Genomic DNA, 57,671 nt, shown 5'->3' on the forward strand with positions numbered 1-57,671 from the left:
ATAATCATTAATTTAACTCCTGTTAGATATTATATTTTTCTGAATCAAGGGAGTAGGCACTCAACATGACCGTTTTTCTCACTACTCCCTACTCACTTACAAGTCAGTAGGGAGTAATTAGGAAGCACCACCAACAGTCATCATTCTCATCAAAGGCCACTTCGTATCTTTTTCAGACATTTCAGTTGCTTCAAGAGGCCATTGGATGTTGAAAAATGGGTCATCATAGCGTAAACCCTTTTCGTATCCGGGGGTATAAAATTCACCTACCATATACATAACTTCACAGCCATCGGTTAGTGCTTGATAGCCGTGAGCAAACATTTCTGGTACATACAAAGCACGATGATTGTCTGCTGTTAATTCCACACCGAAATGTTGTAAATAAGTAGGAGATTCAGGACGCATATCAATAATTACGTCATAAATAGCACCTTTTGTGCAGCGAATTAACTTTGTTTCTGCGGCTGGAGCTACTTGATAGTGCATTCCCCGTAAAGTACCTTTCTTATGGTTAAAGGATAAATTACATTGGGCAACTGTTGACTTTAAACCATGTGCTTCGAGTTCTTGAGCGCAGAAAGTACGAGCAAAGAAGCCACGAGTATCGTGTTTTTCTTCTAAGTCGATCATGTAAGCTCCTTGCAGTTCAGTTTCGGTAAAAATCATGGCAACCTAATCAAAGAATAATTGTGTTTTGAGATATTATTTTTAGATATTTGGGTACGGTTATTTATCTTTCCGTACCCGTTTGATTTATGAGATGAAATATAGCTTTGCTATTTCTTAGCCCAGAAGAAATCTTTGTCAATTTGTTGCGTGCGAATCAAATACTCTAACTGTTTTAAACGAGTAAAACCTCTAGAGAAAAATATTTCCTCTGTCAGATCAATTTGACTAAACACATCAAATAATTGTTTAGCTCCCGAACGTGCATCCCAATCGCATTTAAAGCCAGGTAAAATAGTATTGATTTTTTCAAAAGAAACTCGATAGCTACGGTTATCTGAACCACTATCGCCAAAGCTCAATTTACATCCAGGAAAGGCTTCAGCAACAAATTCAGCTATTTCCTTAACTCGATAATTATTATTCGTATCTCCGACGTTAAATATTTGGTTGTGTACAATATCACGAGGAGATTCTATTGCACAAATAATTGCTTTAGAAATATCCAAGGCATGAACTAATGGTCTCCAAGGAGTACCATCGCTAGTCATTTTGATTTCTTTGGTAGTCCAGGCTAAACCTGCTAAATTATTTAAAACAATATCAAACCGCATTCTTGGAGAAGCACCGAAAGCTGTTGCATTCCGCATGAAGGTTGGGGAAAAATCATCGCTAGCAAGTGGTTTGACATCTCGTTCTACAAAGGTTTTACATTCTGCGTAAGCAGTTTGCGGATTAACCGGCGATTCTTCGGTAACATCACCTTCCGTAGCAACACCATAAACACTACAGGAAGACATATACACGAAGCGACGGACACCCGCTTGTTTCGCTAGTTTGGCAAGACGAACCGAACCAGCATGGTTGATATCGTAGGTAATATTTGGTGATAATTGTCCGGTAGGATCATTTGATAGTTCAGCCATGTGAACTATTGCTTCGACACCTTGTAAGTCTTCTATAGTAATATGGCGAATATCTTTATTTAAAGTTTTAGCAGTAGTTTGGGTACCGTTGTACAACCAACCAACTTTGTAATAACCAGTGTCTACACCAATAACTTCATGTCCTCGTTCCATTAACAAAGGAGCTAGCAAACAACCAAGATAACCTTCAGTACCAGTAACAAGAATTTTCATTGATTTCAATACCTATGGATAACTATTTAATGATTAACTTTTAAACCTACTAGCAATTAACTGCTACTGATTTTAGATGTGCTTGTTCGGGAATTTCTGCGACTACAGCTTTACCAATTTCAATCGAAGAAGTAGCTGCTGGAGAAGGAGCATTGCACACATGAACGGAGTTTTGACCTTTGACAATCAAAAAGTCGTCTACTAATTTACCGTCATTCATCAAAGCTTGAGCGCGGACACCCGCATGGGTAGGAAGCACATCTTGCGATCGCACTTCGGGAATCAAGTTTTGCAAGCTTTTCACAAAGGCTGCTTTACTGAATGATCGAATAATTTCTTTGATTCCTTCATCTGAGTGCTTTGCTGCTAGTTTCCAGAAGCCCGGATAACTCATCACTTCCGCAAAATCACGTAAATCAAAATCTGTTTTCTTATAACCTTCACGCTTGAGACTAAGTACAGCGTTCGGTCCTGCGTGAACTGTACCGTCTATCATTCGGGTAAAGTGAACACCAAGAAAGGGAAAATCTGGATTAGGTACGGGATAAATTAAGCCCTTGACTAAATGACGTTTTTCTGGAGTTAATTCGTAATATTCTCCCCGGAAAGGTACAATTTTAGCTTGGGGATCGACATTACCTAATTTAGCTACACGGTCGGAATATAATCCAGCGCAGTTAATTACAAAACGAGTTTCAAAGCTACCATTATTGGTTTCTAAAACCTGGTTTTCACCGCTATTAACTATTTTCTGAACTTTGGTGTTAAATTTAATTTCACCACCTTGTTTTTCGATGATTTGGGCGTATTTCTGGCAAACTTGCTTATAATTTACAATACCAGTTGATGCTACCCAAATTCCTGCTACACTACTTACATGGGGTTCGATTTCTTTGACTTGTTCACTGGTAATTCTTTTTACTTCTATACCATTTTCTAAACCTCGCTTGTAGAGGTTGTCCAAACGAGGCAGTTCTTGAGGAGAAGTTGCCACAATCACTTTACCGCATACTTCATGGTCGATATCGTGTTCTTGGCAAAACTGTACCATCGAACGACAACCTTCACGGGAAAATTTAGCTTTGAAACTACCAGGTTTATAGTAAATACCTGAATGAATAACGCCGCTATTATTACCAGTTTGGTGAAACGCTACTTCCAACTCTTTTTCCAAAACTAAAATTCTTGCTTTTGGATAGCGTTTACCTAAAGCCATACTGGTAGAAAGACCGACTATACCCCCACCAACAATAATGAAATCATACATTTGTCAAATCGGCTCCCCTGTAACTAAAGTAATCAAAAAATTTACAATAATCAATCTGAGTTTAGAAGTTAAAAGTTACAATTATGATACTTAATAATTAAAAACTCATAACTCATAATTATTTACCTAGTTATTTACCAAACCTTCCAAGGAGCTTCGTTATTCTTCCAAAGGGTTTCTAAATAATTTTTATCTCGCAAAGTATCCATTGGTTGCCAAAAGCCATCATGTTTATAAGCTGATAACTGTTCCATCTCAGCTAACTTTTCTAATGGTTCTTTTTCCCAAACTGTGGAATCACCTTGGATAAAATCAATGACTTGGGGTTCTAAGATAAAGAAGCCACCATTAATCCAAGCATTGTCTCCTTCTGGTTTTTCCCGGAAGCTGGTAATTTTAGTTTGCTCCTGTCCTAGAACAATTGCACCAAAACGTCCTGGTGGCTGTACTGCGCTTAAAGTTGCTAAAGATTGTTGTTCTTTGTGGAATTTTATCAGGTTAGTCACATTAACGTTACTAACACCATCACCATAGGTAAAGCAAAAAGTTTCGTTACCAATATGTTCTTTGACTCGTTTTAATCGTCCACCCGTTAAGGTATTATCTCCTGTATCTACTAAGGTGACTCGCCAAGGTTCTGCATAACCAGAATGCACGTTCATCTGATTAAACCGCATATCAAAGGTTACGTCGGACATATGTAAGAAGTAGTTAGCAAAATACTCTTTAATTACGTACCCTTTATAACCACAACAGATAATAAAGTCATTAATACCGTGAGCGGAATAGATTTTCATGATGTGCCAAAGAATCGGCTTACCACCAATTTCTACCATTGGCTTCGGTCTAACGCTGGTTTCTTCACTTAAGCGTGTACCAAGACCTCCAGCCAAAATTACTGCTTTCATAAAAACTGCCTCTAGTTTTTTCGGTAGATGATTGAATAGTTTTTTTTATGATTCATATAGAGAAAACCTATTTTTTTATTTTCTCAGTATATAATCTAACCGTATTTTTACTGTAAATTATAAAGACGAGATAAATATAGCTGTTTTCTCTATGAAAAAATCAAAAAGCTTGGTTTCATTAAAAGGTAGGCATCAAAAATAAATAATTTTACCAGAACAAAGCCTGTCAAATCACTTTGTTTAGTTTCATAAAGTTAAGACTAAATAAATTTATTTTCATAAAAAACTAATATGACAAAAGACCGAAATATTATTGATTAATTGCTGATAACTGTTACCCGGTAGTCGCCCCAATAGTTATCACATCAATTCCTATTAATTACGTATTTTTCTCTGGTAAGAATTTAAATTAAATCCTTTCTTTCTGCTTAAACTTACCTTTAAGGGCATTTTATCGTTAATTAACCTCATCTGTTGTACTTTTGCTCGCAAAATCAAAGAATAATCAACAAAGCAAAACCTATTTTAATTGCCGTTTTTATTCCTCACAATCTTCCTCTGAAATTTTGATATCAGTTACTCTCAACTACTCGTACTTTAGCTTTGTTTGATATTACAAATTTTACAGCCTTGATGAGGAACTAGTAGGTCGGAAAGACACAGTAGACAATATGCCATTCTTACATAACTGTGATGCAATTACAAACAACATCACCAGTAATAAATCATCATAAATCGAAGAATATAGTAAATCTATCTAGTCAATTGACATCAGTAATATAACTGATTAACTATGAAAATATATATAAATTATTAGGTATTTGTATCAGTATTTTTCTGGTGATGAACAAGCAAAAGTTTAAGTTGAAAATGGCGATAGGCGTTCACCGCAGGTGCGGCTTAGCCTTGCCCGAAGGGATCGCCATTTTGATGTTTGGGATGCTGCTAATCAGTTCTGTTTATTCAACCATAAAGTGCTGTATTTATAATGAATCAGCGCGGATGCGATATTATAGCGGTTTTCAATTTGGTGTAATACAAATTTACCTCACAAATTACGAATTATATTCACCCTGCCCAAAGCCTCCCCTCTCCGATGCCTTGGAGAGGGGAAGGGCGTGAGGTTTTAGTGTATTGGACTCAACTGAAATTTGCTATATTTCGCATCCGCGCTGATTAATTTAATTTAATTTAATTTAATTTAATTTAATTTAATTGTTTTGAAATAAAATTAAAATATTACTTACTTAATGTTAATTACGCAGTACAAATTATTAGCTTCTAATATACTTATAGCAGCTAACAACAAATAAAAATTGGATATCCGAACTATTTTTATTGTGCGGTTACACTTGTCCTTTGAAATAAAGTATCGCATTTGTTGTCAACAACAACGCAAATGCTGCTAAGGGCTTGCTGATAATTATCCATGTCATCTTGCTCCAGAGAGATTTTAGCTGCTTTTTGTAAATCTTCAATCGCTTGTTGACGATACAGATTAGATTCTCCTCCGCCATACTGAGCTAGTTCGTAACGAACTAAACCTCGTTTGAGATAGACTTTTGGCAATTTAGAATTAAGCTGCAATGCTTGATTAAAATCTTCAAGAGCTTTTTTATATTCTTGGTCAAAGTTGCTGCTATATTGAGCTAATTGATAGCGAACTAAACCTCTTTGATAAAAAGCTTCGGGTCTTGAGGATTCAATTTGTAACGCTCGGTTAAAATCGTCAATTGCTCGTAAATAATCTTTCTGGGAATCACCACTGAATTTAGCGATTTGAGAACGGACGATACCTCTTCTGATATAAGCTTCTACCTCGTCACTGTCAATGGAAAGCGCATGATTGTAATCTTCAACTGCCAATTTATATTCTTTGTCTGGGTCGCTACTATATTCAGCAAGCATATAGCGGACGTTACCACGATTGACAAAAGCTTTGACTTCGTTTGGATTTAATTTTACAGCATGAGTGTAGTCTGTAAGGGCTGCTTCATATTCTTTTAAGTTGTAATGGGAATTACCACGATTGACGTAAGCCCTGGAATTTTGAGGATTTTTTTGAATTTCTTGGGCAAAATTAGCAATAGCTTCTTCGTATTTCTGTAGTTTATAGGCAGCACGACCCTGCTTATAATAATCTGTGAAGCTGTTATTATGATCGATTTCTTTGGAACTAACCAAAGTTTGTTGAGCGTACTGATTTTTCTCAACGGTAGAACTTGTAAACTTTGTCGCTATATCTAAATAGCCCAATGTCAAAAAGCCAAGCAAGCACAAAATCACCGGGTAAAATCTGGGTTTGTTATTCGGTTGATAGTAAGAAATATTCTGAATAATTTGCGGGCTGCGACGATAAGTAGCAGTTGTTGGTTTGGGTGCAGTTGCAGTTACAGTAGCAGCAGTCCGTCTTCTGGAAGTTGTGGCTGTACGCCTCCGTTTAGGCTTGGGGCGGGGCTTCAAATGTTGCTTGTTTTCCACAGCTTGAATTGATGGAAAAGGATCTCTTCCACCTAATTTTGCACTGCGCTCGCACCAAGGACATTTATGCTGGTGGTTACTGTGGAGATGCTGGGGGTTTTTCTGACATCGTACCAAAGCATTTTCGGCTTCAGTTAATGCCAACAGCCAGGTTTGAGCATTCGGACGAATCTGGGGGTTATTATGACCATCTTCAAAACAACGGACGAAAAGCTGTTGTAGGGTAGGGTGAAGAACATTCCAAGATGGTGCAATGGGTGTGGGGGTGTAAGGTACGTGACGATTGACGCTGTAAGTAAAATGCCCTTTGGCAATGCGTGCTTCATAGGGTGGTGGTTCGCCTACACTTTGAAAAATTCCAGAAAATGGATGGGTACCTTCCATCAAAAGTTGAAATATCAGTACTCCTAATCCAAATAAATCGTGAGGAATAGCGCGATCGCACTCGGAAAATGTCTTATTTTGTAGTTCTGGTGGGGTAAATTCTGGTTTACCTACGGGAGTGCGATAAACTATATTGGTTTGAGGGTCTCGCACTTGAAACGAATCCGTGTCTACCACCGTTACCAATGCCGTATCGCTGACTAAAATATTCGATTCATTGACATCACCGACGCAATACCCGCTTGCGTGCAAAGCAGCGAAAGCCGCAGCCAAATTACGAGCAGTGCGAAGCAGGTACTGATAGTTAAATAAAGGACAATGCTGGCGACGAGTCCTCGGATTGTAAAAATCGATGATGGGACGCATTCCCCGAATACGCGGCATGGTAAAACCAATAATTTGGTTGCTACCGTCTGCTGCTCTGATCAATTCGGAAGGCCAAGCAATCGAGATATGTCCTAAAGATGCCGTGGGATTTTCTGGTGGATGAAGAACCATCGCTTCTAGCTTATGAGCTTTTTCAAGAGTCGGCTTGTGGTAAACTTTGGCGACTAGTTCGGCATCTGAGTCTATGGTGTAGATGCACGCTTCACCACCACGCCCCAAACTGATGTTAAGGTCAATGGGAATATTTTTTTGATTGCCAACAGAGCGTAGTACCTGCATTTTAATTTAAAATTACACTTTATAGTTTAAATTTGACTGCGGTTCAACAGTATTGTTAATCGCTTAATGCTGCTATGATTAAAGTCAAGTCATCATCAGTACGTTGGGTGATTTTTTCGGAACGTAAAAATTTAACTAATTGTTCCTTAGCCCCTTTTAACTCTTCAGCATTGGCTACAAAGTCAAACAAAGGTAAAAAGAACGGCTTGTGGGGTAAACCTACAGCCATATTTATTGCTAGCATTTGCAGCCCATCGGTAAGAATGGCAATATTGGTAATACCCTGCCGCCATACATTTACCTGCACTGAATCCAAAGCAGTGGGTGATGTCAGAAAGCTGGTTTCATTGATGTATTCCCCACTATCGGGAACGGTTAAAGCTGTTAAATTACCTAGACTGTCTTTAACAACTGCAACACCATCCCCGATTTGAGCTACCACAGCGACATTAGGCGTAGCTACAACAATAATTAAAGTTGTTGATAAATCTTTGGGTGGTCTATTTGAAGCTATTGCTTCTTCTTCAACTGCTGTTTTTGCAGCCAAAATTGCTTCGCTCAATAGGGCTTTTGCAGAGCTATCCGAAGCTAGGGTACTTTGGTTAATCTGCTTTACAGAGATATTTTCAATTGCTGCTTCTACAGCTACCATTGCTCCTACCTTCCCAAGACTTGCACTCCCCGCACCATCTGCTGCGGCTGCCACTAAAATATTATCTGGCAACATCTGCCAGTGATGGGCATCCTGACAAAGCAGGGAGTTCTTGACGTGGCTAGTCCCACATACTGATGCACCCACTACCCGCCAGTGAAGCTTTTGTCTTGAACTGTTCATAAACTTACCTTTTTCTAGGGCTGTTTAATTATTGCTGTACTTGAACTATATTAAACAGAACCCCAACCAATTGGCGGCAGAGCTACTTGTTCGTCTACTTTGGAATGAGAGACTGCTGACATACTAGCAGATAACCATACAAACATCTCCACAAAATTTAATCCATTCAGTTTTAAAGGAGTACGCACGGTTAACTGACTCAACCGCGTCATGTTGGCATTTTCCACTCCTACAGAGAAAAAGGCTACACGTTTGTTTGATTCATCGCTTTGTAGACGCTGCGATGCTTGCTCGATCAATTCTTCGGGTTCTCCTTGTGGTTCACCGTCGGTAATCATAAATATCCAAGGACGATAGTAAGCAACACCATTAGAACGATACTGAGCTTTTCGTTCTTGAATTAAGTCTAAAGATTTGTGAATACCAGCACCCATGGTAGTTAACCCTTGTGCTGTTAATATGGGCGGAGTAAATTGGTCGGCAGTCACAAAATCTTGTACTACATTTATATTGCTGTCAAAAGTAACTATAGATACTTCAACTCTTCTTGATGCTAATGAATTTTTCGTTAATTCATCCTTAAAACTAAGCAAGCCTTGATTTAAAGCATCTATTGGCGCTCCTTGCATCGACCCAGATGTATCTAACAACAATACGCAAGGACAACGAGGTTCGGGGTTCTCCGCGAAATCAACTACTTCGTCTAGTCTTAAGGTATCGGACATAACTTTCGCTGCTATATGGAAGTTCTAAGATTGGATTTTCTGTTTGTCAAAGTATATAGTTTAAAGCCCCAAATAAATTCTAGCTGTGGCACTTTAGACGATGGATATTTCTTTTATGGTTCACTTTCTTACTAATGCATTATTGCCTATATTGTCCGACATATCTTTACTGTTATTTGATAAATCATAAGTGTTTTTGTGCAACTTCGATCAACAATGGCTTTTAACTGTAAGGGTTTATATTATATACAGAATAAATCTAGAATACAATAAATCCGTCCTACGTATACGCGAAAAATTAAAGATTATGTGTAGAAAAAACCTAGATTAGATGAAATACTGACGGACTGGAAATTATTTCTTATTAAAAAGAGAGTTAATTCACCAAAATCAAGAATAAATACTAAGTTTTCTGAAAGGTTCCGTTATGTATTGTTGATTAATATAGTCTAAAAACAAATGTAGCAATCAATCTGTAATGTAACATTTTTAACTGGTAATATATTTATGTCAAAAAAGAACAAATTAATTCATGTAGAATATTTATTCTTTAATGCTTAACTAGATTGAATTGATGTTTACAAATATTTTGTCTTATTTAGTGTAATTCTCCATGCTATATGAATAATTTTGCAACTTTCACAAAATTGTCTCCCCTGAGTTTATTAAGACATTTATCTAGTTGCTTTGAGAATACTTGTTTGCAAGTTCAAAGTAATTCAGTTAATTGGTGGATTTACTTAGAAGAAGGTAAAATCGCTTATGCTACTCATTCTGTAGAACCTTTTGATCGACTTGAGCGTCATTTGCGTCGGTTATCAGTTCAAATCCCCACTTTAACCAGCGAAATTCGCGTGCAGTTACGGATGATGTTTGAGCCGGATTCGCAGCGAAAGTCAGTCCAAACTACAGAAAATCCGTCAGAATCATTATCTTTTCAACAATCTCCAGATTATCAAGCAATTTGCTGGTTAATAACTCAAAGGTATTTGAATCCTACACAAGCAGCTATATTAATTCAAGAGTTAGTAAAAGAAGTTGTTGAATCGTTTTTACTGATAAAAAAAGGTACATACGAATTTCATCAGAATTTAATTTTATCTCCGAAGATTTGTCGATTGGATGCCGAAAAACTATTAGTAGTTTCTCAAGATAGATTGCAATCTTGGGAACATTTTGCACCACGGATTACTTCTCCATTTCAACGTCCTTATTTATGGATTAATACAAAAACTCATATACAAAAAATTTCCGAAATTCAGCCAAATTTAGTTAACTGGATGAAGGGATTTAGTTTGCGTCATCTTGCTGTAATTATGAATCAAGATGAACTTCAGTTAGCACGCAGTTTATATCCTCATATCCAAAGTGGAGCGATTTTACTCCATGAACCAGATCCACCATTTGACAAACTACCTAAAAATGATATTCAGGTATCCCACACTAATAGTAAAATAACCCAATTTATCAATAAAGAAGTCGCTGACACCATACAAACAGCATCACAAGTAACTATCAAATCACAGCCGACTATTCCTCCACAAAAGCAAATAATACCTGTCAATAAAGTGACCATTAAGCCTGTTACTCAACTTTCTGCTCCAAATGCAGAGAAAGTTGAACAAATAGCAAAACCAGATAATATTAAAGCTGCTCCTCCTGAGTCAAGTTTACCACCAAGAAAAGTTTACAAAATTGTTTCTGTAGATGATAGTCCAGTAATGCTCAAAGAAATTAGCCGCTTCTTGGAAGATGAGAGCTTTTCTGTTGTTACCATTGATAATCCCTTGAAAGCTGTAATGTCAATTATTCGACATCAGCCAGATTTAATTTTATTAGATTTAAATATGGAAGGAATTGATGGTTATGAATTATGTCGGATTATCCGCAATAACTCAAAGTTCAAGAATACTCCGATTGTGATGGTAACGGGGAGTAAAGGATTTGTAGACAAAGTAAAAGCAAGACTAGTTGGAGCTAGTGGATATTTGACTAAACCTTTTACTCGTGCTGATTTACTCAAAATGGTGTTTATGCATTTAACTTGATTAGTTACATCAACATCAGTTATAAATTTCTGAAATATAAGTTAAAGATTATTTTTGCTTCTGGGTTGGATTTGAGTAAATTACTAGTAAATGTGGATAGTGAGGATAAAAATGGCTACAATTTTGGTTGTTGAAGATACTCCTTCTCAGTTGGAGTTAATGAACATTTTTTTGCAGGAAGGTGGCTATACGGTAATTAGAGCAATTGATGCTAAAGATGGATTAGAAAAAGCACGATTACATCAACCAGATGCAATTATTACAGATGTAGTAATGCCGGGAATGAGCGGATTTGAATTTTGTCGTAAACTTAAAAAAGATTTAACGACACAAAAAATACCGATTATTTTTTGTAGTTCTAAAAATAAAGATATTGACCGTATTTGGGGAATGAGACAAGGAGCCGATGCTTATGTAACAAAACCTTTTACCAAACAACAATTAATCAGTGCGGTGATATCTGTTCTTGTTTAATTATTTTATCTAGCTATTTTAATCTTATAGTAGTGTATCTACTTAAAATACAATATTTTCATCAGAGTGCTTTTATGTTTTTGAATAAAGCATTATAAGTTGATGTACAGTTAAAAATTTGCAAATAAAAAAAGATATAATATTTTTGACAGTTAGGTTAAAAAAACAATTTCAGATTTGTTGAAATCTTTTAACAGTAAACAAGTAAAACGTGAAATAGGATTGTTATTATATATATTACGAAATATCAGATACTCAATATTGCAATATAATCACCCTCCGGGTGATATTACGAATTATACTCACGGTAATGGTAAAAAAAATCGGAAGATGGATTAAGTGCTTTTTTGAGTAGTGATATGTCCATTATCCAATTTGCCATTGCTAATAACCCATTCCCATTTAAAATAGTTTATGCGTATTGATTCAATCGCTATTTTTAATCGCATAAGCAAATATATTCCATGCGTATTTCTTTAAATTGGCTACAAGAACTTGTAGAGTTAAAATTAAGTCCCGAAGACCTGGCAGAAACACTGACACTGGCGGGGTTTGAAGTCGAAGATATCGAAGACCGTCGAACTTGGGCTGATGGGGTTGTAATCGGGAAAGTTATCGAACGCGAACAACATCCAAATGCTGATAAACTAAGCGTTTGTCAAGTTGATGTCGGTAAAGACGAAATTTTAAATATTGTCTGCGGTGCTGCTAATGTACGTGCTGATATATACGTGCCAGTTGCGACTGTCGGTACTTACCTCCCAAATAAAGATTTAAGGATTAAACCCGCAAAACTACGGGGGGTACCTTCTCAAGGGATGATTTGTTCTTTAGAAGAACTTGGTTTACCTACCGATGTAGACGGAATTCATATTTTTACTGGGGATAACCTACAATTAGGTTCCGATGTACGTCCGTTGTTGGGGTTGGATGATGTAATTTTGGATGTCACCGCTACGGCAAACCGCGCTGACGCTTTGTGTATGGTAGGAATAGCACGGGAAGTTGCAGCCATAACTGGTGGAAAGTTAAAAATTCCCCAACCACAAGAAGTATTGGTTCCTCAAGGTGCAGGAAATTTCAGTATAGAAATTGATGAAACTCAAGCTTGTCCGGCATACATTGGAACCCTAATAGAACAAGTAAAAATCGCTCCATCTCCCGATTGGTTGCGGCAAAGGTTATTAGCGGCGGGAGTTAGACCGATTAGCAACATAGTTGATATTACTAACTATGTCATGTTGGAATGGGGACAACCACTACACGCATTTGACCGCGATCGACTCCAAGGAATTGCTGGTAGTGAAAATATTAAAATTGGGGTTCGGTTTGCGAGTAACGGGGAATCTTTTAAAACCCTGGATGGAAAAACCCGTAAATTATCAACTCAAAATTTATTGATTACAGTTAACAACAAACCCGTAGCTTTAGCGGGAGTCATGGGTGGGGAAGAAAGCGAAGTCCATGATGGAACCGAAAACTTAGTTTTAGAAGCAGCGTTGTTTGATACGGTAGCAATTCGTCGTTCATCTCGTAGCGTTGGTTTGAGAAGTGAATCTTCTACTAGATATGAACGAGGAGTAAATCACGCGGAATTGGAAATTGCTTGTCGTCGTGCTTTATCCTTAATTGTGGAAATTGCTGGTGGAACTTTAAAAACCAGAAAAACTTCCCATACCCTTCCCGATATTTCAACTTGGACTCGTTCGATTGAATTACGTTTAGATCGAGTTAATCAAATACTTGGCCCTGTAGAATTGGCAGAAGAAAGCGGAGAAATTAAAAGCGAAGATGTAGAGCAAATTTTAACTGCATTGGGGTGTCGGTTAACTGTTTCTGGTGATGCAACTTGGACAGTTTCCGTACCAGCTTATCGTTACCGGGATTTAGAAAGAGAAATTGATTTAATTGAGGAAATCGCTCGTTTGTATGGTTATAACAACCTTTGCGATACCTTACCCGAAAAAACGGAAATTGGTTATTTACCAGCAGATCAAGAATTAATTCGCAAATTACGAGCCGCATTTCGTGCTGCTGGATTAACAGAATTAATGCACTACTCCTTGGTAAAACCGGGAGAAGAAAGACAGGTAGTATTGAGTAATCCTTTGTTTACAGAATATTCTGCATTGCGAACAGATTTGATATCCGGTTTGATTGATGCGTTTCAATATAATATCGAACAAGGAAACGGTGCGCTTAACGGCTTTGAAATCGGACGAATTTTTTGGGAAGAAGAAGACGGTTTTCAAGAGACAGATATTGTAGGGGGAATAATCGGAGGCGATATTACAAACAGTAAATGGATGAACAGCGGTAGTTCGCGATCGCTAAGTTGGTTTGAAGCCAAAGGTATTTTAGAAAGCGTCTTTCAAGTCATAGGATTGCAGGTAGAATATCAGCCAGATCGACGCAACGAGCGCTTGCATCCCGGACGTACCGCTTCACTTTGGATTAAAGGTAACAGATTGGGTGTATTTGGACAAGTGCATCCCCAAGTCCGTAGCGAAAGAGATTTACCGGATGATGTCTATGTATTTCAACTGAATCTAGATGTCATTTTAGATGAGCTTGATAGCGATGACATACAGACACCAGAATTCAAATCTTATTCTACCTATCCGCCATCCGATCGAGATATAGCATTTTTTGCGCCGATAAATTTAACAGTTGCCGAAATCGAAAAAGCAATTACTTCTTCAGGTAAAAATTTATTAGAATCCGTCGAATTATTTGATGAATATCGCGGTGACAAAGTACCATCTGGACAAAGAAGTTTAGCATTTCGGTTGATTTATCGTTTGCGCGATCGCACTCTTACCGACGCAGATGTCGAGCCAGTACATCAAAAAGTTAGAGATACTTTAGTAGAACAGTTTGGGGTAAGTTTGAGAAGTTAATCAATTTTGGATTTTAGATTTTAGATTTTGGATTATGAGTTAGGAATTGTAGAGACGGGGCGTATTGCTACGTCTGTACCGGAGTTAGGAGTTAGTTATCAATTGTCCGTGTCATCAGCGTCATCCATTTAATCAGTGATCAATCATGAATAAATATATAATGTGGGGCAGCTACTGCGAAAACGTTTTAGAAAAACGCGCTCCTTATCGTCAAGAGCATTTAGATGGATTAAAAAAGCAGAAAGAAGATGGTGTTTTAGTTACACTAGGTCCGACAAAAGATACAACTCAAGTTTTTGGGATTTACGAAGCACCTGATGAAGAGACAGTACGTCAGTTAGTAGAAAATGATCCTTATTGGAAAAACGGGATTTGGACTGAATATTTTGTCAAAGAATGGGTTCAAGCTTTTTGATCATCATCTTGACCGAAAATAATGGGTTACTGTCAACTGTCAACTGTCAACTTCCTTAATTACATCATTGATCGGATGTTGTTGATCATCAAAATCTAAGGATACTTCGCAGCGAGTCAAAGGAAATGGTTCTAACATTTTGCCATTTTCTTGACTTTCCAATCTCCACCACAGAGTTTGAACTACAACTTCTTTATCATCAACTAGATCAAAAGTGATTTCACCCAAATTATTTAAACCGACAATTTCTGTACCGTGTCCCTTTTTACTAATATAATCGCGGTAATTTCTTGCCATTGATAAATATTCTTCTAAAGCTGGTTTACGATTTTCTCTTGGTAATGGAGCAATTGCAGAAGTAGTTTCAATCTTTTCAGCTTTGAATTCGCTTAATTGTTCGTCTTTAGCTGCGAGAAAATCAATTCTATACCACCATTCGGGTTTTTTTGTGATTTCTACACTGCGAAACATATTTCTTTGTTTAACTAAATCAATTGTTCCGGGATTACCTTTAATTTTCAAAGGAATGCGTTGAAATACATCTTCAACAAGAAGAGAAATATTCCCAATTTCTGATTCTTTTCCTTGTTGATTTCGCCATCCTAATACTTCTGCTGTTGGTAAATCACTGCTAACTCCAATGGGAACAAAACCTTTTTTGTGTGCGGAATGACTACCACCCATACCGCTGACTTCATTCTTAAATGAACTGCTAGTTAATTGAGCAACTACTAATTCTGAATTAACTGGTTCAGAACTTTCAAAAGGATATATTGCTGAATATTGTAAACGCGCACCAAAACTATAGTGAACATCACCAGATAAAACCACTACACGACTTTTTGAATTAGGTAATGCTCGTAATGCTAATTGAGCAAGCATTCGTTCAAATGCAGTTTCATTTAATGACCAAGCTTCAGTATCAAAACCCCAAGCTGCATTACCAATTTTTTCGTAAAAACTTTTAGCAATTTTTTGAATATTTTCTACAAAAGGTACACCGATAAAAGGACTTGGAGACACAATAAAACTAACTTTAACATCATCCCGACGTACTAATTTTGATATCTGTTCTTCGTAACCTTCCTGACTAATAAGTGCAGGAAAATCAAATTCTTTACCGGGAAATTCTCGCCAAGTGCGGGTATCAAGTAATATAACTTCATAACCGGGACCATTAACTATATAATGCCAAGTTAATGTTTCCTCAAAATGAGGTAATTTGTTTGAATTCTGTTGAATCTCAATAACACTCGGTAAACCGACACAGCGATTAATTTGTAATTCACAAGTGGTATTCGTACCACCACTCACTGACCAAGCGACAGCAGCTTTGAGTAATGCTTCACCTTTGGTATCTTTTTCAAACTGTTCTGGTGTATTACCCCAAGCCTGACAAATAGTATAAGCTAACATTCCATTTTGTAAAACCCGTCTTCCCAAAGGTTGATCGAGAATACGGGAACACCAAGCGATATTTAAATACCAGTCATCGGTAATTTCGTGGTCGTCGAATATCATATAAGTGGGAACATTTGCTAAAGCACGTCTGACGTTTTTAAGAGTTGACCAAAAATCTTTAATATATTTAACTTCTTCATCGTAAATTTTTTTTTGCTCATTTTTAGCTTCCCAATGTTCGGAATTAACATCTACAAAATCCGGGAAAAATTCCGCATCAACCCACAGTACATCACTCCAAGCAAATAAATACATTGCCAAATATTCGCCATAAGTAAATAGATGACTTTTGGCAAGATTTGTCAAATTATGAAATTTACCAATACTTGAAGTAAAACCAGCAATTTTAGTCGCTAAATTATTCCGTTTTCCGGGTTGTAATTCTGCTAAATTTCCAACATCGGGTAACTTTTCCGACCATCCTAAAAGTGTTTCTCCTGCATCCATCAACATGAAAAGTAATACATCAGCAACATCGTCAGCATAAATTTGGTCTCCTGTTAAAAACAGTTGATGCGGTCGTTTTTGTGGGTTTTTTGCTAACGCTTCTTTAATCATCTTATCCACAGCAACAAGCGCATCCAAACTTTCACCGTGGGGTTTACGACAAGAACCGTGAATGATGCGTAAATCTTTTAAATCTTTTGGCGGTAATGCAAAAGAAGGTAATTTATATAAAGAATAAGTAATATCTTCGAGCGTTCCCTCAGTAGTTAATATACCCGGACTATTAAGTAATTCACCATTACCAAAATCTAAATCGTAGAGATAATTTTCACCATTAATCAGTACATTTGATGAAGCCTTAGCAGTCACAGCAACAACGTGTAAATTAATGCCAATTCTTGCCGTAGTTCTAGTACTTTCAAATAAGAAATTATGATTTTGGTCAAATATTGTTAAAGTTACACGACGACTTGCTTTCAAAGCCACCCATACAGTTACAGCATCGGGTTCGGTGCGTCGTAAAATTGGTCCAGCGAGAATCAGCGGTAATCGATCAAGACGTTCTCTTAATGGTGTCCATCCCATATAACTGTTTACCTATCTACAGTTTCTTCTTCAAGTTATAACGGTTTTAAGTTGAGTGGGGATGTTAAATTTGAATTTATAACAGATTTTCAGTGGCGGTTGAAACCGCGTCTACACAGACGAAACCCACCTTCGTGGGTTAATAATTTAATAAACCACAATAATTAACCTTATGGCAATTCTCCAAAGCAAAAACTTATCCATAGGAGATATTCATCGGCTTTTCGGCTATCAAAGGCAATACAATGATTCATTCACATCATTGTTATCGCTAGAGATTTTAAGCGAATTTGAAAGACAAGAACTTTTACAAATTCGCACGGATTTTGATAATTATATTATTGAAAGTAAAGTATTAGAAGGATTAGTCAAAGCTTTAACAGTTTTTCCCTTAATGCGATTAGCTGGCTTTTATCGCTCTCCCATCAAGATAGCTTTAGAAGAAAATATTGCCGATATAGTTATTGAAGACGAAGATACAAAAGTTACAGGTAGGCTGGATGTTTTAGCTATTAATAAAACAAAATTAAATGCAGCGAAATCATTTTGGGTTTTAGTAATTGAATCTAAAAACAGCGGTATTGATGTCTTCGAGGGTTTACCCCAATTGCTTACTTACGCTTATGAATGTTTAGAACATCAAAAATCAGTTTGGGGTTTGACTACAAACGGAAGGGAATATCAATTTGTGTATATTCAGCAGGGAAATCCTCCCATATATCAGTTAATGCCATCATTAAATTTAATGGAATCCGAGCGAGCAGTTGAGTTATTACAGGTTTTGAAAGCAATTTGTGAGTTGGGTTGAGATCAAAACTGGTTCCCAGTCTCTGACTGGGAACCCATTATCTAAAGGCTCTGCCTTCAAAATACCTGGCGGTTGAAACCGCTGCTACACAAGCGAAACCCGCCTACGTGGGTTAAGAATATTGTGGTAAGATAATTCAGTCATATATTTGAGTAAGACTAATGCAGAAAGTCACAATCACTTTAGAAGATGACATCTTGCAATTTGTAGATTCTCAGTCAAAAGGTAATCGTAGTGCCTATAAAAATGCACTTTTAGCAGAATATCGTCGTCGTAATTTAGAATCACAAATGATTATTGCTCTACAAGAGGATGCCCAAGATCAAGAATATCAGGCTGAAATTGCTGCTTGGGATGCTGTTGTAGGAGATGGGATTAATGCCAAATAACGCGAAAAAAATTAAGGCAGATAATTTGTAATTTCATCGCTACAAACTGGGAAGAATAATAAGAGAAACTTTTATAACTACAACAGCAAAACTTGCTATCGTAGCTCGTTTTTATATAAATAATGAAAATCCCCTCAGCAATTTTAGCTCTATTTATTATTTTTCTATCTGCCTGTCAAGATTGCGATGCCAAAAAAACCTACAATCCCAGCCACCTCAAACGGTTACTAGAAACTAAAAAATGCCCTAAATGCGACTTGAGCGGTGCCGATTTGAGTAATGCTAATTTATCTGGGGCTGACTTGCGAGGTGCGGAACTATCGGCGGCTTTATTAGATGGAGCTAATTTGAGTAATGCCGATTTAACTGGTGCAGAACTTAGGTATCGGGATGATGTTGGCGATAAAGGGAAAATGGGTATTTCGGAAATTGGTGATTTTAATTGCAATGTTACTTATGAAGCGACGCTTAAAGGGGTTAATTTGCAGGGAGCTAAGTTAATAGGTGTTGATTTTTATGGTTTGGATTTGGATGGTGTTAACTTTGAAGATGCTAATCTTAGATGGGCTAATTTAAAAAGCGTAATACTTAGTGATACTAATTTTAGAAAAGCTAATTTGAATGATGCCAATTTTAGTATGAGTTCTATAGGTAATAGTGATTTTACAGAAGCAAATCTCAGTGGTGCTAATTTTGAAGATGCTCGATTAATTGGCACTATTTTTGTAAAAGCAAAACTTAGAGGTACAAAATTTATTGATGCCTATCTACTTAAAACTGTTCTTACGAATACAGACCTCAAAGGAGCAAACTTTAAAGAGGCTACTTTAGAAAGCGCTTATTTAATAGGTGCCAATTTACAAAAAGCTCAATACGACTCCAAAACTATTTGGACAGATACTTATTACAATGAGCAGACTATTTTCCCGACTGAATTTGACGAGAATCTAAAAAAACAAATGCGTTTGTGGCAAGAAAAGTCAAAATAATATAAATTCATAAAAATTAAAAATGGCGGTTCATCTTGCTGTTTTGCAAACAAAGAAAATAAACTTTTCCTTAATAAAATATAAAAAAGGTGTATTACCAATTACGCTAACACACCAATTACCAATTACCAATTACCAATTACCAATTACCTAATACCGAATCCTCGGATCGACATAAGCATTCAAAATATCAATTAAAATACTCGCTCCCACAACAATTGTCCCGAAAAATATCATGATTCCCTGCACCGTCGGATAATCCCTTTCGCTAATTCCTTGGAACAATCGATTTGCTAATCCTGGCCATGAAAATGTTACTTCGGTTAATACGGCTCCACCAAGCAACGATGCAAAAGTTAATCCCAACACCGTAATTACCGGAATCAAAGCATTTCTCAAAGCGTGGGAAACCAAAATCTTTCTTTCTTGAATACCTCTGGCTCTTGCTGCTTCCACATAATCCGACTGCATAGTTCGCTGTAAATTCACCCGCACAATCCGCTCGAAAATACCGCTGAGTAATAACCCCAAAGTAGAACTTGGTAGAATTAAATATTGAATGGCTGTAAAAAATTGACCGAAATTACCGCTTAAAAGACTATCTATTGTATACAACCCAGTCAAACCTTCTGGAGAACCCATACTTGCTGGAAAGCGCGTTCCTAAAGGAAACCAACCCAACCAAACAGCAAAGATTAACTGTAGTATCATTCCTGCCCAAAACATCGGCAAAGCATAAGTAATAGTACCGAACAATCTACCACCCAAATCGAGAGCAGTACCCGGACGAGAAGCCGAAATAGTCCCGACTCCAATTCCAACCACAAGAGCGATGATAATTGCAAATACCGCTAATTCCACCGTCGCCGGGAAATACTGCCAAATAATCTCCCAAACTTTCTGTCCACGACTAGTTGTAGATTCCCCCATATCAAGGACAAGCAATTTACCCAAATATCGAAAATATTGCAACCACAAAGGTAAATCTAAACCTAATTGTGTGCGTAATTCTTCCTTAGCACTTTCCGGCGCACGACCACCCAAAATAGCATCAACCGGGTCTCCAGGAGTAGCTCTAAGTAATAGAAAAACGATAGTAATAATAGTGAGAATTTGCAGCGGAGCCAACAACAAACGAGTAGTAACGTAATACGCTAAAGCTTTTGATCGTGACATAGGATTTTGGATTTTAAATTTTGGATTTTGGATTGAAAGTCAGGAGTTAGGAGATGGGAGTTAGGAGTTAGGAGTTAGGAGTTGGAAGTTGGAAAATTTTTTTTACTCCCTCTACCAATTACCAATTACCCATTACCAATTACCCATTTATTTCTTAATATTTTTATATATCAAATTCTGGGTAGCATCTAATTGCACCCCGGTAATTCCATTTTGAGCAAATACATAATCTTTACTTTGCCACAAAGGAACGTAAGGTACTTCATAGGCTAGTATTTCTTGAATTTCTGCAAAGATTTTCTGGCGTTTTTTGGGGTCTTGTTCTTCCCGTTGTTGGTCAATTAGCTTGTTCATTTTTTGACTATAGAAAAACGAACCTTGACTTTGACTTCCTCCTTCAATACATCCTTTTTCTGGAGAACCTTTCTGACAAGATAAAAATGGTTGAATGTAATTATCCGCATCTAAAAAGTCAGGATACCAATCAAGTAAAAATGCTGGATATAACCCTTCACCAATATTTTTAAAAGCGGATGTAGATTCTACAGTATTCACATCCAATACTAGTATTCCATCCATTGTTTTTTTCGCAAGTGCTTTTAAAACTAAAGCTGTTAAACTCCGAGTTGCTGAACTAGAAGGATACCAAACTTCTACCACAGCAGGATTCTCCTGAGAAAAACCGGCTTTTTTGAGTAATTCTTTGGCTTTTTCGACATTCCCACCTTCTCCGTATTCTTCTTTAAATACTGGTTTATAAACATCAAAGGTTGTCGGAATCATGCTATAAACTTCTTGCGCTTGACCGTACAACACTCTGTCATATATTAATTTGCGGTCAACCATTGCGGCGATCGCCTGTCTCACTTCTGGTATATCTAAGGGTTTTTGATTACGGTTTAGTGTTAAATAACTAACTACGCTACCTTCATTAGGAATTGTTAACCATTTACCTTCTTTGGACATTTTTTCCAAACTGGTAACTTGGTCGGGGTCTAAACTAACATAAGCAACATCTACCCCTTGTTTACGAAAGCCGTTGTACAAATTGACACCACTGCTGAGAATCTGTACGTTTACACCCTTATTAAGGGGTTTTTCTCCCCAATATTCATCGAATACATCGAATGTAAGCGAATCTGTGCCAAATTTAGTTAATTTATAAGGGCCAGTTCCCACAAATTTATTTGGTTCAAATTTCCCTTCACCGATTTCGTAAGCTTTGGGAGAAAGCGCCGGGACTCCAGAAAAAGCGAGTAATGAAGGAAAAGCAGCAAAGGGTTGTTTTAACTTAATAGTTAACTCATAATCTCCCGTGGCTTTGACTGACTCCACAATATCGGAGAGTAAAAAAGATGGCTTACCTTTATTTTCAATAAAGCGACGCAAACTAAACTCCATCGCTTTGGCATCAAACTTTGTGCCGTCATGATACACCACACCCTGACGAATCGGAATAGTATAAATTAACCCATCATCGCTGACAGTTGGTAATGCTGTAGCCAATTCTGGCTTGAGTTTCGTGCTTCCAGGTGCATAAGTGTAAAGGCGATCGCTCATGTTATACACTAACGACAGGGAAGATAACTCGTAAGCATCTGCGGGGTCAAGAGTACGAGGTTTTGCGGTAGTACCGATGGTAATGCGACCATTTCCAGAAGCTGAAGCAGACGGATTAGTAACTTGATTATTCGCGCAACTAGAAACCAGCAAAATACAAATACACAGTAGGGAGAATAACAATCTAATTCGCCCTTGCCTTCTTACAGATAAGGAAAACAAACTCATAGCATTAGGAACTAATAAATTAAAATTACAGTAAGCGGTGAGATATTTTACTATATGTTTGCCAATATCTCTAGGTTTTATCAGGTCAAAAAATTACAAAATTCCCAATACCGTATCCCCTGACAGACAAAAACTTAAAACCAACGAAATTTATCTTAAAATACCGACTGAATGGCAAGAGGTTTGATAAGCTTTTCTCGGGTCTTAGGTTCCAATAAAACTTTGTAGGACTGGTAAACAAGACGGCTCATCAAGTAAACAGGCATACAAATACAAACGGATATTATATTAGGTTCAAAAAACAAAGGAAATTTAACCCTTAACCTCTAACCTTTAACCTTTGACATTTGACCTTTGACCTTTAACCTCTAACCTTTAACCTTTAACCTTTAACCGTTGACCTTTGACCTTTATTTAACTCTTAACAGGATTATAAAACGTGAAATATTTTTTCTTGTCCGAAGGCTGGAAAGTAGGCAGAGTATGGGCATTCGACGGACTATGGCAAGTAACCGCATGGCGGCGACAACCAGATATTCAACGCTTAAATATTTGTTTGGTAGAAGACAGCGAGGTGATGTGGCTTTATCAGGTTGAAGATGCGATCGTCACCGTGGAAGTTCAGCCAGCATTATCCGTACCGCGAAACGTACCACCTCAAAATATCGGTCAAGTAGTTCTAAAACGTCTAATTAGTGCCGAACAAGTCATCGAACGTCTAGGGAATGGTTCTGCTAAATGTCAACTGCAAAATATTCACTCGGTTGTAAAATGACATCATTTGCTTGAGTAAAATCATCTGCTTTATTTTGCTTAACCCAATCCCGATGTTCTTCTGAACATTAGTCCCTTATAGCACTAAGTTCGCTCTCTCACACATTGAGATTAAAGATTCCGCCTTGGCAACTTTTTTGAGCTATTTTATACTTTTTAATCAGTAAAAATACTTATGAGTAAAAACTGATAAAGAGTTACTTTTGGATCGACATAGGTTTTGTAAACTAGAACCGATTTGAAAAAAGATTGCGGCAAAGCAAAGAACGAAACCCTCGTATAATCAGGTTTTGCAATCCAAAATCTCAAACCTAAAATCCAAAATGGTATAAGCCTTATAGGGGCTGCATCCACCGAAATAAAAAAACAAATATAAGTATTCCCATCTACATTGCTGTTACCACATATCAGTGTCAAGCCTGCTGTTAACACTCTTGCAAACAGTTCCACGAATAGTTACACTTTTTAAAACATTCTCATTTTTACATGAATAATTCTGCCTCGGAAGAAGTAGTTTCTGAGGAGGGAGAGTGTCATGGTGACTAATGCGTTTCTTACTTAACTATTTAAGACGCGCTTAGCCAAAAAACAAAGTCTGCTAATAACAAAAACTCAAAAATTTGTTTGTAAACATAATTATCGAGGAGGAGCGTAGTTAATGGGACTACCTTGGTACCGAGTACATACAGTAGTTCTGAACGATCCAGGACGGCTTATTTCTGTACATTTAATGCATACAGCCTTGGTGGCGGGCTGGGCTGGTTCGATGGCTTTGTACGAATTAGCTACTTTCGATCCCTCAGACTCCGTATTAAATCCCATGTGGCGGCAAGGGATGTTCGTACTACCGTTCATGGCACGCTTAGGAGTTACCGAATCTTGGGGTGGTTGGAGCGTTACTGGAGGTACTGCTGTTGACCCCGGTTTCTGGTCATTTGAAGGTGTAGCCGCAGCTCACATCGTTCTTTCTGGTTTATTGTTTTTAGCTGCCGTTTGGCACTGGGTTTATTGGGATTTGGAATTGTTCCAAGACCCCCGTACCGGCGAGCCAGCTTTGGATTTACCAAAAATGTTTGGTATTCACCTTTTCTTATCCGGTCTTCTTTGCTTCGGTTTTGGTGCTTTCCACCTCACCGGATTATTTGGCCCGGGTATGTGGATTTCTGACCCTTACGGATTAACGGGTCACATTGAAGCAGTAGCACCGGAATGGGGTCCAGCGGGTTTTAACCCGTTCAACCCTGGTGGAGTTGTAGCTCACCACATTGCTGCTGGTATTGTCGGAATTATTGCTGGTTTGTTCCATTTAACTGTACGACCACCTGAAAGACTTTATAAAGCCTTACGGATGGGTAACATCGAAACCGTACTTTCTAGCTCAATTGCAGCAGTATTTTTTGCAGCATTCGTAGTTGCCGGTACTATGTGGTACGGTAGCGCTACGACTCCAGTAGAATTATTCGGTCCAACTCGCTATCAATGGGATCAAAATTACTACCATCAGGAAATTGACCGTCGCGTCCAAGCTAGTCTTGCTAACGGCGCAAGTCTAGAAGCAGCTTGGTCGAGAATTCCTGAAAAACTAGCTTTTTACGACTACGTTGGTAATAGCCCCGCCAAAGGAGGTTTATTCCGTACTGGTCCCATGGATAAAGGCGACGGTATCGCCCAATCTTGGTCGGGACATCCGGTATTCAAAGATGGTGAAGGACGTGTACTAGATGTGCGTCGTCTTCCCAACTTCTTTGAAACATTCCCCGTAATTTTAACCGATGCTGATGGTGTTGTCCGCGCTGACATTCCCTTCCGTCGTGCAGAATCCAAGTACAGCTTCGAGCAAACTGGTGTAACCGTAAGTTTTTACGGTGGTGACCTTAACGGTCAAACCTTTACAGACCCGGTAGATGTGAAGAAGTATGCCCGCAAAGCTCAATTGGGCGAACCTTTTGAGTTTGATACCGAAACCTTGAACTCTGACGGTGTATTCCGTACTAGCCCTAGAGGTTGGTTTACCTACGGACACGCCGTATTCGCACTCTTGTTCTTCTTTGGTCATATTTGGCATGGTTCTCGGACAATTTACCGAGACGTATTTGCTGGTGTTGATGCTGACTTGGAAGAACAAGTGGAATGGGGTAGATTCGCCAAAGTGGGTGACAAAACTACTCGTACAAACAGAGAAGCCGCTTAATATCAAAGGCTCTCAACTGGGTTCAAACTACTTCTAAGTAAAGAAGTGTAAAGAATGGTCGCAAAATCAAACTAAAATTCATAATTTAGTCAAATTACGCGACCATTACCTACTTGTCCTTGGTACACTAGGATTACAGCCTGATAGTCAGTAGGAATTAATTATATGGAAAGCGTTGCATACATTTTGATTTTGGCACTGGCGATTGGCACCCTATTTTTCGCGATCGCCTTCCGTGAACCTCCTCGCATTGAAAATAAAGAGGAGAAATAATCTAACGCCGAAATGACGGCGAATTCAGTAGATAATCATAACCGCTGCGACCGATATTTAAGGAGCCGTAGCGGTTGTTTTTTTTGTTTATCGAGAAATCGGGTTGAGAGAAACCCAACTTCTATAGAAAAGCCACTAGTACCGCTGCGCGTTCGTCAAAAGTCAAAAGTCAAAACAGACCGCGCCTACGGCGAGCAAAAATATTATAGGATAAGGGTTTCAAGCATTTTAAATGGTTGCTTTATTTACGCCGTGCTGTACTAGTACTCCACCACATGAATTATGAATGGTTAGTTTTTCCCAAAATTGTCTAGAGACGTTATGTATAACGTCTCTACAGCAGGTCGTTAGACGAACCTCATAACTTATGTGGTGGACTATTAGGCTACAGAGGAACTTGAGAATATAAATCCATAATCGAAACAATCAGACGACAAAGAATACCGCGATCGTAAGAATCTAAAATCTAAAATTTTATTGACTATTGGCACTCATTTTATTAGTATTTGATATAATTTAAAATCTGGAAGTTAATGTGTGTTTTAATTGGCTTTTCTGCGCTAGGATAATATTGAATGTAGGTATGAACTCCCAAAACAAGGCGATTGCATATACATCGCTAGGAGGCAAAAATTTTACGGAGAATAAAACCAGGAAACATAAAGCATGGTAAATGTCAATCAGAAACCAACCAATGATATAGGGTTTACTCACGACGATTTCGCGGCTTTACTTGATAAATACGATTATCACTTCAGCCCAGGGGATATAGTCCCAGGTACAGTTTTTAGTTTAGAACCACGCGGCGCTCTGATTGACATAGGTTCTAAGACTGCGGCATATATACCTATACAAGAAATGTCAATTAACCGGGTGGACAACCCGGAAGAAGTATTACAATCCAACGAAACGCGGGAATTTTACATTCTCAGTGATGAGAATGAAGAAGGTCAGTTAACGCTTTCCATTCGCCGCATTGAGTATATGCGGGCTTGGGAGCGAGTGCGTCAGTTACAAACAGAGGATGCTACTGTACGTTCTGGGGTGTTCGCGACTAACCGTGGTGGAGCATTGGTGCGGATTGAGGGATTGCGCGGTTTTATTCCCGGTTCTCATATAAGTACTCGTAAGCCAAAAGAAGACTTGGTGGGGGAAGACCTACCATTAAAATTCTTAGAAGTAGATGAAGAGCGTAACCGACTTGTATTGTCTCACCGTCGAGCATTGGTTGAGCGTAAGATGAACCGCTTAGAAGTAGGCGAAGTTGTAATCGGTACAGTTCGCGGTATTAAACCTTATGGTGCCTTTATCGATATTGGCGGTGTAAGCGGTCTACTACACATTTCCGAGATTTCTCACGAACATATTGATACACCTAATAGCGTGTTCAATGTCAATGATGAATTGAAGGTAATGATTATTGACTTGGATGCAGAAAGAGGAAGAATTTCTCTATCTACCAAGCAACTTGAACCCGAACCTGGTGACATGATTAAAAACCGGGATGCGGTATTTGATAAAGCAGAAGAAATGGCTGCTAAGTTCCGCGAACAATTGTTGGCTAAAGAGCAGGGTATAACTCTCGAACCAGCGGCTGGAGCATTACCAGTAGAGGATGTTCCACCAGCTGTTGAAGAAGCTCAAGCGGAATCAGCACCAGCAGAAACTGAAGCTCAAGCGGAAGCAGCACCAGTAGAATCAGCACCAGTAGAAACTGAAGCTCAAGCGGAAGCAGCACCAGTAGAATCAGCACCAGTAGAAACTGAAGCTCAAGCGGAAGCAGCACCAGTAGAATCAGCACCAGTAGAAACTGAAGCTCAAGCGGAAGCAGCACCAGTAGAATCAGCACCAGTAGAAACTGAAGCTCAAGCGGAAGCAGCACCAGTAGAATCAGCACCAGTAGAAACTGAAGCTCAAGCGGAAGCAGCACCAGTAGAATCAGCACCAGTAGAAACTGAAGCTCAAGCGGAAGCAGCACCAGTAGAATCAGCACCAGTAGAAACTGAAGTTGAACAAAATGAAGTTCAAGAGGAAGTCGCAGCGACTATCGAGGAATAATAGATTTATCGTTATAGAGGTTTATAACGGTTTAGACTTAAATAAATTTTGAGAGAGGGGGAACCCTCTTTTTTTATGCCTTTAGGTGAGTACTCCTTCGGGGAATTTTTTGGTTCTGCGAGAAGTCGGGTTTTTATCGAGTTTGTCTGAGATTACAGAAATTTATCTTAAAAACCCGACTTCTTTAAATATAAATAAATCGTGTAGAGACGTTGTACTGCAACGTCTTTCTAAAAGTGGCAGGATTCCGATAATTGACAACTGATAACTGATTAATTCAAAGCTACCAATTGCGATTCAATATCAGAAGACTTCAAATCTCGACCGATAAAAACCAAACGAGTTTGTCTTACTTCTTGGGCTTTCCAAGCTCTATCGTAAAATTGCTCGAATCGATTTCCAACACCTTGCATTACCAAACGCATCGATTTATCTGGTACTGCAACAAAACCTTTGATGCGAAAAATTTCTTGCTGTTGTACCAAAGTTTGTAATTGCTGCTTCAACTTTTGCGGGTCAAAACTACGGTTTAAAACTACATGATGAGAAGTAATTTCATCATCGTGTTTGTGTTCTTCCTCGCTGTCGTGATGGGAAGGACGTTGATCTAAGTTATCTTCAACTGCGGCTTGCAAACCGAGTAATATAGAGGGGTCGATTTCACCGCGATCGCTTTCAATCATCTTCACAATCCGAGGTAATTCCTGTTTCACTAAATTTTTGACCTTAGTTAAGGTTAAATCATCCACCAAATCAGTTTTATTTAATACCACTAAATCTGCACAAGCAAGCTGGTCTTCAAACAGTTCTTGCAAAGGAGTCTCATGTTCTAAACTATCATCTGCTTGGCGTTGCGCCTCTACCGCTGCCAAATTGCTCGCAAAAGTTCCCGCACCAACCGCCTCGCAATCCACTACGGTAATTACTGAATCAACTGTAGCAGCATTCCGAATTTCCTGCCAACGAAAAGCTTTGACTAACGGTTTTGGTAAAGCTAAACCAGAAGTTTCGATCAAAATACAGTCGATGGTGTCTCGTCGTTTAATTAACTGCTGCATAGTCGGTAAAAATTCTTCTTGAACCGTGCAGCAAAGACAACCATTGGTTAACTCATAAATATGATTATTATGATTATTATTATTGCCAATATGATCGCTGCTTTCTTCTGCCGGGCAAACTTGACAAGATTGTAATAATTCTCCGTCAATACCAAGTTCACCAAATTCATTGACTATAACAGCAATGCGCCTTCCTTGATTATTTTGCAGTAGATGACGGATTAAAGTAGTCTTACCACTTCCTAAAAAGCCTGTAATAACGGTAACGGGAATTTTTGTAGCCATGCGTGTAAAAAGCTTTCTGTGTCCCTGTTTTTAACGTTTTGATTGAAAATCTACTTTATTATTTTACGATAAAAGGGTCATAAAAATGAGTGTATTGTATGGTAAACATTCTTAGTCGGAATATTGATTGGATTGATTGGGATTTCGCTTGTTTTTTGGTAAGTTGTTGAGTATTGTTTTAATTCTTCTCCCAACCCTATTCCCCATTCTTTACTAACATGATTGAAGCAGTAATTTTCGATATGGATGGTTTGTTGATTGATTCGGAACCATTATGGCAACAAGCAGAAATAGCTATATTTAAACAGGTAGAGATAATTCTCATTCCTTCTATGTGTCTACAAACCAAAGGATTAAGAATCGATGAAGTTGTGGAATATTGGTACAAAAAATATCCTTGGGATAATTTATCTAAGTTACAAGTTGAAGAAGCAATAGTTAATAAATTAATTGAGTTAATTCATCTTCAAGGTAAGGCTTTAGCTGGTGTTAAAGAGGCAATTAACTATGTCAAAACAAAAGATGTCAAAATAGCCTTAGCTTCTTCTTCTTCATCTAAAATTATCAATGCCGCCTTAGAAAAACTAAATATCGCTGATAATTTTGAAATAATTTATTCGGCTGAATCCGAATTTTTGGGAAAACCTCATCCCGGTGTTTATCTTACCACTGCTGATAAACTGGGAGTATCTCCGCAAAATTGTTTAGCTTTAGAAGATTCTCTCAATGGAGTTTTAGCCGCCAAAGCTGCCCAAATGAAATGTATTGCTATCCCCGAAATGTCAGAATTTCATAACCCAAAATTTGCGATCGCCGATATAGTCTTAGAATCTCTAGAACAGTTAAATGACAACATTTGGGATTTAGTTAATTTATAAATTACTGATTTAACTTTGCGCTCCTCTGCGTTTACCTTAGCGCTCCTCTGCGTTTAAATATTCCAATCCCAACCGATCAAAAACCTGCATTAGGGGCAATATCCTTATAATTATTAATGCCTAACACAAATAATCATAAAAACATCGCCCCTATAAGTCAATTATTTTAAGTTAATAAATCTTAATCAGCAGTCGCCAATCCGGTTTCAGTATTACCGCGATTACGACGACGAGTAAGACTATTAAACAACATTTGTCCAATGGCTTTGATTAAATTACCTTCCAACTCTTGGAACATTTTCATATTCATCCCAAAAGCCGCATTGGCTTCATCAACGATTCTATCTGCTGTCGCTTCATCGATGGGCATTTCGTCTAAAGCTTGACGATATTTTGCTTTAAATGCTTTTTCGTCGTCAATTTGATCAAACTCGTAGAAAGCAGTACCCTCTCCCTCAGTGAGATTCATTGCTGTTTGAGCAATGTTTTTCAGGATTTGTCCACCGGATAAATCACCTAAATAACGAGTGTAGGAATGGGCTACTAATAATTCCGGTTGATTCTCCCCTACTTCGCGGATACGCTGTACGTATGCTTCACCGGCTGGTGATAACTTGATTTGTTCGCGCCAATTCGCACCGTAATAATAACTTAGGTCTTGTTCTAAGCTATGCTTTCTGTAAAGTTCCTTAAAATCTATTTTGGAAACAACTGGATGGTTGGCGTGCTTTTCTAATTCTTCTTCCATTGCGGTGTAAGCAAAGTAGAAGTTGCTAACTAACTTACGATAAGAATTTTTTTCAACGACTCCTTTTAAAAAGCACTTAACAAAACCAACGTTTTCTGCCATTGTGTGAGCTTTTTTGGTGCCTACACGTAATTTGGTTGCTAAATTGCTGCTCATGCTAAATTTCTCAACAATAAAAGGTTAACTAAAGGTAAGGTTCAAACTATGAAGTTTCAAGTGGGTGAAAGCCCTTAGAAGCTAGTTTTCAAGCTCGAATCGATGTTATGTATCAGATAATCTCCGCTATCCTAACTTACTTACAAGAATTCGAGGAAAGCCCATTTATAATTTCTTTCATCCATACCGCTTCATAAATACAAACAACTACTAAAAAGTAACATTAAAGCTAATTGATGATAATTTCTATTAAAATTTCTTAAGCAGTTTCTACAAGTCTGTTCTGACATTGCGATCATCATCTTAACTTGGGAATATACATATAAGTTTTATGAAGATTAATTACAAAAAAGCTAGTTTGATGATTTTTTTGTATTTTTGAGCAAATTTATCTATCAGAGACTTTATGTTTTGCTTTATACATATAAATCAGTATTAGCTCTACTATAAAATAACTTAGTAAATTTAGATATTGCCTTTAGGATTAATTAGCTTTTAAGCATATTAAGAAGGTGATTCCAACGGAATAGATTAATAACGTCAAACGGGTGTGAAATTAGCTTTAAAGGATATTAAAATAAGTTCTGAATGGCATCAGGGATAATACTGACTTGATAAAATCTTTATATTTGCTTGATGAAATTCATAAGTATGCTTGCTTAAAAGTACCCAAATTAGAATAAATTTAGAAAGAGAAAAATAAAAGAATATATGCAAAAGTCCTGATGCAAAGGTATTCAATAAGAATTGTTCAATCAAGTATAAAGTGTTATTCTCCTGTGTGAGTGTGTGGAGCGTTCTAAATTTATGGTATCATTTATAACTCGAAATCCTGGTGACGTTCGTGGAGATTCTGCTTTTGGTGCTAATGGATGGCAAAGAGCTTCTGCTAGTGGTTTTGGACACAACTCCTTAGTACTGCCGCAATCTCCTTTATTCGGTACAGATGGTATTCGCGGACGAGTAGGGGAATTACTGAGTGCGCCTTTAGCATTGCAAGTAGGTTTTTGGACGGGTATTATATTGCGTACTCGTGCCGAAAAATCCGGTCCGGTAATTCTTGGGCAGGATTCGCGAAATTCGAGTGATATGCTGGCAATGGCTTTGAGTGCAGGCTTAACGGCAGCAGGTTTAGAGGTGTGGTATTTGGGCTTGTGTCCTACTCCTTGTGTTGCTTATCTTACCAGCATTACAGATGCCGTGGGTGGAGTAATGATTTCAGCTAGTCATAATCCACCAGAAGACAATGGCATTAAAATGTTTGGTAGCGATGGCATAAAATTATGCAAGACTTTACAGCAAGAAATTGAAGCAGGATTGCGCGGTCAAGCATCACCTGCGGTGAGCATCAGCAATTGCGGGCGACATTACTCCCGTCCCGAATTAATATCGGAATATGCTCAGATATTAAAGGGACCCTTGCATGGTCATGTAAATCTTCAAGGAATGAAGGTTGTTTTAGATTTAGCATGGGGAGCAGCGGTTGGTTTAGCACCATCTGTATTCCAGGAATTGGGGGCAGAAGTGATTTCGTTGCATAATCAAGCCGATGGCGATCGCATTAATGTTGATTGCGGTTCGACTCATTTGGACATTTTGCAAACGGTTGTCAAGGAAAATAATGCTGATTTGGGCTTTGCGTTTGATGGTGACGCAGATAGAGTATTAGCAGTAGACAACGCCGGAAGACCAATTAACGGGGATTACATTCTTTATCTGTGGGGAAATTCCTTGCAACAAAAGCAAGAATTACCAGATAATTTGATTGTTTCCACAGTCATGGCCAATTTAGGCTTTGAAAGAGCGTGGAAAGAAATCGGCGGTAAATTTACCCGTACTCCAGTTGGAGATCAACACGTACAAGCTGAGATGCTCAGGGCTGGTGGAATGTTAGGAGGAGAACAATCTGGTCATATCCTCTGCCGTCACTATGGTATAACTGGAGATGGTTTGTTGACAGCTTTGCACATAGCAGCTTTAGTAAATCAGGCTGGTATGCCTTTATCTGAAATGGTAGATCGAAGCTTTTCCACATATCCGCAGCTATTACATAATGTGCGGGTGGAAGATAGAGAGAAGCGCGTAGCTTGGAAAGATTGTGAACCTTTGCAACAAGCTATTTCTCGTGCTGAAGTAGCAATGGGTAGTGCTGGGAGAGTATTAGTTCGTGCTTCTGGTACGGAACCTTTAATCCGAGTCATGGTAGAGGCTCAAGCAGCCGACGTTGTGACCTACTGGACAAAAGAATTAGTTGATGTAGTAGAGCAACATTTGGCAGCATAAAAGATTTTTGAGATTTGGATTGGTAGGTATTAGTTGTGGCTAGTTAGTGGTTGGTTGATAGTTGGACGGTTGTTTTTTAAATTTCACCTAAATACTGTCCACTAAGAATGTATAAAATATTATTTGTTAGTTATCATCAATTAACCACTATCTATTATCAACTAACTATTTTTGATTTACTAATCTAAAATCTCAAATTTAACATGGTCAAATTAAAGGATAGAAAAAAGAAGAAGAATAGTAATAATAAAAAGCAGTCGCAAAACCAACAGCCTGCACTTACTCTTAAAGAAAGACTAGCGCAGAAACGTAAAGCAACAAGAGCGCGTCAAGAACTAACTAGCCTACTCTCCAAAGCCGGAGGAGTAGGTATTGTTTTAGGAATCGTGGCATTTTTTGCTGGGGGAATTAAATTAGCAATTCCGGCTGCGATGGGAGTAATAGTACTGGCACTTGCTTATAAATATCCTCGTCAATCATTATTGTGGTTTATTTTCTATATCCCATTTTCAGGTACTGTTACTTATCTACTTGGTGGAAATGCCATACTTCAATTAGCTAAAGATGGGTTTTATATTCCTGCTGCTGTAGCTCTGTGGCAAAAGTGCCGTCAACAAAATTTACCTTTTATTATTCCTAAAGGGATTAAAACACCATTACTGATTTTATTATTTTTATGTATTTGTACGTTTTTATTTGTAAATACAGTACAGCAATTTAACCCACCTCCTCCACCGCTATTTAAAACATTAGAACCGGAAATACCTTTGGGTATGGGGCTTCTGGGACTCAAAGTATTCATGGGTTACATACCGTTAATTACCTGTGCTTATTATTTAATTCGTAATAAAAAAGATTTTTTATTTGTATCCAGACTTCAAGTCACCTTGATACTCGTCTGCTGTATTTTAGGAGTCGTTCAATATGCGTTACTACTTACAGGTATTTGTGAAGGAACTCGTAACGCTACAGGAGTTGATTTATTTAAAGCCACATTAGAAGCCCGATGTTTTATTGGTGGTGCGTTAGTTTACAGCCCCAGTCAAGGAATGATTAGGCTACCAGGTACTTTCGTTGCACCTTGGCAATGGGCTTGGTTTTTAATTTCCAGCACCTTTTTTACTTTCGGTACTGGCTTTAGTGATCCTTCCTTCAAATGGCGCATGGTTGGTTTGCTTTCTTTGGCAATGGTGTTTGTCAATGCTGTGATTTCTGGACAAAGAATTGCTTTAGCCTTAGTACCTGCTTGCCTAGTATTATTACTCATACTTACAGGTCAACTTGCTAACCTCAAGCGGTTCGTTCCCATTTTCGGCGGATTAATTTTGATTTTGACAATTGCGATCGCAAGTAATCCCGCAGTTGTCCAAGAAAGACTTGATAGCTTTATTGATCGTTGGAATGCTTCACCACCTTATGAATTTATTACCCAGCAATTTGAAGAAGTTGCCCATAATACCAAAAATCCCTTTGGTAACGGATTAGGAAAGGCGACGAATTCCGCGAGGATAATGGGACCGACTAAACTAGTGGAAACATACTATCCCAAAGTTATGTTTGAAGTGGGAATTTTGGGAGTATTAGGGTTTTTAGGTTTAGTCACCAGCTTAACAGTTTGTGCCTTCCAAACTTACCGCAAAGTAAAAAACCGTAATTTCCGTGGTTACGGAGCAGCTTTATGGGTGTTTATATTGTTTATAAGTTACAACACTTATTACTATCCTTTAGATGTTGACCCAGTTGCTGTTTACTACTGGTTTTTCGCAGGGGTGCTTTTCAAATTGCCAGAAATAGACAAGTTAGAAAGACTCAAAGAGGAACAAAATCAAGAAGTGCAGGAAGCAGAAGTATCTACTAAAAATAAACGCAAGCAGAAAGTATTAGAAAATCCCCTTTGAGGATGGGGCAGTCAAGTTAAAGGTTAAAGGTGTAACAAATTTTAACTGCTAACTCTTAACTCCTAACTCCTAACTCTTCTAATCTAAAATCCAAAATCTAAAATTATCATATGTCTGACCCTTTAATTTCAGTAATTATACCGACCTACGGGCGCGAGGAAGCTTTGCGCGATAGTATTGCGGATGTACTTAAACAAGATTATTCTAATTATGAAGTTTTGGTAGTAGACCAAACCCCAAAACATAAACCGGAAATTGAAGCTTATTTAAAAGAACAAGCAACCGCAGGAAAAATTCAATGGTACCGCTTGGATTGGGCTAGTTTACCGGGTGCGCGAAATTATGCGGTGCGGCGGTGTGCAGGTGAGATAATTCTATTTATTGACGACGATGTGGTGATGGAACAAGGCTTTTTAGCAGCCCATGGGAAAAACTACGAAAACCCGGAAATAGGTGCTGTTGCGGGAAGGGTATTTGACCGGATGAAAATGGAAGATTCTGCAAAAGGTTATACTCAGGGCGACGGTAATTATACAGAGATTGAATATCTACCTTCCCAAGCGATGGACCCCGGAGTTGCGTGGTACTACATCGATCTAGTACATACGACAAAACCCCAGGAAGTTTTAACCGCTAGGGGTTGTAATATGTCTTTCCGTCGTGAATTATTTACTAAATACGGACTGCATTTTGATGAAAGATTTCGCGGTAGTGCGGTACGAGAAGAATCGGATTTTTGCCTGCACATCCGCAAGACGGGGTATAAAATTTGGTACGATCCGGAAGCGCATTTAGTGCATTTAGGAGAAGAGACTGGTGGCTGTCATGATATCAGTACTCGTTCTACTAAATATCAGTTTACCTTTTACCATAACCACTTTTTATTAGGGTTAAATAATTTGACTGCTGCTCAAGCTTTGCGTTTTTACGCTCGTTTGTTTGACTGTCATGTTCTTGGAAGACCTCCTTGTCACAAAAGCGGTTCACCGATCAAAATTTTAACTCGCGGTGTTTTTTATATTTTGGGCTTTTTCAATGCTTTAGGGACTGTGATTCAGTCGTTGTGGAATGATGGTCAAATTTATACTCGACAAGATAAGCAAATTGAGGTGATGGAAACAAGTTCTAAAAGTCCTGTGGGGAGTTTTTGATCATAATTATTTAACCACAGAGACGCAGAGAACGCTGAGGAAAGAGGCTGTTGAGAGAGTTAGAAACTCGTTGACAGTTACCCATTACCAATTTACTAACTAATCATGAAAATATTAGTAGCTAGTCATACATATATAGTCGATTTAAATTGTGAAAAATTACGGGCTTTATCTCGATTAGAATCGGATATTGAAGTAACTGTAGTTGTACCAAAAAGATGGCGACCTGGGGGAGTGCAAAACAAAATTATCGAAACCAAATATCGGGATGAAGGTAATTTTCGGATAGTTCCCGTTTCTAATTTTAGTCAAAATCATCAAGGATTACTAACTTTTGGTGCCGATTTAGTTCCTTTACTACAAAAATTTCGTCCCAATATTATTCATGTAGAACAAGGTTCGAGAGGTTTGGCTTATGCGGAAATGATTACTTTAAATGGATTGTTGGGGTTGAAAGCAAAAAATGTTTTCTTTACATGGTGGAATTTACCATATGATTTAAAATTTCCTGTTTCTGTATTAGAAAATTATAACTTAGATAATAGTCACGGGATAATTTCTGGTAATCAAGATGGAGCGAAAATATTGCGCGATCGCGGTTATCGAGGACCGATTAAAGTAATGCCGCAATTGGGTGTAGATGAAAGTTTATTTACGCCCAAACCACAACCAGAACTAGCAAATAAAGTCGGAATTGAACCAAATGAATTTGTCATCGGGTTCGTGGGACGTTTTGTACCTGAAAAAGGTATTATGACGCTTTTAGATGCATTAGTTAATATTAAAGATAAACCTTGGAAATTATTACTTTTAGGAAGAGGGGAATTAAAAGACGAAATCAGTAAAAAGGCAGCAGAAAATGGCATTCAAGATAGGATTAAATTAGTTGAAAGCGTCCCTCATGATCAAGTTGCAGATTATATTAATTTAATGAGTACCTTGGTATTACCATCAGAAACAACTTATAAATTTAAAACCTTAACTTCTGTGGGTTGGAAAGAACAATTCGGTCACGTAATTATTGAAGCGATGGCTTGTAAAGTACCTGTAATTGGTTCCGATTCTGGCGAAATTCCCCACGTCATCGGTGATGCTGGATTGATATTTACTGAAGGTAATGTTAAAGAATTAGCTAATTGCTTGCAACAGTTGATAGATAACCCAGATTTAACTGAAAATATCGGTCAAATGGGTTATGCAAAAGCAATTACACAATATACAAATACTGCTTTAGCAAAACAACAATTGGAATTTTATCAAGAATTGCTGAATACATAGAAGTTAGGAGTTAGAAGTTAGGAGTTAGGAATTATAAGTTAAGAGTTAGAAGTTAGAAGTTAAGAGTTAGAAATTAGGAGTTAATTCAACAATAAATTATTAATCAGTAATTTCGTGACGGGATAAGAGTAATTTAAAATTTAAAATCTAAAATCTAAAATCTAAAATTGATAATGCGAATATTACAAATAGTTCCTTCAATTTCTGTGATTTATGGTGGTCCTAGTCAAATGGTATTGGGACTGGCACCGGCTTTAGCAAAACAGGGTGTAAAAGTTACAGTTCTCACAACTGATAGTAACGGTGATACAGGACAAAAAGCTTTGGATGTTCTGTTGAATTCTGCGATTCAACAAGATGGTTATGAAATTATTTATTTTAAATGTTCACCCTTTCGGCGCTATAAATTTTCTGTTGATTTATTAAAGTGGTTAAATAATCATGCTCACGAATATGATTTGGCTCATATTCATGCTTTATTTTCTCCATTAAGTAGTACCGCTGCTGCTGTTTGTCGCGCTAAAAAATTACCTTATATTTTACGTCCTTTGGGGACTCTTGACCCCGCAGATTTACGTAAGAAAAAGCAATTAAAACAACTTTATGCAGCTATTTTAGAACGTCCTAATATAGCAAAAGCTGCTGCAATTCACTTTACTAGCCAACAAGAAGCAAAAGTTTCTCATAGATTTGGTGCGATTACCAAAGATTTAGTAATTCCTTTGGGTGTAAAGGAAATGCAAAGTAAATCTAGAGACCTTAAATTTAACGTCTTTAATAAATATAATATTCCTGAAGATAAACCTTTAATATTATTTATGTCGCGAATTGACCCTAAAAAAGGGTTAGATTTATTAATTCCGGCTTTAGAAAAATTATTAAATGAACAGTTAAACTTCCATTTTATTTTAGCTGGAACTAATCCTCAAGACCCTAGTTATGAAAAAAAAATCAACTTACAAATTCAAGCTTCACCATTAAATAAACATACTACCGTTACTGGTTTCGTCACCGGCGAGTTAAAATATGGTTTACTCGAAGCTGCCGATTTATTCGTTTTACCTTCCTATTACGAAAACTTTGGTATTGCTGTAGCTGAAGCGATGGTAACAGGAATTCCCGTGGTAATTTCCGACCAAGTGCATATTTGTCAAGAAGTTAGTAGTAGTCAATCAGGATGGGTAGGTACAACCAATGTGGAATCAATTGCAGATTTATTACGAGAAGCTTTAAAATACCCAGAAGAAAGACAGCGTAGGGGATTGCAAGCAAGGAAATATGCTTTATTGAACTATAGTTGGGATGCGATCGCCCAAAGAATAATTGGAGCATATCAAGATATTCTTCGATTAAAGGACAATTGAAAGCACTCCAATAGTCCACCACAACGGTGGACTTTGCTTGTGTAGCTGCGGTTTTAACCGCCAGTGATATTTAATGTATACCAAATTATTTCTATGGCGATAGTTATATGTTTAAATAAATTATCAGGAAGTGTCAGAAAATACTTGTATATTCAAAAGTAAGTTAAATATAAAAACGCGGTTTTAACAAAAGGAAAACTGTTATGAGGAATGAATATAAAAAGCAGCAAGTAAAGTCGAATTGGCGACGCTGGCTTTTAGAGATTTTATTCCCAGATAAAAAGTTTGACGGACAGTTTCAGAATCCCGGTACAGAAGAAATTTTTGATTTTGATGACGTGATGGCAAGGGAAAATCCCATTGCTTTTATTGCTCAAGATATAACATATTATCCAGTAGGGGACGATAGGGAACTTTTTGCAGTATTTATTTCTGGACTTGGACAACCCGAAGAAATATCTTCTAAAAGGAGTCTCAGATACGCACAGACTTTAAATACTGGTGTTGCTAATATGAATAACTCTTCTTTTATCAAAGAAAATCCTATTTTTAGTTTTCTCAATAAATATTTAGATTGGATAGATGCTGCTATACACCGCATCGGTTTAGCTGGAAGTCCTGCGATTAGAAATACAGCAAGTTTAATTATTTATGCGATAGAAAATGATAAACGTCTCAATTTTTCAGGTGATAGTCATGGTACGATTTTGTTAGCTCGTGCTATTAATAGTGCTAAGAGAAAATTTATTAGAAGACATACAAAATTCTGGAATTTTAAAGCAAGAAAAATTCAAGAAATCAAATGGGAAAATCGTACAGACCAACTTATTAATGTATTTGCTTTTGGTAACAGTTATAAAAAATGGGTGAAAGGTCCGAAATACATCATGGTTTCAATTAAAGGTGATGTAGTACCAGAAAAATTTGGAATTACTCGTGAGAGAGCTAATAAACTAGGACGAGATGACATAAAATTCATCATATTTGAGCGGATATTTTCTCAAGGTAGTTTTGAAGCTCATAATATGATGTTTACAACCGAACTTTTGCGGCAAACTTTTATAAAAAATCATCTGAAAATTGGTGATTTTGCTAGTTTATATGCTCAGTTAAAAGCTAGTACTTTAAAGCTCGCTACAGCAAATGAAGTATCTTGGCCTAATGATATCGATGAATATGTGTGGAATCAAGAAAGTCTGGAAGCGATTAGGAGTTAGGAATGAGGAGTTAGGAGTTAGGAGTTGGGAGTTGGGAGTAATTAAAGCTTAGTATACAATGCCCAATACCCAATTACCTATTACCCATTACCAATTTAATTAACCCTTTCCCATAATCTTTGAATTTCGCCAAAAATATCTGTATTTGGTGGTGGTAATTTATCTCCTGTTGGTATAATTTCCGCACCGGGAATATTTTGATTCCAAGGACTATTGGGAACTGTTTTTAAGTCTACAGAATTATTTGCGGGACGAAATCCATACTGGACAAATATCGCTTGCTGTTGGGGTTGAGTCAGAAAATTAAGGAATTTTTGACCAGCATTTGCGGTACCTTGATCGACATTTCTTTTTACTATTGCGGCGGTAGAAATTGTTTCAATTGTTGGATTGAGATAATAAATTTGATAGGGTTTCCCCTGAGTTTTAGTTGCTTGTTCCCAGCGGTGTAGTGCGATGCTTTCATAAACTGTTGCTACATCGGCATCGTTAGCACCTTTAGCAATGAATTCTTCTAATAAGATATCGGTAGAGCGTGGAGGTTGATAAACGGAGCGTTTCACTAAACCAAATAATGATTCTACAGCGGAATTATTAAAGCTTGAACTATTAAGATTACCGCCAACTTTTGATTGCGTCCATAAGCTCATGGTTAACTGTCCGCTGTTGGAACGAGTCGGATTAGTAGTCACAAAATCAAAACTTCCCCAATCGCTTGCACCACCAATTCCGCTCCATTTAACGGATTGCATGGCTTTTTCGACTCTATCCCAGCGAAAACGTCCGTCGGGAAAAAGTACTTTACCTCTTTCTTGCCAAGCAATTCCTACTAACATTGTTTTAGCAATTGGTAGGGGTTTTTCATAAAAAGGTTCGTCGGAATTACTTGCTTGATATCGAGTACTTAATTCTGTTAGTTTTTCTCCATTTGCAGGAATTAAGATAGTTGGTGTAAAGTCATTTTCATTGTCAATAAATTTATTAACTATTTCTTGAGAACCTTGGAATTTTAACTCTAATTTGATATTAGGATTTTCTCGCTCAAATTGAACTTCCAACTGTTTTAGAGGTTCTTGTAATTCCGAACCGCTAACTATGACTACAGTTTGCTGTAAACCGGGAACAGGAGCATAAGCTAAACCTAGTGAGGCTAAAATTATGCCTAGAGAAACGATAGTGCGGTTTTTTTGTTGGGATTGACGTTTATTGTTCATAATTAGATTCTAAACAAGAATAATTGCAACGATTAAATTATTCAAATTTTCGCCTTTTAAATGCAGAACTAATTTTAGAAAAGATGGTAATGACAATCAAAAACATGATTAATATTATTTTTTCATCAATCAATGCTTTCGCTATTTTTACATAAGATCGAGAGTAGATGTTTAACATTACGTTTTCATTTTCTATTCTTAGAAATGTATTTATTTTCTCATTATCTGATTGTGCATCATTGCCCAAAAAAATAAATTCCCCATGTTGATAAAATTGAATAGGTACATCTTTTTCGTACAACACTAACTTGTATATAGTAGAATCCCCATCGCTATGTTCATCTATATGGGTTTCGGCTTTAGCTTTTGTTAATCTAAAACTTTCTACAGATGTTGATATAAGCCCAAACATTCGGAAACGTTGTAGCTGACATTTGGTATAGTTTATTTCCAGTTTCTTACAACTTAATTTTGCTGAACTACCGACAAAAAATGCTAACGCAAGAACTATAATGACAGGTGGAAAAAGACAGCCTAATAATTTCTTCATAGATTTTTGTTCCTTGATGAATTTAAAATTCCAACTGCAAATCTGACATTAATTTTGAAATAGTTTCCGGGTTTCCTTTAGAATAATAACCGCCGTTTAATTCCGCAATTATCTTCAGTGCTTCGGGGTTAAATTCTCGTTCGTTACCGTAACCAATTGTAAAAAATGCAATCCTTTGGTCGCTATTAAAACCGCTTTTTTGTAATTCCGGCTTTAACTGTTCTAAAGATATTTGAGAAGTTGTATCATCTCCATCAGTTAATATCAAAACCGCGTTAATCGCATCTTGACGAAGATTATTTGTTAACCAGTCACGAGCAGAAATTGCCGCATCATAAAGACGAGTTCCACCACCCGCTTCTAAACTATTGACAAACTGGATTCCCTTATCCTTTCCTTCAGGTGTTCCATCTACTAATACTGGGGGACGAATATCTTTGTCAAAATCAATCAAGGCAATTTGCTCTTTAGGTCCCAAACTATTAATATATGTCTGCAAAGTTGTTTGGACTGCGGGTAATTTTTCTCCCTCCATCGAACCCGAAGAATCCACAACAACAACAACCAAAGATGGTTTTTTGACTACTTCTTGCCAAGATTTGAGCATCGCTTCCACAACTTCCGGTTGAGGAGGTCGTAGCGAATCATACTTTGCTTGAGGATTTACCCCGAATTGCGACGAAAACTTTTCCCCTAACGGAATTCCCGGTACTCCAGGACGCAAACCCAATTCAGTAGCGATTTTCTGCACTTGAGCAGAACGCAAATAATCAATAAATTTCTCTGCTGCGGCTTTTTCATCAGCACTTACCCAAGGAGCTTTAGGTAAAATTGCCCGCATATTAGAAGTAAATGTTGCTTGCGGATACACGGCTTGATAGCTTTGTTGCCCTGGCTGCAAGTGAGAATTTGCATCAATGACGCTGGATTCGTATACAGAGCCAACCGAAGCCCAGAATTGACCATTTTTAACCATCGACTTAGCCAAAGAGCCTGTAGAAGTCCCGTAGCGGGTAATCTTGGCTTGAATTTGCTGAACCTGGGACTCAAATTTTTGCACATCAGCCACCGTAATGGTTTCCGGACGTTTACCCGATACGCTAGCGAACTGCGTCACTAAAGTTTGCAATCCCGAATTGGAGCGAGTTGGTGCAGTGTGGACGAAATTTATGGGTAATAAAGGTGCTGACGAGTCAATATCGCGGTGATTTTTGGCAGTAGCTAAAGCTTGATAAAAATTATCGACTTTTTCTAGTCCCGGAGCAATATCCGCTTGTGCCATCAAAACCATTGGTGAATTCGCGAGTAGCGGTGATTCGGTGATTTGCGGGATGTAATTTTGTCCGGGAAATAATTGATTTACTTGATAAATTAACTGATTTTGATAAATTTCACCGTCTACAGAAACAATTGTGGGAAAATCTGGTGAGGATTCTGGCAAAGTCCCATTTTTTAACTGAGTTGCCAAAGTTACCATTTTACTAACTACATCACCGCTTCCTAATGCTTCACATTCCACCCGAAAAGCCGTACCATCTTCTAATTGCGGTTGTGTAGCGTTAAAATCTTGCACTGCTTGAGCGCAAAACTTGTCTAAAGCGCTACCGACTAACAACTTGATTTTTAAACCATTAAAATTATCTAAATTATTTGTAGAATTATTTTCAGCACCGTCGCAAGCAGTCAGTAACAAAATGCTGAAGGTTGTCATCACAGATACAGCGAAGCGACGATTTTTAGAAATCATGTATTTCTCCCAGTAAAAATTTAGTATATTTGGGACTTCGGATTACAAACTATCAACAAGCTTCTATATAGATATCGGAAGAATGCAACTAATTTACGAAAACCATCAAAATTTTTCTCCGCACTTTCGTTTCAATTTCAGTTTGATCTGTCAACCCGAAGAGTTCAAGTCCAGATGATTATAAGTAGATAGTGCTTAGTGGTTTAGAAATTTAACAACCAGAAACCAACTCCTAAGCAATTACGTTTTGCTAAGACCTAATTAAGCAAACAGGTAATATGCGATTATTGCAAGGTAGAATACATAAAATCTGACTATCAGGAAATCGTTTATGGCTCTCCGTTTAGGTGATACAGTACCAAACTTTACCCAAGCTTCGAGTGAAGGGGAAATTGATTTTTACAAATGGGCTGGTGATAGCTGGGTAGTACTGTTTTCCCACCCGGCTGACTATACACCTGTTTGTACGACTGAATTGGGTACGGTTGCAAAGTTAAAGCCGGAATTTGACAAGCGCAATGTTAAAGCGATCGCACTTAGCGTTGATGATGTTGAGTCTCACAAAGGTTGGATCGGAGATATTGAGGAAACCCAAAGCACTAAACTCAATTATCCGATTTTGGCGGATGACGATAAAAAGGTTTCTGACCTTTATGATATGATTCACCCCAACGCTAACGCTAAAGTAACTGTACGGACAGTATTTATCATTGACCCAGAGCATAAATTACGTTTGTCTTTAACTTATCCTCCTAGCACCGGACGTAATTTTGATGAAATTCTCCGGGTAATTGATTCCTTGCAGTTGACTGATAATTACAGCGTTGCAACTCCTGCTGACTGGAAAGATGGTGATGATTGCGTTATTGTCCCCACTCTTAAAGATCCAGAAGTTCTTAAGCAAAAGTTTCCTAAAGGATACGAAGAAATTAAGTCTTATTTGCGGATGACTCCCCAACCTAATAAATAGTTGTGTTGTTGAATTATAGTTTCAACATCAACTGTAATCTATTGAATGTAGAGACGTAGCATTGCTACGTCTTTGCTATTTAGGATAGGTTAAATGAATTAATTAATTTGATATAGCAGCCATCATCGGTTGCGATAAATAAATTCTAACTTTGCCGAAATTCTCATTCACAATAGGAAATGTAAGTCTAATTTAGCAAACATCATGCTTTCATCTCCTTTACTTTTACAATTTCCTTCATCAATGACAGATGAGCAATTCTTTGAATTCTGTCAGATAAACCGCGATTTACGCATCGAACGAAATCAACACGGGGAAATATCAATCATGTCACCTACTGGCTCGGAAACTGGAAATCGTAATGTTAATATAGCTGGACAGTTATGGGTATGGTCGGAAGAAGATGGTACGGGTATTTGCTTTGATTCAAGTACGGGATTTAAACTATCTACTGGTGCGGAACGCTCTCCCGATGTTTGTTGGATCAAATTAGAACGTTGGAATAGTTTATCGCCAGAGCAACAACAAAAATTTGCTCCTATCTGTCCTGATTTTATCATTGAGTTAAGGTCTGCTAGCGACAATCTCAAACCGTTGCAGGAAAAGATGACAGAATATATCCAGGAACCGGGAATTCGGTTAGGTTGGTTAATTGACCGCAAAAACCACAAAGTTTACGTTTATCGTCCGCAAATGCCAGTAGAATGCTTGGAAAATCCCGATACCATTAACGGTGAAGATATATTACCAGGTTTTGTGTTGAATATGAATAAAGTTTGGTAACATTTCCAAGTCTTTATATTTAATTCAGTTATCAAATAAAAAAACCTTAAAACGAGAAAATTTTGCAGACAGTCGCTAAAATCAAAGATAAATATAAATACACACAGATTCTAGAAGCATTAAAGCTGACAATTGTAAACAAATATGGACGTTTTAGAACTAAAACGGGAAATCGAAACGTTATCTAATCGCCTGGGTAAAACTCAGGACTATCTTTGACTTACCTGCACTCAAAGCTAAAATTCAAGATTTAGAAGAAATTGCAGCACAACCCGAATTTTGGGATGACCAAAATAAGGCTCAAGATACCCTGCAAGAACTCAATGAACTTAAAGAACATCTACAACAGTATCATGATTGGCACTCTAGTTTAGAGGATACAAGGGCAGTTGTTGAACTCTTAGAATCCGATACTGATGAGTCGCTGTTGAGCGAAGCTACATATAACGTTACTAGTCTTAAAAAAGAACTTGACCAATGGGAGTTACAGCAGTTACTTTCTGGTCCCTACGATGCTAAAGGGGCTTTAGTGACCATTACAGCAGGTGCGGGGGGTACTGATGCTCAAGATTGGGCGGAGATGCTGCTACGAATGTATACTCGTTGGGCAGAAAATCATGGCTATAAAGTTAACTTAACCGACGAATCTGCCGGTGATGAAGCTGGGATAAAATCGGCGACATTAGAAGTTACCGGACGTTATGCTTACGGGTATTTGCGTTCCGAAATGGGTACCCATCGCTTGGTAAGGATTTCCCCTTTCAACGCTAATGGTAAGCGACAAACTAGTTTCGCAGGCATAGAAGTCATGCCTCAGATAGATGACAATGTAGTGTTAGATATTCCCGATAAGGATTTAGAAATTACTACATCTAGGGCAGGCGGTAAAGGCGGACAAAACGTCAACAAAGTAGAAACCGCAGTACGAATTGTTCACCTGCCTACTGGACTTGCCGTGCGATGTACGGAAGAACGATCGCAATTGCAAAACAAAGAAAAAGCCCTGGCTCGTCTCAAAGGAAAGTTGTTAGTTGTTGCTCAAGAACAACACGCTCAAGAAATCGCGGAAATTCGCGGCGATATGGTTGAAGCCTCTTGGGGAAATCAAATACGTAACTATGTATTCCATCCTTATCAAATGGTCAAGGATTTACGTACTAACGTTGAAACAACAGCGATCGCCGATGTGATGAATGGGGAATTAGATTCGTTCATCCAAACTTATCTACGACAGCAAAACCAAATTGTCGAAAATGGGTAATGGGTAATGGGTAATTGGTAATTGGTAATGTAAGATAATTAGGGAGATTTTCGGTTTTCACTACAATATTTGTATAACTCAAAACTCAAAACTCCTAACTCCTAACCCCTAACCCCTAACTCGCGTCGTCCGGTGGTCTTAACTGATACCTACTTCGCTTTGCTGAAAAAAACGCTGTGTAGCGCTCCATTTGTCAGCAATTTGTTAGATTGGTAGAAGAGTTTGTTATTGTGATTAAATTTTTATGAATACTATGAACAATTCTTCTAGTAATGAAGATAAACCCAGCTATACAAAGTTGGCAATGCGGAATATGGTTCAAAAGGGTGGCACCTCGTTAAAGCATTTTGCACTTACTACTTTTGGACTGTTGGCTGTTTTGATTGGTCTTGCTTATCTAACTCGTTAATAAAAGGAGATTGAGTGGATAAACGGCTTTCCGTTCAAGTGTATGTGCAAAATTATTATGAACAATCTTCTCTAAAGGAAGGTGTAGGAAATGGGGATGAATATTGGGAAAATTGGTTTTGTCAATGGGTGAATATACTACAATCTGATATTCCTCAAGCCCCTAGTTATGAAATTGGACTACGTTTGACGGATGATTCAGAAATTCAAACCCTAAATTCTCAGTATCGCGATCAAGATAAACCTACAGATGTTTTGGCTTTTGCAGCTTTGGAAGTAGATTCCCCAGACATTACGGAAACAGATGACTCTGAACCCTTATATCTTGGCGATATTATCGTTTCTGTGGATACAGCCCAAAAACAAGCAATACAGCAAGGTCATTCTTTGAAAACTGAATTAGCTTGGTTAACATCTCATGGTTTGTTACATCTGATGGGATGGGATCATCCTGATGAAGAAAGTTTGCAAAGAATGATGGAAAAGCAAGTAATGTTACTGAAGACATTAGGTATTGATATTAACATAGAATAGATTCACAAAATGGTTATTTCCATGCCATGCTTTAATTGTGCTTTTACTTTTAGTATATTCCTGTAGAAAATTGTCAAAATATTAATTAGCCTTTTAAAATTCGAGAAAAATTTCATCCTAATATTACATTATTCATATCTTTATGCCTATGTCCCAGCAAATTTCATCTTCACCAAAACCAAACAGTTTAGAAACAGTTGTGTCTAAACAAAGAGAATTATCTTGGTCTGTTGCCTCCAACCTGTTCGTTAGTTTTAAATATGCCTGGGCTGGAATTACCTACGCTTTTCAAACTCAACGTAATTTTCGCATCCACTTATCTGTCTGCGCTCTGGCAATTGGCTTGAGCGTTTTTTTGCATCTGAAAGCCGTAGAAGTTGCGGTAATTGCAGTTACTAGCGGCTTAGTTTTAGCTTTAGAATTGCTCAATACCGCTGTTGAGTCTGTTGTTGATTTGACAGTTGAGCAAAAATATCACGAATTAGCGAAAATTGCCAAAGACTGTGCGGCTGGTGCGGTGCTAGTTTCAGCATTGGTGGCGGTATTAGTAGCTGCTATGCTTATATTGCCTCCTTTGCTCGAATTGATTCTATTGTCTACTTCTATAAACCTGAAATAGCAATAGCCAAAACAATCGAACAAATTAGGCATAGCCAGATAAAACTGAGGATTTGAATCGCTGTGCTAATAGTCATAGATAATTACGACAGCTTTACCTATAATTTGGTGCAGTATTTGGGAGAGTTAGCTGTAGATTTTCCTGTCGCAGACCAAATTCAGGTGTTTCGTAATGATAAGATATCTTTGGATGAAATTCGGGCGTTGCAGCCCGATGGTATAGTTATTTCTCCGGGTCCGGGAAGACCGGAAGATGCCGGAATTTCTTTACAATTAATTGAAGAATTAGCACCTAATTACCCAATTTTGGGCGTATGTTTAGGACATCAAAGTATAGGTCAAGTATTTGGCGGTAAAATTGTTTCTGCCCCAGAGTTAATGCATGGAAAAACTTCTCAAGTTTCTCATCGGGGGGTAGGAGTTTTTCGGGGATTAGATAATCCCATGACCGCAACCAGGTATCATAGTTTAGTAATAGAGCGAGATACGATTCCGGATGTATTAGAAATCACCGCCTGGGTTGAAGATGGGACAATTATGGGAGTGCAACACAGGAACTTTCCTCACGTACAAGGTGTCCAATTTCATCCAGAGAGTATCCTGACTAATTCGGGAAAGCAATTGCTGCGAAACTTTCTAGAAAAATTACCTTTGAGAGAGTAAATGAAACGACGACAGTTGATTGGCTACGCTGGAGCGGGGTTAGCAGGTGCGTTGTTTGCTAACTTGAGTTCTGGATTGCGGGTTAATGCCCAATCTGGTGGTTCGCTATCAATTCAGTGGTTGGGTCATACAAGCTTTTTGTTTTCGGGTAACGGTACGAAAATTTTAGTAAATCCTTTTCGTACTGTAGGCTGTACTGCTGGCTATCGTCCACCCAATATTGCGGCAGATTTGGTACTAATTAGCAGTCAGCTGTTGGATGAAGGTGCGGTGGAAGGCTTACCTGGAAAACCGAAGTTAATGTATCAGCCGGGGGTTTACGAGCTTAATGAAATTAAATTCCAAGGGATTGCGATCGATCACGATCGCGTTGGCGGAAAACGCTTTGGCATAAATACGGCTTGGCAATGGAATCAAGCAGGAATTAATATTTTGCATTTAGGAGGTGCTGCTGCACCTATTTCTTTAGAGCAAAAAATCCTCATGGGCCGTCCTGATGTGCTTTTAGTACCTGTTGGTGGTAGCGATAAAGCTTATAATGCCCAAGAAGCCAGACAAGCAATTCAAGTTCTCAATCCCAAGTTAATAATTCCTACTCATTATCGTACCCAAGCTGCCGATCAAAATAATTGTGATATTGCACCATTAGATGATTTTCTTACGGTAATGAACGGTATGGAGGTACGTCGTAGTAATAGCGATACGATTAGTATGACTCCTAGGGACATACCACAAAATAGTGCAATTCAGGTATTTAGCTACAAATTTTAACACAAATTTCTAGATTGATCATTTTTGTGAAGCAGGCTTTCGGGTCTGCTTTTTAATTGTCACCATCTATAAATCGATTCCCGCTAATTAAATCATCATCCTGATTGTAGAACCATTCTGGGTTTTATTGACCTCAATACGTGCGGCGAAGGCTTCTTTTAAATGGGGCATATGAGTTACGGTGAGGATGCAGGCAAAATCGGGGGCGATCGCGTTGATTGCTGCAATTAATCTGTCGCACCCTTCACTATCTTGGGTACCAAATCCTTCATCAACTATCAGTAATTGTAAGGCTGCTCCTGCTCGCTGTGCTAGTAATTTAGCTAATGCTAAACGGATTGCAAAGTTGATTCTAAAAGCTTCTCCACCTGAATAAGTTTCGTATGCTCGCGTACCTCTAGCATCGGCAATTACAATATCTAAGGTGTCGATTAATTTGGCATTTTTCTTCTTAGCTTTACTACCTTTACCCGCTCTTTGGGTAACAAATTGTACGTGTAATTGGTTAGCACTCAATCGGGAAAGTAGTTTATTGGTCTCGGCTTCTAGCTGCGGTAAAACATTTTCAATCATCAGTGCTTGGATGCCATTTTTACCAAACGCCTGCGCTAATTCCTGATAAACCCGCTGTTGAGCGCGGACTACTTTTAGCTGCTGTTGCTGTTCGGTGTACTGAACTTTGAGATTGTCCAAATACTGAGACTGCTGCTGTAAACGTCCCAAATGTCCGATTTGATCATCGAGTTGACGACGACGCTTAGCTAATTGCTGCTCTAAATTTTGAATTTGGGTAGTAGGGTTAGCAGTTTGTTCTAATTGTGCCACAATGCTGTCAATTTGAGCAGCCAACTTTTGTTTTTCGCTCAACCTGGCTTTGATGGCTTCCTCTAAAGATTGCGATCGCTGTTTGATTTCGGGATATTGCTGCTGAGCGTTGAGCAGTTGTTGATAGCGTAAATGGGAAGACTGGGCTTGTCTTAAATCTATGCGGATTTGGTGATGACGTTGGTTGTCATAACCCATTTGAACCATTTTATCTTCTAAATCCTTGATTTCTCTAGCAATTTCGGAATCAACTTGTTCTATCTGAATTTGATTTTCTAATTTACCGATTAATTCCTGAATTTGCGGTTTTCTGGCTGCTAATTGGGCTTGTCGCTTGCGTGCATCTTTAATTTGTCCTTGTTTAATTTCTGCCCATCGCCATTTTTCAACTGCACTACGAGCCAGAGCATGATTCTGTTCGTTGTAATCGAGTTGTTGCAAATACTCTTCTAATTCCTGCAATTCGCGTTGCTTTTGGGGTGCATAATCACCTAAATGTAAAGTTCTTTCTAATCTTTGTTTCTCATCAGTAATTTGCTGTATCTGCTGGTCAATTTCGCTGGTTGCTTGCAATTGGGCGGCTAATTCACCCTTTTGTTCGCGCAAAGCTTCATAAGGTGACAATTTACTGCTTACATTGCGATATTCCTGTCTGAGAACCTGAATTTCTCGTTCTGACACTGCCATTTGGTCACGAAATACCCATAATTGCCCTTGTGTATCTTTGAATTCAACCTTGGTTTTATCTACAACTCGATTCCAATGATGCTCGTCTAAAGGACGCTCACATAAAGGACAAATAGCATCGGGGTTTTGTAACATTTGCAACTTTTGCTCCAATTCCCCCAAAAGCCTTTCATATTGGCGCTGTTGAGCCTGCAACCGCTCCATAAAATGCCGTCTTTCCTGTCCTTTTTCTTGTACTCTTTGCAGATAAATCTTATCTTTATCTAACTGTTCAATTTTCGTCTCTACTTCCATTACCGCTTGTTGAAGTTGCGGTTGACGACGAGATTGATTTTGTAATTGTATAAAGGTAGCTTGCAATTGTTCAATTCTGGCTGTTATCCCCGCTTGGGTACGATGTAGTTCTGTTTGCAATTGTTGACGCTGCTGCAACAAAGGAGAAACCTGCATTTGCAGATTATCTAAATTACTTAAATCTTGACGTGCTGTTTTTAATTTTTCTAGTGCTACTTCTACATCACCCGTATTCTTAAGAGTATGATCAATCTCTTGCTCTTGCTGCTCCAAGGCTTCTAATTGTCCTTGACTTTGTTGCAACTGTCGCTCAATTCCTTGAATATGCTTGCTCAACTGCTGTTGTTTGTGCTGACGCAATTGTTGAAGCTGAGTATATTCAGCAAACAAAGCGCTCATAGCTTCTTCTTGAGATTGCAGAGTTTGGTAATTTGCGTATTCGGCTTTAATCTCTGTTTCTTGATTTAACAATCGTTCTAATGACTCAAGTTGAATTTTCAAACTTGATTGTTCGCTTTCCAGACGCTTGTTATCTTGAGTGAGATTACTATATTGTTGCCGAACAAAATGTAGTTGTTCTTCCCAACCTTTGCGCTGGTGTTCAACAACTTGCAAACTTTGTAACTGAATATGATCTAAAGCCTGTACTTTTTGCAGTTCGTTGAGTTCGATTTCTAACTCAGTTCTTTGTTGAGCAATACTTTCTTGTTGTTGCAGTTGAGTTTTGTGTGATTCCAAATTGCGCTCAAATTCTTCTCCCCGTGCTTTTAATTGACGAGATAATTCCTTTGCTCTTTCTTCTAATTCATCATACTGATTTAACTTTAATAATTCAGCTAAAATCTCCTTACGCTCGTTCGGACGTTTAAGCATAAACTCGTCAGCACGACCTTGACGTAGGTAAGCAGAATTTATAAAAGTATCATAATCGAGCTTAATATGATTAAAAATTGTATCTTGAGTCGCCCTTAAACCCTTAGCAGTTAAAGACTTAAAACCTTCGGTTGTTTCAATTTGAAACTCCAAAGCACTACTCGAACCCCGACGACGAGTGCGAATTACCCGATAAATTTGTCCGTTAGCTGCAAAAGTAAAATCAACTCGAACATCTGACGCTCTAGTATGAATCACATCATCTTCTGAAGTTGCTCTACTTTCACCCCAAACTACCCAAGTGATAGCTTCTAAAAGCGAAGATTTACCAGCGCCATTAGAACCACAAATACAAGCTGTATGCAATCCGCTAAAATCCAAACTTGCATCTTGATAACTAAGAAAGTTTTGTAATGTAATTTGTACTGGAATCATTTAGGCTACTTGCCACAGCTACTTTTTATTAATAGCAGTACATATGCTGTTTCTGTAGTTTAACTATGTAAAAATATTCTTTCTAGTTTTTAATCGTTCATTTTTACAAAACTTAACATTTCAGCAAGTTTTTTGTTTCTTATTAAGCAAATTATTTATTCTTTGTCACGGAAAAAGAATAAATTGAACAGTAAGGAGTGTTAAAAGTAAAAATTTGTTTCTCAGGACTACATCGGAATCAAATTTGATTTTGATTGGGAGTCTTAGGAGCTAGGCAACGGGGGACAGAAAATTATCTGGGGTGTAATTAAGTATAATTAAGTAAAATTAGTCTGTGTCTTTCTGAGGAAATTGAATTTTATTACCTTGTTCAGTAGAAATAACTTTTCCACCTAAAGCTTCAATTTCACGGATAGCTCTTTCTTGAGTTTTTTGATCAACTCCATTACTTAAAACCATAGCCCAAGCAGAAATTTGAGCGTATTTGCTGTCTCGATTGGTTTTGAGAAATTCTGCGGTTTGTGCGGAAATCGATCCAACGAACTGACTTTCTTGATCTGAATGTTCTTTAGCCCATTGAGAAGCATTTTTAAAAGATTTTCTTGCTGCTTGAGAATCACCTAAAAATAGTAACTCATCAACTCCTTTGTAACGCCATATATAATAAGAATTTTTAGGAACCCAGGGACTAAGGGATTTTAACCCTTGATTCATGATTTTCACGGATTTTTCTGGCATTCCAGCATACATAGAACCACTAGTAGAAAGTGCCAAATAGGCATTTACAAAGCGGGGGTCATGCTTTAAAATTACCTCGAAATATTGGGGGCTTAAACCGTAACCGGATAAGGCACGAATTTCATCATCGCCAAAATATTGTAAAAAATTAAGATAAATCCAATTTGCAATTAAGTTATCATAACCAAATGTAGGAATTTTTTGAAGAAATTTCAGACGGACTTCCTCCGCATTGATTTCTCTTTCTAAAGCTTCTACTGAGGTAGTTGCTTTGTCGGACAGCAATTTTTGCATTCGCGGAAATTGTAACAAACTAACCGCAAACAAGCATAAACAGGCTACACTTGACGAGGTAATGGCTTGGCGAGATAGAGCAAACATATTCTGGGATAACTAAAAGGTATTGCATTACTACCTCATAGTTCCCTGATAGTTTACAAAAGTAACAGATTCAAAAAAATAAGGCTCATAGATAGTAGTTTTTTGTTTTGTCTGACTAACTCAAAACTATAGAGCAATTTGAATCATTACTTTTTTGCTCGACTGGGGGACTGCGATTGTCTAGAGACGCAAAGAAACCACAACCATTGCCGCAAAATTTGACTCAAGTCGAGTCATTGGTCTCTAAAAAGCTATTATGACTACTTTAGTCATATGTAGTTTTGTGGAAAATAGACAAGTGCATCCACTCACTATCTTTCCCGGATAATCAAAACGGTGAGTAGAAACATCAACGTGTGTGGCTTTGCATGAAAATAGTCTATAAATGTCAGCACATCCTTTGCTTGGAATAACTATATTGGGACAAAATCTGAAAATTTGTAATCATGGCAAGTAAGACAATTAACGTTAGGGAATACACCGTCAGAGCGCATAAGCGCGAAATTCATACAAGAGTATTTTCGTTTGTATGTAAAGAGTGCGACAAGCCTACAGATCGGGAAACTTACGGACCTCGCCCGCTTTATTGCGAAAAGTGTCGTCCACCTCAACCGTCTTATAGGAAATCCAACTCTAGTAGGTCTAGTAAAGCTAAGCCAAGAGCAATGAAATATAAAGGAGAGGCTGAAATTAGTTGAATCAGAACGTTATGAAACCAGAGTCGCAGCCAACAATAGAAACACCCCCACAAGCTTTACTTGAATCATTATTAGGTTTAAGAGAGTATTACGCTCGCCTAGTACAAGAGTACGAGCTTAAAGTCACTACCGCTAGAGTTCAACTTGCTCATGTAGAAGCGCTGTTGTCTAGTTCTTCGGGTCTAGTTAATAGTAAACTCTTCTCCGGACTTGAGATACTTGATGTTAAAGCAATTACGCAAACATCTTCTCATCTATCCCCAGAAGCGGTGAAATCTCAGGTTAATGGTAGTGTTACTCAGGAGAAGGATTTATTTGAAGAGTATGACGAAGAGGAAGAGTCTGAACTTGAACCGGATGAAGAATCTACCTCTTTCATCTCCCTTGAAGAGCATGATAATCAAGAGAGTACCAATCAAGAAAGCCAGCCTTCTACTCTAAAAAAAGCCGCATCAGCCAAGGAAAAATACAATCCAAAAAGCGGCTCCGATATTGCAATGTTGCCCGAATTTAGGCACATTTCTCGCATAGAAGCCATTAAACAGCTTTTAGAAGAGAATAAAGGCAAAGTATGCCATATCGACTTCGTAGTGCGATCGCTTTATGGAGATTTAGAGTCAACTGCATTTAAAATCGTCAAAGGTAGAGTACATTCTTCCCTTACTCATGGAAAAGAACAAATGTACTGGGATTCCGTTCCCGACGAACCTGGTTGCTATACCTTAGATTTAAATTTGGTAATACCACCCGGTAGCAAAGCTAAATCAAAAAGAGCAAGACCTAAAGTTAGTAAGCCATTGGTACCTCAGAGAACAAAAAAAATACCAATGTTGCCTCAGTATGAAGGTCAATTTTTGATTGATGCCATTTCCTCATTTTTAGAAAAAAATGCGGGGAAAATTTATTCAGTAGGTGAAATCATTGAACAAGTTTATGGAGCGCTTGATGACGAAGAAATTAGAGACATGAAGATTAGGAGCATGGTGCTGGGCGAACTTTCCCGAGGTTATCGCATCGGCAGATTTGCTAGAGTTCCCAATAAACTCGGTTATTACACTTGGGATTTAGATGCTGTGAATAGTTAAAGCAGTATCTTTATTCATGTCTATGTAATATGTATCACTCAGCAATGCTCGTCTGGTCTATAATGACGGGCATTGATTGATTTTGAAATAGGGAGTTGACAGTTTATTGAGTGATTGGTAATAGTCGCGTTCCCTTTGACCTCTAACCTCTAACCTCTAACTTTAATAGTATGTCTGCATATCGAAATTTACTCCCCATGGACGATTATTCTATTCCCTCAGATTAATGTGATAACATTCACGAGCAATTTGCCAATCTTCTTGAGTATGTATAACTAATACCCTTACTGCGGAATCGGTTGTCGCAATGTCTTGATCGACTAGTTTATTAGTGTTTTTACTAGAATCAATTTTGATTCCTAAAAATTCAAAGGCTTCACAAGCAGCTTGGCGAATTTCGGGGGAGTTTTCGCCAACACCAGCGGTAAAGACTAAAACATCTAATCCTCCTAAACTAGCCAACATGGCTCCAATATAGGAACGTAGACGATGTACGTAAATGTCGAGAGCGAGTTGAGCGCGTTCATGACCTTGGGAAATTGCTGCTTTTATTTGCCGCATATCGCTGGAAATTCCTGAAATACCACTTAAGCCAGATGCTTTATTTAAAACATAATCTAACTGTTCAACCGTACAGTTTCCTTGTCGTAATAGGTAAATTAAAATTCCAGGGTCAATGCTACCGGAACGACTACCCATCATTAATCCATCAACAGGTGTAAATCCCATAGTTGTGTCTACACTGTAACCATTTTTAATCGCAGCTAAAGAACAGCCATTACCTAAATGACAAGTAATTATACGTAAAGAGCGTAAATCTTTATCAAGAATATCAGCAGCACGTTCCGCACAATATTGATGGCTGATACCGTGAAAGCCGTAACGAATAATATCTTGTTCAGCCCATTCATAGGGACCGGGATAAATTGCCGCTGCATCGGGTATATTACGATGAAACGCGGTATCAAAAACTGCTATTTGAGGCACTTCCCCTAAAAGATTTTCGACAGCCTCAATGCCTGCTAAATTGGCTGGATTATGTGCAGGAGCTAGTTTTGCTAGATTGGCGATCGCCTGTTTTACTTTTTCAGAAATTACCACACTTTGCCGGTATTCTCTTCCACCATGTACTACCCGATGTCCGACTAGATCAATTTCAGAAAGTTGATTGATGACTTTGGTTGAACCTGCGGACATTGTATTAAGTAAGCGAGCCATTATTTCAGATTGAGAATCTGTAGCGATTTCTTCAGTTAATTTTTCTCCAGTAGATTTCTCTACCTCAATTTCCGCAACACCTTGATTATGGCTCCAATCTACTTTTCCTTCCCACAGGGGTGCAGGTGGTGAAGAAGGAATATCGCCGTTTATGTCGTACAAGCAACTTTTTTGGGTGCTGGAACCAGCATTTAGTACAAGTATTTTCATTTTTTATCTTTATTAACAAGTGCGTGGAGTAAGAAGTCGGGTTTTTATTAGTCTTTTCGGGTGTTATGGATATTTATATCGTAAAAACTAGACTTCTGTGATTCTTCTCACTGAACACAGTCGAATTCACATTAAATAAAATAAAAGACGTTGCAATGCAACGTCTCTACATTATTTAACTAAAGAATACTAATTATATTTAAGCAACCTTAGCTTCTCCATCAAGGTTAGCTAATCTTTCAGCTAACAATTTTTCCAAGTCTTCCAACGCTTTGGTAAAACCTTTGATTCCTTCATCTAACTTATCAAAAGCCATTTTATCTTCTGCGTGCATTTTCTCAAAGGTGGCTTTGTCCATGGAAATTTTTTCAATATCCATTGCTTCCGCTTTATTAGCGTCAAGTTTACGAGGTAATTCTCCGATAGTATCTTGCAATTCAGCCAAGAATTTGGGAGAAATTGTTAACAAATCACAACCCGCAAGTTCAGTAATCTCACCTAAGTTACGGAAACTAGCTCCCATAACTTCGGTTTTATAACCA

The 57,671-nt window shown here is 38.0% G+C and carries 46 protein-coding genes and 1 pseudogene (2 of these 47 cut by a window edge); 27 read left to right on the forward strand and 20 right to left on the reverse strand.

From position 1 onward, the window contains the following. The 8 genes from IQ247_RS03545 to IQ247_RS03580 form a co-directional block, all read right to left on the reverse strand. Positions 1-8, reverse strand: partial view of an NAD(P)H-dependent oxidoreductase gene (locus IQ247_RS03545; RefSeq protein ID WP_193917106.1) — the beginning only. The gene continues 1,306 nt to the left of window position 1, outside the view; only the first 8 of its 1,314 coding nucleotides appear in the window; its start codon is at positions 6-8; the stop codon falls past the left edge of the window. A 109-nt stretch (positions 9-117) separates the two neighbouring features. Beyond that, positions 118-669, reverse strand: coding sequence for a dTDP-4-dehydrorhamnose 3,5-epimerase (rfbC, locus tag IQ247_RS03550; protein ID WP_193917108.1), 552 nt, complete (start codon positions 667-669; stop codon positions 118-120). A 110-nt stretch (positions 670-779) separates the two neighbouring features. Next, positions 780-1,808 carry an NAD-dependent epimerase/dehydratase family protein gene (locus IQ247_RS03555; RefSeq protein WP_193917110.1) on the reverse strand — a complete coding sequence of 343 codons (1,029 nt, stop codon included), beginning with the start codon at positions 1,806-1,808 and terminating at the stop codon, positions 780-782. A 49-nt stretch (positions 1,809-1,857) separates the two neighbouring features. Continuing rightward, positions 1,858-3,075: an L-2-hydroxyglutarate dehydrogenase gene (lhgD, locus tag IQ247_RS03560; protein WP_193917112.1), complete on the reverse strand. Its 1,218-nt coding sequence runs from the start codon at positions 3,073-3,075 to the stop codon at positions 1,858-1,860. A 134-nt stretch (positions 3,076-3,209) separates the two neighbouring features. Further along, complete coding sequence (rfbF, locus tag IQ247_RS03565) at positions 3,210-3,983, reverse strand: glucose-1-phosphate cytidylyltransferase (protein WP_193917114.1); 774 nt, start codon at positions 3,981-3,983, stop codon at positions 3,210-3,212. A 1,335-nt stretch (positions 3,984-5,318) separates the two neighbouring features. Beyond that, the gene (locus IQ247_RS03570; protein ID WP_193917116.1) at positions 5,319-7,514 is read right to left on the reverse strand and encodes a tetratricopeptide repeat protein; all 2,196 of its coding nucleotides are present in this window, start codon (positions 7,512-7,514) and stop codon (positions 5,319-5,321) included. Positions 7,515-7,569: 55 nt separating this feature from the next. Then, a complete protein-coding gene (locus IQ247_RS03575) occupies positions 7,570-8,349 on the reverse strand; it encodes a PP2C family serine/threonine-protein phosphatase (protein WP_193917118.1) in 780 nt (259 codons plus the stop codon). Between the two features lie 50 nt (positions 8,350-8,399). After that, entirely contained in the window at positions 8,400-9,074 is a 675-nt protein-coding gene (locus tag IQ247_RS03580; RefSeq protein ID WP_193917120.1) for a vWA domain-containing protein, read from the reverse strand. Positions 9,075-9,694: 620 nt separating this feature from the next. Here IQ247_RS03580 and IQ247_RS03585 point away from each other — a divergent pair. The 4 genes from IQ247_RS03585 to IQ247_RS03600 all read left to right on the forward strand — a co-directional run bounded on the left by IQ247_RS03585 (position 9,695) and on the right by IQ247_RS03600 (position 14,911). Further along, positions 9,695-11,122 (forward strand): response regulator, encoded by a 1,428-nt coding sequence (locus tag IQ247_RS03585; protein WP_193917122.1) that lies wholly within the window; start codon positions 9,695-9,697, stop codon positions 11,120-11,122. A gap of 111 nt (positions 11,123-11,233) precedes the next feature. After that, positions 11,234-11,596: a response regulator transcription factor gene (locus tag IQ247_RS03590; protein ID WP_193917124.1), complete on the forward strand. Its 363-nt coding sequence runs from the start codon at positions 11,234-11,236 to the stop codon at positions 11,594-11,596. A gap of 464 nt (positions 11,597-12,060) precedes the next feature. Beyond that, positions 12,061-14,496 carry a phenylalanine--tRNA ligase subunit beta gene (gene pheT / locus IQ247_RS03595; protein WP_193917126.1) on the forward strand — a complete coding sequence of 812 codons (2,436 nt, stop codon included), beginning with the start codon at positions 12,061-12,063 and terminating at the stop codon, positions 14,494-14,496. A gap of 145 nt (positions 14,497-14,641) precedes the next feature. Further along, positions 14,642-14,911, forward strand: a complete 270-nt coding sequence (locus tag IQ247_RS03600; protein ID WP_228059442.1) for a YciI family protein — start codon at positions 14,642-14,644, stop codon at positions 14,909-14,911. Between the two features lie 39 nt (positions 14,912-14,950). Here the strand turns inward: IQ247_RS03600 and IQ247_RS03605 are convergent, their stop codons facing one another. Continuing rightward, positions 14,951-17,404 (reverse strand): alkaline phosphatase D family protein, encoded by a 2,454-nt coding sequence (locus IQ247_RS03605; RefSeq protein ID WP_193917127.1) that lies wholly within the window; start codon positions 17,402-17,404, stop codon positions 14,951-14,953. A 172-nt stretch (positions 17,405-17,576) separates the two neighbouring features. On the opposite strand from IQ247_RS03605, the gene IQ247_RS03610 reads away from it, so the two are divergent. The 3 genes from IQ247_RS03610 (at position 17,577) to IQ247_RS03620 (ending at position 19,590) form a co-directional block, all read left to right on the forward strand. Further along, a complete protein-coding gene (locus IQ247_RS03610) occupies positions 17,577-18,212 on the forward strand; it encodes a restriction endonuclease subunit R (protein WP_193917129.1) in 636 nt (211 codons plus the stop codon). Between the two features lie 161 nt (positions 18,213-18,373). Further along, on the forward strand, positions 18,374-18,601 hold the full coding sequence (mazE, locus tag IQ247_RS03615; RefSeq protein WP_193917131.1) for a type II toxin-antitoxin system MazE family antitoxin: 228 nt from the start codon (positions 18,374-18,376) through the stop codon (positions 18,599-18,601). A 122-nt stretch (positions 18,602-18,723) separates the two neighbouring features. Continuing rightward, on the forward strand, positions 18,724-19,590 hold the full coding sequence (locus IQ247_RS03620; RefSeq protein WP_193917133.1) for a pentapeptide repeat-containing protein: 867 nt from the start codon (positions 18,724-18,726) through the stop codon (positions 19,588-19,590). A 150-nt stretch (positions 19,591-19,740) separates the two neighbouring features. On the opposite strand, the gene IQ247_RS03625 is transcribed toward IQ247_RS03620, so the two are convergent. Continuing rightward, on the reverse strand, positions 19,741-20,766 hold the full coding sequence (locus IQ247_RS03625) for an ABC transporter permease (protein ID WP_193917135.1): 1,026 nt from the start codon (positions 20,764-20,766) through the stop codon (positions 19,741-19,743). 147 nt (positions 20,767-20,913) lie between these two features. Further along, positions 20,914-22,554 (reverse strand): ABC transporter substrate-binding protein, encoded by a 1,641-nt coding sequence (locus IQ247_RS03630; protein WP_193917137.1) that lies wholly within the window; start codon positions 22,552-22,554, stop codon positions 20,914-20,916. A gap of 439 nt (positions 22,555-22,993) precedes the next feature. On the opposite strand from IQ247_RS03630, the gene IQ247_RS03635 reads away from it, so the two are divergent. The 4 genes and pseudogenes from IQ247_RS03635 to IQ247_RS03655 form a co-directional block, all read left to right on the forward strand. Next, a complete protein-coding gene (locus IQ247_RS03635) occupies positions 22,994-23,329 on the forward strand; it encodes a hypothetical protein (RefSeq protein WP_193917139.1) in 336 nt (111 codons plus the stop codon). Positions 23,330-23,986: 657 nt separating this feature from the next. Then, the gene (gene psbB / locus IQ247_RS03645; protein WP_193917143.1) at positions 23,987-25,519 is read left to right on the forward strand and encodes a photosystem II chlorophyll-binding protein CP47; all 1,533 of its coding nucleotides are present in this window, start codon (positions 23,987-23,989) and stop codon (positions 25,517-25,519) included. 165 nt (positions 25,520-25,684) lie between these two features. Then, positions 25,685-25,792, forward strand: a complete 108-nt coding sequence (locus IQ247_RS03650; RefSeq protein ID WP_017744537.1) for a photosystem II reaction center protein T — start codon at positions 25,685-25,687, stop codon at positions 25,790-25,792. 666 nt (positions 25,793-26,458) lie between these two features. Continuing rightward, positions 26,459-27,364 (forward strand): annotated as a pseudogene (locus IQ247_RS03655) (30S ribosomal protein S1); the annotation flags it as partial. A 758-nt stretch (positions 27,365-28,122) separates the two neighbouring features. On the opposite strand, the gene cobW reads toward IQ247_RS03655, so the two are convergent. Then, complete coding sequence (gene cobW / locus IQ247_RS03660; RefSeq protein ID WP_193917147.1) at positions 28,123-29,193, reverse strand: cobalamin biosynthesis protein CobW; 1,071 nt, start codon at positions 29,191-29,193, stop codon at positions 28,123-28,125. Positions 29,194-29,411: 218 nt separating this feature from the next. Between cobW and hxpB the strand changes: the two genes are divergently transcribed. Continuing rightward, a complete protein-coding gene (hxpB, locus tag IQ247_RS03665) occupies positions 29,412-30,071 on the forward strand; it encodes a hexitol phosphatase HxpB (protein WP_193917149.1) in 660 nt (219 codons plus the stop codon). Positions 30,072-30,252: 181 nt separating this feature from the next. Here the strand turns inward: hxpB and IQ247_RS03670 are convergent, their stop codons facing one another. Further along, entirely contained in the window at positions 30,253-30,975 is a 723-nt protein-coding gene (locus IQ247_RS03670) for a biliverdin-producing heme oxygenase (protein ID WP_193917151.1), read from the reverse strand. Between the two features lie 807 nt (positions 30,976-31,782). On the opposite strand from IQ247_RS03670, the gene glmM reads away from it, so the two are divergent. The 6 genes from glmM to IQ247_RS03700 all read left to right on the forward strand — a co-directional run bounded on the left by glmM (position 31,783) and on the right by IQ247_RS03700 (position 40,166). Further along, a complete protein-coding gene (glmM, locus tag IQ247_RS03675; RefSeq protein WP_193917153.1) occupies positions 31,783-33,258 on the forward strand; it encodes a phosphoglucosamine mutase in 1,476 nt (491 codons plus the stop codon). A 203-nt stretch (positions 33,259-33,461) separates the two neighbouring features. After that, on the forward strand, positions 33,462-35,156 hold the full coding sequence (hpsL, locus tag IQ247_RS03680; RefSeq protein WP_193917155.1) for a hormogonium polysaccharide biosynthesis protein HpsL: 1,695 nt from the start codon (positions 33,462-33,464) through the stop codon (positions 35,154-35,156). Between the two features lie 110 nt (positions 35,157-35,266). Then, the gene (hpsN, locus tag IQ247_RS03685; protein WP_193917157.1) at positions 35,267-36,307 is read left to right on the forward strand and encodes a hormogonium polysaccharide biosynthesis glycosyltransferase HpsN; all 1,041 of its coding nucleotides are present in this window, start codon (positions 35,267-35,269) and stop codon (positions 36,305-36,307) included. A 105-nt stretch (positions 36,308-36,412) separates the two neighbouring features. Beyond that, positions 36,413-37,585 carry a hormogonium polysaccharide biosynthesis glycosyltransferase HpsO gene (gene hpsO, locus IQ247_RS03690; RefSeq protein ID WP_193917159.1) on the forward strand — a complete coding sequence of 391 codons (1,173 nt, stop codon included), beginning with the start codon at positions 36,413-36,415 and terminating at the stop codon, positions 37,583-37,585. Positions 37,586-37,758: 173 nt separating this feature from the next. Further along, positions 37,759-38,949 carry a hormogonium polysaccharide biosynthesis glycosyltransferase HpsP gene (gene hpsP / locus IQ247_RS03695; RefSeq protein WP_193917161.1) on the forward strand — a complete coding sequence of 397 codons (1,191 nt, stop codon included), beginning with the start codon at positions 37,759-37,761 and terminating at the stop codon, positions 38,947-38,949. A gap of 203 nt (positions 38,950-39,152) precedes the next feature. Continuing rightward, positions 39,153-40,166, forward strand: coding sequence for a hypothetical protein (locus IQ247_RS03700; RefSeq protein WP_193917163.1), 1,014 nt, complete (start codon positions 39,153-39,155; stop codon positions 40,164-40,166). A gap of 95 nt (positions 40,167-40,261) precedes the next feature. Here the strand turns inward: IQ247_RS03700 and IQ247_RS03705 are convergent, their stop codons facing one another. The 3 genes from IQ247_RS03705 to IQ247_RS03715 are packed head-to-tail and all read right to left on the reverse strand — an operon-like array spanning position 40,262 to position 43,677. Further along, positions 40,262-41,380, reverse strand: a complete 1,119-nt coding sequence (locus IQ247_RS03705; protein WP_193917165.1) for a substrate-binding domain-containing protein — start codon at positions 41,378-41,380, stop codon at positions 40,262-40,264. 37 nt (positions 41,381-41,417) lie between these two features. Beyond that, a complete protein-coding gene (locus tag IQ247_RS03710; protein ID WP_193917167.1) occupies positions 41,418-41,930 on the reverse strand; it encodes a hypothetical protein in 513 nt (170 codons plus the stop codon). A gap of 22 nt (positions 41,931-41,952) precedes the next feature. Then, positions 41,953-43,677 (reverse strand): VWA domain-containing protein, encoded by a 1,725-nt coding sequence (locus IQ247_RS03715; RefSeq protein ID WP_193917169.1) that lies wholly within the window; start codon positions 43,675-43,677, stop codon positions 41,953-41,955. Between the two features lie 331 nt (positions 43,678-44,008). Between IQ247_RS03715 and IQ247_RS03720 the strand changes: the two genes are divergently transcribed. The 8 genes from IQ247_RS03720 to IQ247_RS03755 all read left to right on the forward strand — a co-directional run bounded on the left by IQ247_RS03720 (position 44,009) and on the right by IQ247_RS03755 (position 49,685). Further along, positions 44,009-44,647: a peroxiredoxin gene (locus IQ247_RS03720; protein WP_193917171.1), complete on the forward strand. Its 639-nt coding sequence runs from the start codon at positions 44,009-44,011 to the stop codon at positions 44,645-44,647. A gap of 204 nt (positions 44,648-44,851) precedes the next feature. Beyond that, on the forward strand, positions 44,852-45,430 hold the full coding sequence (locus IQ247_RS03725) for a Uma2 family endonuclease (protein ID WP_193917173.1): 579 nt from the start codon (positions 44,852-44,854) through the stop codon (positions 45,428-45,430). 144 nt (positions 45,431-45,574) lie between these two features. After that, positions 45,575-46,691, forward strand: a protein-coding gene (prfB, locus tag IQ247_RS03730) for a peptide chain release factor 2 (RefSeq protein ID WP_193917175.1) whose coding sequence is annotated in 2 segments (ribosomal slippage) — positions 45,575-45,646 and positions 45,648-46,691 — 1,116 coding nt in all. Because the reading frame shifts where the segments join, the coding sequence is not laid out codon by codon here. A gap of 244 nt (positions 46,692-46,935) precedes the next feature. After that, complete coding sequence (locus IQ247_RS03735; RefSeq protein ID WP_228059443.1) at positions 46,936-47,100, forward strand: DUF3285 domain-containing protein; 165 nt, start codon at positions 46,936-46,938, stop codon at positions 47,098-47,100. 14 nt (positions 47,101-47,114) lie between these two features. Next, positions 47,115-47,633 carry an rRNA maturation RNase YbeY gene (gene ybeY / locus IQ247_RS03740; RefSeq protein WP_193917179.1) on the forward strand — a complete coding sequence of 173 codons (519 nt, stop codon included), beginning with the start codon at positions 47,115-47,117 and terminating at the stop codon, positions 47,631-47,633. Positions 47,634-47,781: 148 nt separating this feature from the next. Next, the gene (locus IQ247_RS03745) at positions 47,782-48,252 is read left to right on the forward strand and encodes a diacylglycerol kinase family protein (RefSeq protein WP_193917181.1); all 471 of its coding nucleotides are present in this window, start codon (positions 47,782-47,784) and stop codon (positions 48,250-48,252) included. A gap of 62 nt (positions 48,253-48,314) precedes the next feature. Further along, complete coding sequence (locus IQ247_RS03750) at positions 48,315-48,914, forward strand: anthranilate synthase component II (protein ID WP_193917183.1); 600 nt, start codon at positions 48,315-48,317, stop codon at positions 48,912-48,914. Continuing rightward, complete coding sequence (locus IQ247_RS03755; protein ID WP_193917185.1) at positions 48,915-49,685, forward strand: MBL fold metallo-hydrolase; 771 nt, start codon at positions 48,915-48,917, stop codon at positions 49,683-49,685. An 87-nt stretch (positions 49,686-49,772) separates the two neighbouring features. Here IQ247_RS03755 and sbcC read toward each other — a convergent pair whose 3' ends face one another. Together sbcC and IQ247_RS03765 are read right to left on the reverse strand one after the other, a co-directional pair. Then, positions 49,773-52,799: an exonuclease subunit SbcC gene (sbcC, locus tag IQ247_RS03760; RefSeq protein WP_193917187.1), complete on the reverse strand. Its 3,027-nt coding sequence runs from the start codon at positions 52,797-52,799 to the stop codon at positions 49,773-49,775. A 327-nt stretch (positions 52,800-53,126) separates the two neighbouring features. Next, positions 53,127-53,831: a hypothetical protein gene (locus IQ247_RS03765; RefSeq protein ID WP_228059445.1), complete on the reverse strand. Its 705-nt coding sequence runs from the start codon at positions 53,829-53,831 to the stop codon at positions 53,127-53,129. Positions 53,832-54,627: 796 nt separating this feature from the next. Between IQ247_RS03765 and IQ247_RS03770 the strand changes: the two genes are divergently transcribed. After that, positions 54,628-55,701: a hypothetical protein gene (locus IQ247_RS03770; RefSeq protein ID WP_193917191.1), complete on the forward strand. Its 1,074-nt coding sequence runs from the start codon at positions 54,628-54,630 to the stop codon at positions 55,699-55,701. A 210-nt stretch (positions 55,702-55,911) separates the two neighbouring features. Here IQ247_RS03770 and IQ247_RS03775 read toward each other — a convergent pair whose 3' ends face one another. Both IQ247_RS03775 and IQ247_RS03780 read right to left on the reverse strand, forming a co-directional pair. Continuing rightward, complete coding sequence (locus tag IQ247_RS03775) at positions 55,912-57,129, reverse strand: acetate kinase (RefSeq protein ID WP_193917193.1); 1,218 nt, start codon at positions 57,127-57,129, stop codon at positions 55,912-55,914. 199 nt (positions 57,130-57,328) lie between these two features. Continuing rightward, positions 57,329-57,671, reverse strand: the 3' portion of a protein-coding gene (locus IQ247_RS03780; protein ID WP_193917195.1) for a transaldolase. Its footprint extends 659 nt past the window's final position; 343 of the gene's 1,002 nt are visible here — the last part of the coding sequence; its start codon lies beyond the right edge, outside the window — the gene reads right to left on this strand; its stop codon occupies positions 57,329-57,331.

It is taken from the genome of Plectonema cf. radiosum LEGE 06105 (assembly GCF_015207665.1).
Classification (GTDB): Bacteria; Cyanobacteriota; Cyanobacteriia; order Cyanobacteriales; family Nostocaceae; genus Rivularia; species Rivularia radiosa_A.

What these genes read in the sequence shown, in the direction of transcription:
- IQ247_RS03725 (WP_193917173.1), top strand. Translation starts at nt 44,852, where the DNA reads ATGCTTTCATCTCCTTTACTTTTACAATTTCCTTCATCAATGACAGAT.
- IQ247_RS03605 (WP_193917127.1), bottom strand. Translation starts at nt 17,404, where the DNA reads ATGGGATGGACACCATTAAGAGAACGTCTTGATCGATTACCGCTGATT.
- rfbF (WP_193917114.1), bottom strand. Translation starts at nt 3,983, where the DNA reads ATGAAAGCAGTAATTTTGGCTGGAGGTCTTGGTACACGCTTAAGTGAA.
- IQ247_RS03715 (WP_193917169.1), bottom strand. Translation starts at nt 43,677, where the DNA reads ATGATTTCTAAAAATCGTCGCTTCGCTGTATCTGTGATGACAACCTTC.
- psbB (WP_193917143.1), top strand. Translation starts at nt 23,987, where the DNA reads ATGGGACTACCTTGGTACCGAGTACATACAGTAGTTCTGAACGATCCA.
- rfbC (WP_193917108.1), bottom strand. Translation starts at nt 669, where the DNA reads ATGATTTTTACCGAAACTGAACTGCAAGGAGCTTACATGATCGACTTA.
- sbcC (WP_193917187.1), bottom strand. Translation starts at nt 52,799, where the DNA reads ATGATTCCAGTACAAATTACATTACAAAACTTTCTTAGTTATCAAGAT.
- IQ247_RS03770 (WP_193917191.1), top strand. Translation starts at nt 54,628, where the DNA reads ATGAAACCAGAGTCGCAGCCAACAATAGAAACACCCCCACAAGCTTTA.
- cobW (WP_193917147.1), bottom strand. Translation starts at nt 29,193, where the DNA reads ATGGCTACAAAAATTCCCGTTACCGTTATTACAGGCTTTTTAGGAAGT.
- mazE (WP_193917131.1), top strand. Translation starts at nt 18,374, where the DNA reads ATGCAGAAAGTCACAATCACTTTAGAAGATGACATCTTGCAATTTGTA.
- IQ247_RS03720 (WP_193917171.1), top strand. Translation starts at nt 44,009, where the DNA reads ATGGCTCTCCGTTTAGGTGATACAGTACCAAACTTTACCCAAGCTTCG.
- hpsN (WP_193917157.1), top strand. Translation starts at nt 35,267, where the DNA reads ATGTCTGACCCTTTAATTTCAGTAATTATACCGACCTACGGGCGCGAG.
- IQ247_RS03610 (WP_193917129.1), top strand. Translation starts at nt 17,577, where the DNA reads ATGGCAATTCTCCAAAGCAAAAACTTATCCATAGGAGATATTCATCGG.
- IQ247_RS03585 (WP_193917122.1), top strand. Translation starts at nt 9,695, where the DNA reads ATGAATAATTTTGCAACTTTCACAAAATTGTCTCCCCTGAGTTTATTA.
- IQ247_RS03630 (WP_193917137.1), bottom strand. Translation starts at nt 22,554, where the DNA reads ATGAGTTTGTTTTCCTTATCTGTAAGAAGGCAAGGGCGAATTAGATTG.
- hpsP (WP_193917161.1), top strand. Translation starts at nt 37,759, where the DNA reads ATGCGAATATTACAAATAGTTCCTTCAATTTCTGTGATTTATGGTGGT.
- IQ247_RS03735 (WP_228059443.1), top strand. Translation starts at nt 46,936, where the DNA reads ATGAATACTATGAACAATTCTTCTAGTAATGAAGATAAACCCAGCTAT.
- glmM (WP_193917153.1), top strand. Translation starts at nt 31,783, where the DNA reads ATGGTATCATTTATAACTCGAAATCCTGGTGACGTTCGTGGAGATTCT.
- hxpB (WP_193917149.1), top strand. Translation starts at nt 29,412, where the DNA reads ATGATTGAAGCAGTAATTTTCGATATGGATGGTTTGTTGATTGATTCG.
- IQ247_RS03745 (WP_193917181.1), top strand. Translation starts at nt 47,782, where the DNA reads ATGTCCCAGCAAATTTCATCTTCACCAAAACCAAACAGTTTAGAAACA.
- IQ247_RS03705 (WP_193917165.1), bottom strand. Translation starts at nt 41,380, where the DNA reads ATGAACAATAAACGTCAATCCCAACAAAAAAACCGCACTATCGTTTCT.
- pheT (WP_193917126.1), top strand. Translation starts at nt 12,061, where the DNA reads ATGCGTATTTCTTTAAATTGGCTACAAGAACTTGTAGAGTTAAAATTA.
- IQ247_RS03600 (WP_228059442.1), top strand. Translation starts at nt 14,642, where the DNA reads ATGAATAAATATATAATGTGGGGCAGCTACTGCGAAAACGTTTTAGAA.
- hpsO (WP_193917159.1), top strand. Translation starts at nt 36,413, where the DNA reads ATGAAAATATTAGTAGCTAGTCATACATATATAGTCGATTTAAATTGT.
- IQ247_RS03555 (WP_193917110.1), bottom strand. Translation starts at nt 1,808, where the DNA reads ATGAAAATTCTTGTTACTGGTACTGAAGGTTATCTTGGTTGTTTGCTA.
- hpsL (WP_193917155.1), top strand. Translation starts at nt 33,462, where the DNA reads ATGGTCAAATTAAAGGATAGAAAAAAGAAGAAGAATAGTAATAATAAA.
- IQ247_RS03670 (WP_193917151.1), bottom strand. Translation starts at nt 30,975, where the DNA reads ATGAGCAGCAATTTAGCAACCAAATTACGTGTAGGCACCAAAAAAGCT.
- IQ247_RS03570 (WP_193917116.1), bottom strand. Translation starts at nt 7,514, where the DNA reads ATGCAGGTACTACGCTCTGTTGGCAATCAAAAAAATATTCCCATTGAC.
- IQ247_RS03765 (WP_228059445.1), bottom strand. Translation starts at nt 53,831, where the DNA reads ATGCAAAAATTGCTGTCCGACAAAGCAACTACCTCAGTAGAAGCTTTA.
- IQ247_RS03575 (WP_193917118.1), bottom strand. Translation starts at nt 8,349, where the DNA reads ATGAACAGTTCAAGACAAAAGCTTCACTGGCGGGTAGTGGGTGCATCA.
- IQ247_RS03620 (WP_193917133.1), top strand. Translation starts at nt 18,724, where the DNA reads ATGAAAATCCCCTCAGCAATTTTAGCTCTATTTATTATTTTTCTATCT.
- IQ247_RS03650 (WP_017744537.1), top strand. Translation starts at nt 25,685, where the DNA reads ATGGAAAGCGTTGCATACATTTTGATTTTGGCACTGGCGATTGGCACC.
- IQ247_RS03590 (WP_193917124.1), top strand. Translation starts at nt 11,234, where the DNA reads ATGGCTACAATTTTGGTTGTTGAAGATACTCCTTCTCAGTTGGAGTTA.
- IQ247_RS03755 (WP_193917185.1), top strand. Translation starts at nt 48,915, where the DNA reads ATGAAACGACGACAGTTGATTGGCTACGCTGGAGCGGGGTTAGCAGGT.
- IQ247_RS03625 (WP_193917135.1), bottom strand. Translation starts at nt 20,766, where the DNA reads ATGTCACGATCAAAAGCTTTAGCGTATTACGTTACTACTCGTTTGTTG.
- IQ247_RS03700 (WP_193917163.1), top strand. Translation starts at nt 39,153, where the DNA reads ATGAGGAATGAATATAAAAAGCAGCAAGTAAAGTCGAATTGGCGACGC.
- lhgD (WP_193917112.1), bottom strand. Translation starts at nt 3,075, where the DNA reads ATGTATGATTTCATTATTGTTGGTGGGGGTATAGTCGGTCTTTCTACC.
- IQ247_RS03580 (WP_193917120.1), bottom strand. Translation starts at nt 9,074, where the DNA reads ATGTCCGATACCTTAAGACTAGACGAAGTAGTTGATTTCGCGGAGAAC.
- IQ247_RS03775 (WP_193917193.1), bottom strand. Translation starts at nt 57,129, where the DNA reads ATGAAAATACTTGTACTAAATGCTGGTTCCAGCACCCAAAAAAGTTGC.
- IQ247_RS03710 (WP_193917167.1), bottom strand. Translation starts at nt 41,930, where the DNA reads ATGAAGAAATTATTAGGCTGTCTTTTTCCACCTGTCATTATAGTTCTT.